General features: G+C 70.9%; 54 protein-coding genes and 1 pseudogene (2 of these 55 only partly in view). 38 read left to right on the top strand and 17 right to left on the bottom strand.

Annotation, left to right across the window (positions count from 1 at the left end; translation table 11 throughout):
* The 3 genes in view from purH to JYK18_RS16320 are tightly spaced (at most 5 nt apart) and all read left to right on the top strand, a layout consistent with a single transcriptional unit that may run on beyond the window.
* On the top strand, positions 1-335 hold the 3' end of the coding sequence (purH, locus tag JYK18_RS16310) for a bifunctional phosphoribosylaminoimidazolecarboxamide formyltransferase/IMP cyclohydrolase (protein ID WP_206802861.1). 1,225 nt of this gene lie to the left of the window's left edge; 335 of the gene's 1,560 nt are visible here — the last part of the coding sequence; its start codon lies beyond the left edge, outside the window; it ends in the stop codon at positions 333-335.
* A 1-nt stretch (position 336) separates the two neighbouring features.
* A complete protein-coding gene (locus JYK18_RS16315; protein WP_206802862.1) occupies positions 337-1,002 on the top strand; it encodes a hypothetical protein in 666 nt (221 codons plus the stop codon).
* 5 nt (positions 1,003-1,007) lie between these two features.
* Positions 1,008-1,334, top strand: coding sequence for a GNAT family N-acetyltransferase (locus JYK18_RS16320; protein WP_206802863.1), 327 nt, complete (start codon positions 1,008-1,010; stop codon positions 1,332-1,334).
* Here JYK18_RS16320 and JYK18_RS16325 read toward each other — a convergent pair.
* Positions 1,331-2,257 carry a YbhB/YbcL family Raf kinase inhibitor-like protein gene (locus tag JYK18_RS16325; RefSeq protein WP_206802864.1) on the bottom strand — a complete coding sequence of 309 codons (927 nt, stop codon included), beginning with the start codon at positions 2,255-2,257 and terminating at the stop codon, positions 1,331-1,333. The two genes, JYK18_RS16320 and JYK18_RS16325, sit on opposite strands and share 4 nt — an antisense overlap.
* Before the next feature lie 63 nt (positions 2,258-2,320).
* On the opposite strand from JYK18_RS16325, the gene JYK18_RS16330 reads away from it, so the two are divergent.
* The 6 genes and pseudogenes from JYK18_RS16330 to JYK18_RS16355 all read left to right on the top strand — a co-directional run bounded on the left by JYK18_RS16330 (position 2,321) and on the right by JYK18_RS16355 (position 9,737).
* Positions 2,321-2,953, top strand: a complete 633-nt coding sequence (locus tag JYK18_RS16330) for a GntR family transcriptional regulator (RefSeq protein WP_206804267.1) — start codon at positions 2,321-2,323, stop codon at positions 2,951-2,953.
* A gap of 196 nt (positions 2,954-3,149) precedes the next feature.
* A pseudogene (locus tag JYK18_RS16335) lies at positions 3,150-3,863 on the top strand (hypothetical protein); the annotation flags it as partial.
* A 272-nt stretch (positions 3,864-4,135) separates the two neighbouring features.
* Entirely contained in the window at positions 4,136-5,683 is a 1,548-nt protein-coding gene (locus tag JYK18_RS16340) for a DNA polymerase Y family protein (protein ID WP_242579160.1), read from the top strand.
* The gene (locus JYK18_RS16345) at positions 5,680-5,823 is read left to right on the top strand and encodes a hypothetical protein (RefSeq protein ID WP_206802865.1); all 144 of its coding nucleotides are present in this window, start codon (positions 5,680-5,682) and stop codon (positions 5,821-5,823) included. The genes JYK18_RS16340 and JYK18_RS16345 overlap by 4 nt, the downstream gene beginning before the upstream one ends.
* Positions 5,823-9,218 carry an error-prone DNA polymerase gene (locus JYK18_RS16350; RefSeq protein ID WP_206802866.1) on the top strand — a complete coding sequence of 1,132 codons (3,396 nt, stop codon included), beginning with the start codon at positions 5,823-5,825 and terminating at the stop codon, positions 9,216-9,218. Before JYK18_RS16345 ends, JYK18_RS16350 begins: the two co-directional genes overlap by 1 nt.
* 66 nt (positions 9,219-9,284) lie before the next feature.
* Positions 9,285-9,737 carry an HNH endonuclease gene (locus JYK18_RS16355; RefSeq protein WP_206802867.1) on the top strand — a complete coding sequence of 151 codons (453 nt, stop codon included), beginning with the start codon at positions 9,285-9,287 and terminating at the stop codon, positions 9,735-9,737.
* Here JYK18_RS16355 and JYK18_RS16360 read toward each other — a convergent pair.
* Entirely contained in the window at positions 9,730-10,299 is a 570-nt protein-coding gene (locus JYK18_RS16360) for a TetR/AcrR family transcriptional regulator (RefSeq protein ID WP_206802868.1), read from the bottom strand. The genes JYK18_RS16355 and JYK18_RS16360 overlap by 8 nt on opposite strands.
* Positions 10,300-10,361: 62 nt before the next feature.
* Between JYK18_RS16360 and JYK18_RS16365 the strand changes: the two genes are divergently transcribed.
* Positions 10,362-10,730, top strand: coding sequence for a nuclear transport factor 2 family protein (locus tag JYK18_RS16365; RefSeq protein ID WP_206802869.1), 369 nt, complete (start codon positions 10,362-10,364; stop codon positions 10,728-10,730).
* Positions 10,731-10,752: 22 nt separating this feature from the next.
* The gene (locus JYK18_RS16370; RefSeq protein ID WP_206802870.1) at positions 10,753-11,349 is read left to right on the top strand and encodes a pentapeptide repeat-containing protein; all 597 of its coding nucleotides are present in this window, start codon (positions 10,753-10,755) and stop codon (positions 11,347-11,349) included.
* 47 nt (positions 11,350-11,396) lie between these two features.
* Here JYK18_RS16370 and JYK18_RS16375 read toward each other — a convergent pair whose 3' ends face one another.
* On the bottom strand, positions 11,397-13,784 hold the full coding sequence (locus JYK18_RS16375; RefSeq protein WP_206802871.1) for a TNT domain-containing protein: 2,388 nt from the start codon (positions 13,782-13,784) through the stop codon (positions 11,397-11,399).
* A gap of 114 nt (positions 13,785-13,898) precedes the next feature.
* Between JYK18_RS16375 and JYK18_RS16380 the strand changes: the two genes are divergently transcribed.
* The 4 genes from JYK18_RS16380 (at position 13,899) to JYK18_RS16395 (ending at position 17,626) form a co-directional block, all read left to right on the top strand.
* Complete coding sequence (locus JYK18_RS16380; RefSeq protein WP_206802872.1) at positions 13,899-14,909, top strand: DMT family transporter; 1,011 nt, start codon at positions 13,899-13,901, stop codon at positions 14,907-14,909.
* 5 nt (positions 14,910-14,914) lie between these two features.
* Positions 14,915-15,766: a bifunctional methylenetetrahydrofolate dehydrogenase/methenyltetrahydrofolate cyclohydrolase gene (locus JYK18_RS16385; protein WP_206802873.1), complete on the top strand. Its 852-nt coding sequence runs from the start codon at positions 14,915-14,917 to the stop codon at positions 15,764-15,766.
* A 77-nt stretch (positions 15,767-15,843) separates the two neighbouring features.
* Complete coding sequence (locus JYK18_RS16390) at positions 15,844-16,077, top strand: DUF3017 domain-containing protein (protein WP_206804269.1); 234 nt, start codon at positions 15,844-15,846, stop codon at positions 16,075-16,077.
* 70 nt (positions 16,078-16,147) lie between these two features.
* Complete coding sequence (locus JYK18_RS16395) at positions 16,148-17,626, top strand: alpha/beta hydrolase (protein WP_206802874.1); 1,479 nt, start codon at positions 16,148-16,150, stop codon at positions 17,624-17,626.
* A gap of 822 nt (positions 17,627-18,448) precedes the next feature.
* Here the strand turns inward: JYK18_RS16395 and JYK18_RS16400 are convergent.
* Positions 18,449-19,621, bottom strand: coding sequence for an MFS transporter (locus tag JYK18_RS16400; RefSeq protein ID WP_206802875.1), 1,173 nt, complete (start codon positions 19,619-19,621; stop codon positions 18,449-18,451).
* Between the two features lie 187 nt (positions 19,622-19,808).
* Positions 19,809-20,126, bottom strand: a complete 318-nt coding sequence (locus JYK18_RS16405; RefSeq protein ID WP_206802876.1) for a helix-turn-helix transcriptional regulator — start codon at positions 20,124-20,126, stop codon at positions 19,809-19,811.
* Between the two features lie 88 nt (positions 20,127-20,214).
* Between JYK18_RS16405 and JYK18_RS16410 the strand changes: the two genes are divergently transcribed.
* The 7 genes from JYK18_RS16410 to JYK18_RS16440 all read left to right on the top strand — a co-directional run bounded on the left by JYK18_RS16410 (position 20,215) and on the right by JYK18_RS16440 (position 25,212).
* Complete coding sequence (locus tag JYK18_RS16410; protein WP_206802877.1) at positions 20,215-21,396, top strand: MFS transporter; 1,182 nt, start codon at positions 20,215-20,217, stop codon at positions 21,394-21,396.
* 49 nt (positions 21,397-21,445) lie between these two features.
* Positions 21,446-21,964, top strand: a complete 519-nt coding sequence (locus JYK18_RS16415) for a TrmH family RNA methyltransferase (RefSeq protein ID WP_242579165.1) — start codon at positions 21,446-21,448, stop codon at positions 21,962-21,964.
* A gap of 17 nt (positions 21,965-21,981) precedes the next feature.
* The gene (locus tag JYK18_RS16420) at positions 21,982-22,626 is read left to right on the top strand and encodes a spermidine synthase (protein WP_206802878.1); all 645 of its coding nucleotides are present in this window, start codon (positions 21,982-21,984) and stop codon (positions 22,624-22,626) included.
* A 44-nt stretch (positions 22,627-22,670) separates the two neighbouring features.
* Entirely contained in the window at positions 22,671-23,243 is a 573-nt protein-coding gene (locus tag JYK18_RS16425; protein WP_206802879.1) for an HhH-GPD-type base excision DNA repair protein, read from the top strand.
* Positions 23,240-24,055 (top strand): MBL fold metallo-hydrolase, encoded by an 816-nt coding sequence (locus JYK18_RS16430; protein ID WP_206802880.1) that lies wholly within the window; start codon positions 23,240-23,242, stop codon positions 24,053-24,055. The genes JYK18_RS16425 and JYK18_RS16430 overlap by 4 nt, the downstream gene beginning before the upstream one ends.
* 25 nt (positions 24,056-24,080) lie before the next feature.
* Entirely contained in the window at positions 24,081-24,665 is a 585-nt protein-coding gene (locus tag JYK18_RS16435; protein ID WP_206802881.1) for an HhH-GPD-type base excision DNA repair protein, read from the top strand.
* Between the two features lie 70 nt (positions 24,666-24,735).
* Complete coding sequence (locus JYK18_RS16440) at positions 24,736-25,212, top strand: hypothetical protein (RefSeq protein ID WP_206802882.1); 477 nt, start codon at positions 24,736-24,738, stop codon at positions 25,210-25,212.
* A 10-nt stretch (positions 25,213-25,222) separates the two neighbouring features.
* Here JYK18_RS16440 and JYK18_RS16445 read toward each other — a convergent pair whose 3' ends face one another.
* A complete protein-coding gene (locus tag JYK18_RS16445) occupies positions 25,223-25,585 on the bottom strand; it encodes a DUF2203 domain-containing protein (protein ID WP_206802883.1) in 363 nt (120 codons plus the stop codon).
* 194 nt (positions 25,586-25,779) lie between these two features.
* Here JYK18_RS16445 and JYK18_RS16450 point away from each other — a divergent pair, with 194 nt between their 5' ends.
* A complete protein-coding gene (locus tag JYK18_RS16450; protein ID WP_206802884.1) occupies positions 25,780-27,003 on the top strand; it encodes an NADP-dependent isocitrate dehydrogenase in 1,224 nt (407 codons plus the stop codon).
* 152 nt (positions 27,004-27,155) lie between these two features.
* Positions 27,156-27,479: an SH3 domain-containing protein gene (locus JYK18_RS16455; protein ID WP_206802885.1), complete on the top strand. Its 324-nt coding sequence runs from the start codon at positions 27,156-27,158 to the stop codon at positions 27,477-27,479.
* Here the strand turns inward: JYK18_RS16455 and JYK18_RS16460 are convergent, their stop codons facing one another.
* Entirely contained in the window at positions 27,480-28,211 is a 732-nt protein-coding gene (locus JYK18_RS16460) for an MBL fold metallo-hydrolase (protein ID WP_206802886.1), read from the bottom strand.
* Between JYK18_RS16460 and JYK18_RS16465 the strand changes: the two genes are divergently transcribed.
* Both JYK18_RS16465 and JYK18_RS16470 read left to right on the top strand, forming a co-directional pair.
* On the top strand, positions 28,210-28,704 hold the full coding sequence (locus JYK18_RS16465; RefSeq protein WP_206802887.1) for an SRPBCC family protein: 495 nt from the start codon (positions 28,210-28,212) through the stop codon (positions 28,702-28,704). The genes JYK18_RS16460 and JYK18_RS16465 overlap by 2 nt on opposite strands.
* A gap of 29 nt (positions 28,705-28,733) precedes the next feature.
* Entirely contained in the window at positions 28,734-29,531 is a 798-nt protein-coding gene (locus tag JYK18_RS16470; protein WP_206802888.1) for an exodeoxyribonuclease III, read from the top strand.
* A 67-nt stretch (positions 29,532-29,598) separates the two neighbouring features.
* Here the strand turns inward: JYK18_RS16470 and JYK18_RS16475 are convergent, their stop codons facing one another.
* Entirely contained in the window at positions 29,599-29,805 is a 207-nt protein-coding gene (locus JYK18_RS16475) for a hypothetical protein (protein ID WP_206804435.1), read from the bottom strand.
* 176 nt (positions 29,806-29,981) lie between these two features.
* Here JYK18_RS16475 and JYK18_RS16480 point away from each other — a divergent pair, with 176 nt between their 5' ends.
* On the top strand, positions 29,982-30,617 hold the full coding sequence (locus tag JYK18_RS16480) for an HD family hydrolase (RefSeq protein WP_206802889.1): 636 nt from the start codon (positions 29,982-29,984) through the stop codon (positions 30,615-30,617).
* Here JYK18_RS16480 and JYK18_RS16485 read toward each other — a convergent pair.
* Positions 30,614-31,204: a dihydrofolate reductase family protein gene (locus tag JYK18_RS16485; RefSeq protein WP_206802890.1), complete on the bottom strand. Its 591-nt coding sequence runs from the start codon at positions 31,202-31,204 to the stop codon at positions 30,614-30,616. The two genes, JYK18_RS16480 and JYK18_RS16485, sit on opposite strands and share 4 nt — an antisense overlap.
* Positions 31,205-31,411: 207 nt before the next feature.
* Here JYK18_RS16485 and JYK18_RS16490 point away from each other — a divergent pair, with 207 nt between their 5' ends.
* Complete coding sequence (locus JYK18_RS16490) at positions 31,412-31,714, top strand: hypothetical protein (protein ID WP_374195022.1); 303 nt, start codon at positions 31,412-31,414, stop codon at positions 31,712-31,714.
* A 386-nt stretch (positions 31,715-32,100) separates the two neighbouring features.
* Positions 32,101-34,632 carry a bifunctional FO biosynthesis protein CofGH gene (locus tag JYK18_RS16495; RefSeq protein ID WP_206802891.1) on the top strand — a complete coding sequence of 844 codons (2,532 nt, stop codon included), beginning with the start codon at positions 32,101-32,103 and terminating at the stop codon, positions 34,630-34,632.
* Between the two features lie 345 nt (positions 34,633-34,977).
* Here JYK18_RS16495 and JYK18_RS16500 read toward each other — a convergent pair whose 3' ends face one another.
* Positions 34,978-35,736, bottom strand: coding sequence for a trypsin-like serine protease (locus JYK18_RS16500; protein WP_206802892.1), 759 nt, complete (start codon positions 35,734-35,736; stop codon positions 34,978-34,980).
* Positions 35,737-35,906: 170 nt separating this feature from the next.
* On the opposite strand from JYK18_RS16500, the gene trpS reads away from it, so the two are divergent.
* Genes trpS through JYK18_RS16515 form a run of 3 tightly spaced genes read left to right on the top strand, consistent with a single transcriptional unit; the run spans position 35,907 to position 38,568 of the window.
* Positions 35,907-36,926, top strand: coding sequence for a tryptophan--tRNA ligase (gene trpS / locus JYK18_RS16505; RefSeq protein ID WP_206802893.1), 1,020 nt, complete (start codon positions 35,907-35,909; stop codon positions 36,924-36,926).
* Positions 36,927-36,983: 57 nt separating this feature from the next.
* Complete coding sequence (locus JYK18_RS16510; RefSeq protein ID WP_206802894.1) at positions 36,984-37,538, top strand: RNA polymerase sigma factor; 555 nt, start codon at positions 36,984-36,986, stop codon at positions 37,536-37,538.
* Positions 37,531-38,568, top strand: coding sequence for a CU044_5270 family protein (locus tag JYK18_RS16515; protein ID WP_206802895.1), 1,038 nt, complete (start codon positions 37,531-37,533; stop codon positions 38,566-38,568). Before JYK18_RS16510 ends, JYK18_RS16515 begins: the two co-directional genes overlap by 8 nt.
* On the opposite strand, the gene JYK18_RS16520 is transcribed toward JYK18_RS16515, so the two are convergent.
* On the bottom strand, positions 38,569-39,339 hold the full coding sequence (locus JYK18_RS16520) for a Tat pathway signal sequence domain protein (protein ID WP_206802896.1): 771 nt from the start codon (positions 39,337-39,339) through the stop codon (positions 38,569-38,571).
* Between the two features lie 254 nt (positions 39,340-39,593).
* On the opposite strand from JYK18_RS16520, the gene yhjD reads away from it, so the two are divergent.
* Together yhjD and JYK18_RS16530 are read left to right on the top strand one after the other, a co-directional pair.
* A complete protein-coding gene (gene yhjD / locus JYK18_RS16525; RefSeq protein ID WP_206802897.1) occupies positions 39,594-40,628 on the top strand; it encodes an inner membrane protein YhjD in 1,035 nt (344 codons plus the stop codon).
* Between the two features lie 67 nt (positions 40,629-40,695).
* Positions 40,696-41,970, top strand: coding sequence for an MFS transporter (locus JYK18_RS16530; protein ID WP_307795925.1), 1,275 nt, complete (start codon positions 40,696-40,698; stop codon positions 41,968-41,970).
* Positions 41,971-41,979: 9 nt separating this feature from the next.
* Here the strand turns inward: JYK18_RS16530 and JYK18_RS16535 are convergent, their stop codons facing one another.
* Positions 41,980-43,233 carry a serine hydrolase gene (locus tag JYK18_RS16535; protein WP_206804272.1) on the bottom strand — a complete coding sequence of 418 codons (1,254 nt, stop codon included), beginning with the start codon at positions 43,231-43,233 and terminating at the stop codon, positions 41,980-41,982.
* Positions 43,234-43,314: 81 nt separating this feature from the next.
* Between JYK18_RS16535 and JYK18_RS16540 the strand changes: the two genes are divergently transcribed.
* The 3 genes from JYK18_RS16540 to JYK18_RS16550 all read left to right on the top strand — a co-directional run bounded on the left by JYK18_RS16540 (position 43,315) and on the right by JYK18_RS16550 (position 47,579).
* Positions 43,315-43,554 carry an SCO4848 family membrane protein gene (locus JYK18_RS16540; RefSeq protein WP_206802898.1) on the top strand — a complete coding sequence of 80 codons (240 nt, stop codon included), beginning with the start codon at positions 43,315-43,317 and terminating at the stop codon, positions 43,552-43,554.
* Between the two features lie 73 nt (positions 43,555-43,627).
* Complete coding sequence (locus tag JYK18_RS16545) at positions 43,628-45,055, top strand: S8 family serine peptidase (protein ID WP_206802899.1); 1,428 nt, start codon at positions 43,628-43,630, stop codon at positions 45,053-45,055.
* Between the two features lie 232 nt (positions 45,056-45,287).
* A complete protein-coding gene (locus tag JYK18_RS16550) occupies positions 45,288-47,579 on the top strand; it encodes a PQQ-dependent sugar dehydrogenase (protein ID WP_242579174.1) in 2,292 nt (763 codons plus the stop codon).
* On the opposite strand, the gene JYK18_RS16555 is transcribed toward JYK18_RS16550, so the two are convergent.
* From JYK18_RS16555 to JYK18_RS16575, 5 genes are read right to left on the bottom strand one after another with little or no spacing between them, the layout of a single operon-like run.
* Entirely contained in the window at positions 47,576-48,862 is a 1,287-nt protein-coding gene (locus JYK18_RS16555) for a transporter (protein ID WP_206802900.1), read from the bottom strand. The genes JYK18_RS16550 and JYK18_RS16555 overlap by 4 nt on opposite strands.
* A gap of 2 nt (positions 48,863-48,864) precedes the next feature.
* A complete protein-coding gene (locus JYK18_RS16560) occupies positions 48,865-49,380 on the bottom strand; it encodes a hypothetical protein (protein WP_206802901.1) in 516 nt (171 codons plus the stop codon).
* A complete protein-coding gene (locus JYK18_RS16565; protein ID WP_206802902.1) occupies positions 49,377-51,518 on the bottom strand; it encodes a hydantoinase/oxoprolinase family protein in 2,142 nt (713 codons plus the stop codon). Before JYK18_RS16565 ends, JYK18_RS16560 begins: the two co-directional genes overlap by 4 nt.
* Positions 51,519-51,546: 28 nt before the next feature.
* Positions 51,547-53,148 (bottom strand): FAD-dependent oxidoreductase, encoded by a 1,602-nt coding sequence (locus tag JYK18_RS16570; RefSeq protein WP_206802903.1) that lies wholly within the window; start codon positions 53,146-53,148, stop codon positions 51,547-51,549.
* Positions 53,149-53,161: 13 nt separating this feature from the next.
* On the bottom strand, positions 53,162-54,181 hold the full coding sequence (locus JYK18_RS16575) for a LacI family DNA-binding transcriptional regulator (RefSeq protein ID WP_242579176.1): 1,020 nt from the start codon (positions 54,179-54,181) through the stop codon (positions 53,162-53,164).
* A 166-nt stretch (positions 54,182-54,347) separates the two neighbouring features.
* On the opposite strand from JYK18_RS16575, the gene JYK18_RS16580 reads away from it, so the two are divergent.
* Positions 54,348-55,132, top strand: partial view of a hypothetical protein gene (locus JYK18_RS16580; protein WP_242579178.1) — the 5' portion only. It continues 226 nt past the right edge of the window; 785 of the gene's 1,011 nt are visible here — the first part of the coding sequence; the start codon lies at positions 54,348-54,350; the stop codon falls past the right edge of the window.

A 55,132-nucleotide genomic window follows, 5' to 3' on the forward strand; every position in this document is an offset into this window, starting at 1 on the left:
ACCTGGAGTTCGCCTGGCGCGCGGTGCGCGCGGTGAAGTCGAACGCGATCCTGCTGGCGCACGACCGGGCCACCGTCGGCGCGGGCATGGGCCAGGTGAACCGGGTCGACTCGGCGCGGCTCGCGGTGGCGCGCGCCGGTGACCGGGCCAAGGGCGCGGTGGCTTCCTCCGACGCGTTCTTCCCCTTCCCGGACGGACTGGAAGTGCTGATCGAGGCCGGGGTGCGCGCGGTGGTGCAGCCGGGCGGCTCGGTGCGCGACGCCGAGGTGATCGCCGCGGCGGAGGCCGCCGGCGTCACGGTGTACCTCACCGGCACGCGGCACTTCGCGCACTGAGATGGGGTACCCGCAGCAGCCCGGTTGGGGCTACGGCTACCCACCGCAACCGCCGCCGAGGAAGAAGAGCAGGCTGGGACTGGTCCTCGGCCTGGTCTTCGGCGGCTTGCTGCTGCTGGGGATCTCCATCCCGCTGGTGCTGTTCGCCATCGAGTACAACGAGTCGGTGGGCGGCCCGGGCTCCCCGAGCCAGGCGGCGCCCGAATGCCAGCTGCCCGAACAGGTGACGGCCAAGTACCACGCGTCGTCACTGAGCGGCGGCCGCGACGAAACCGTGGCGACCGGGGGCCTGCGGCAGGTCAACTGCGGCTGGGCGCCGTCCCCGGAGGAGACGGTCCACTTCCGGTCGGTGACCTTGTACATCAACCAGTACACCGGCCGGGACGGCGAGCAGGAGGCCGCCGAGTCCTTCGAACAGCAGCCGCGCGAACCTGGCGCGGTGGAGGTCGAGGGGCTCGGAGACCGGGCGTACCTGGTGCCGGTCACCGGTAGCAGCTCCTACAGCGGTGCGGAAGTCCGTGTGCTGAAGGGGAACACCCAGTTCAGCCTGAACTACACGGGCTGGGACAAGGAGTTCTGGTTCTTCGGCACGGCCAAGATCCCGCAGCCACAGGCGGACGAGGCAGCCAAGGCGTTCGCCACCGGGATCGCCGCGAACCTGGGCTAGCCCCGATGACCACCATCGCGCTGCGCCCGGCCACGCCCGAGGACGACGAGTTCTGCTTCCGCCTGCACAAGGCCGCACTGGGCGAGTACGTGGCCGAGTTGTGGGGCTGGGAGGACGAAGCGAAGCGCGAGTACCACCGGCGCTCGTTCACTCCGGAGCGCTGGCAGATCGTCACCGTGGACGGCGTCGACGCGGGCGTGCTGGTGGTCGAGGAGGAGCCGGACGAGGTGTACCTAGGCCGCATCGAACTCCACCCCGATCACCAGGGGCGCGGTGTCGGCGGGGTGCTCCTCCGGCGCGGCCACAAGATCCACCTCCGTCGCGATCCCTAGCCCCGGCGGCGGACGGTTCGTTCGAGGATGCCGAGCGTGGCCTTGAGCGCCGATTCCGGGACCACCGGGAAGGTGACGCGCTCCCGCCACTCGTCGCCGACGCGCGACCAGTCGTAGTAGGACGTGACGAGGGTGCCGCCCTCGGCCGGGGTCAGCCGGTAGCCGTAGACGTGGCCGACGTGCGGCCGGAACTGCCCTTCGACGGTCCAGGCGATCTCCTCGCCGGGGACGAGTTCGGTGATGACCACCTCGACGTCGTACTTGCCCAGCGGGACGTCCCCGAGCGCCTCCCGGTCCATGTGCACCACGAACCGGTCACCGGGCCGCTCGACCGGGTCCCCGTCGGCGTCGAGGAGCATGCCCGACGCGTCGATGTCCACGTGCCCCTTCGGATCGGTGAGCACGGCGAAGACCGCTTCGGCCGTCGCCGGGATCAGCCTGGAGACCTCGATCCGTTCCACGCCAGGGGTTTCCGCCGTGCGGATCAGGGTGGCGCGGCCGAGGGTGTGGGAGGACATGGCGAACCCGAGCAGGGCGGGCGTGCCGTCCGCCGGCACCCCGATGTCCTCGACGTCCAGCGCGTGCACGGTGACGAAGTAGCGGTGCGGACCGTGCCCGGCGGGCGGTGCCGCGCCGACGAAACCGGCGACGCGGGCGTCGTTGGGCAGCTGGAACGCCGGTTCGGGAACGGATCCCTCGGGCAGCGAGGTCACCGTCGCGGGGATGTTGGCGACGGCCCAGTGCCAGAAACCGGACATCGTCGGGGCGTCGGGGTCGTACATCGTGACGGCGTAGCTCTTGGTGCCGGTCGGGGCGCCGGTCCAGGAGAGCTGGGGGCTGGTGTCGCCGCCGGGCAGCGCGGTGCTCGTGGTGGTGACGGTGAAGGCCGGAACCTCGGGGAGGCGGGCGAAGGGATCGGTCATGTAATCGACCATAGCAAAGATAATCGATTATCTACCAGATCGTCTACGCTGAGGCGCATGACGATGCTCTCCGAGCGGGTCCACGACCACCTGCGGAACGCGATCATGCGCGGGGATCGACCCCCTGGTGAGGCCCTGAAACCGCAGGACATCGCGAAGGAGCGGGGCGTGAGCCTGGCGGTGGTGCGCGAGGCGCTCGTGCGGTTGGTCGGGGAGGGGCTCGCCGACCGGTTGCCCAACCGCGGGTTCGCCGTTCCGGCCTACTCCGACCGCCGTTGGCAGGAGATCGCGGAGGCCCGGCGGAGCATCGAGCCGGTCGTGCTGCGCCTGTCCGTCGAGCGCGGTGACGTCGAGTGGGAGGCCCGCGTGCGGGCGGCGCACCACCGCCTCGTGCGCACGCCGACGCACGTCGAGGAGGAGGGCGAGTACTACAGCGCGGCGTGGTCGGAAGCGCATCGGGTTTTCCATCGCACGTTGCTGGAGGGGTGCGGGAATCCGGTGCTGTTGGAGACCTTCGACCGGTTGTGGACCGCGAGCGAACTGGCTCGCCGCTGGTCGGCGCACCGGAATCCGGAACGCGACGGCGTCGCCGAACACCAGCGCCTGGAGGAGGTCGCGCTGGCGCGCGACGCCGACGCGGCGGCGGAGGTGCTGGCGGCGCACCTGTCCCTGACCGCGGCGGGTCTGACGGGCTGAAGAAACCTTCATCACCCGTCAGGGTGTTCCGCAGTTGACATGATCGACGGCCACTGCTTGACTGGAGCTATCGAACAAACGTTCGACAAGGTGACCGCCTTCCCCGCGGTGACGATGGCATGGCGCTCGTGTTGCCAAGAGCACGGGTGTGGTCCGCGACGTCGTTGGGTGGAGGAGGTGACCGGTGCCGGTTGGTGTGACCGTTCCGGCGTCATCGGCCTCGCCCGCTCCGCTGGCGCGGCTGGCGGCGTTGCCGGGGGTCAGTACGGCGAGTGGGGTGGCGGCGGCCGCCCGGCATGCTCAGGTGACGGGAAAGGTGCTGCCCGTCCTGCCCGAGCTGGCCGGGTTGCTGCCCGCCGGTGGACTGCGACGCGGTGGCACGGTCGCGGTGCACGGCTCTCCCTCGTTATTACTGGCCCTGCTTGCCGAAGCCACCTCGCGGGGTTCCTGGGCGGCTGTGGTGGGTGTTCCCGAGCTCGGCGTTGTGGCGGCGCACGAGCTCGGGGTCGCGGTGGACCGTCTCGCGCTGGTCAACCGGCCGGGAATGGAGTTCGGCGCGGTCACGGCCGCTCTGCTGGACGGGATGGACCTGGTGGCCGTGGGCGGCGCGGGCGGTGGCGCTCGCGGTGCCGGTCCATCCCGTTCCCAGCAACTGGCACGCCGCCTTTCGGCACGGGCCCGCAACCGGGGTGCGGTCCTGCTGTCACTGGGACCTTGGCCGGGGGCCGAGGTGGAACTGACCTGCGAGGCGATCACCTGGCAGGGCTTGATGGAGTCGGGAAAGGGGTTCCTGCGAGGCGCTGATCTGAACGTGCGCACCAACGGCCGCGGTGCCGCCGCGCGCCCGTTGCGCGCCACCGTCACCCTGCCCGCACTTCACGACGCCCACCCAGAACGCTTGGCGGAGCCAGCCCCCGCCGAGCCGCCACTGCATGCCGCTTCCGTGCAGCCTGCTTCTGCCGAGCCACCGATGCCCGCCACTTCGGTGCGGCCAGTGCCTGCCGAGCCACCGATGCAGGCTGCATCAGCGCGGCTTGCTTCTGCCGAGCCGCCGCCACATGCCGTGTCGGAGTGGTGGGGGCCGGAGCATGCCGCGCCAAGGCAGTGGGCAGCGGAACACAGCGAGCCAGAACACTGGAGCAAGCCAGAACACTGGGCCGAGCCAGTCGAGGCCGGTGTCGGATGAGCGACAACAACCGCATCCGGATGCTGGTGCTCTGGTGCCCCGACTGGCCGGTGGTGGCCGCCTGCGCGGCGGAAGCAACCCCGCCGGATCGGCCCGCTGCCGTGTTCTCCGCGAATCGCGTCGTCGCCTGTTCGGCGTTGGCGCGGGCCGACGGGGTCCGTCGCGGCATGCGGCGCAGGGAGGCGCAGTCCCGCTGCCCGGAGCTGGTGGTCTTCGGCGCCGAACCGGAGCGGGATGCCCGGTTCTTCGAGGCCGTCGCCGTCGCCGTTGAGGAGTTGGTGGTCGGGGTCGAGGTGGTGCGGCCGGGCATCGTCGCCATGCCGGTGGCCGGGGCCGCCGGGTACTTCGGCGGCGAGGCACGGCTGGCCGAACTGCTCGTCGACCAGGTGGCCGCGCAGGTCGGCGTGGAATGCCAGGTGGGCATCGCGGACGGGCTGTTCGCGGCCACCCTCGCCGCCCACCGGTCGGCGCTGGTGGAGGCGGGCGGCACCGCGAACTTCCTTGCCCCACTGGACATCCGCGTGCTCGACCAGCCCGGTGCGGACCGGGCCGAACTGGTCGACCTGCTCCGCCGCCTCGGCCTGCGCACGCTGGGCGCCTTCGCGGCGCTGACCACCCGCGAAGTGCTCAGCCGCTTCGGCGCGGACGGCGAAATCGCGCACCGGCTGGCGTCCGGGCGATCCGAGCGGCCACCGGTCCGCCGCCGCCCGCCGCCCGAGCTGACCGTGACCAAGGAGTGCGACCCGCCGCTGGACCGGGTGGACGTCGCCGCCTTCACGGCCAAGACCATGGCCGCCGGCTTCCAGGCCGGGCTCGCGGCCTGGGGCCTGGCCTGCACCCGGCTCGGCGTGCACGCCGTCACCGAGAACGGCGAGGAGATGTCGCGGATCTGGCGCTGCGCCGAACCGCTGGACGAGCAGGGCGTGGCCGATCGGGTCCGCTGGCAGTTCGAGGGCTGGCTCAAGGGCAGGACCGGCCGCCCGACCGCGGGCGTGGTCCGGCTCCAGCTGGTCCCCGAGGAGACCGTCGAGGGCCGGTCGTTGCAGCTCGGCCTGATCGGCACCGAGCAGCAACTCGCCGACGAACGGGCCGCCCAGGCGATGGTGCACGTCCAGGGCCTGCTCGGCCCGGAGGCCGTGCTCACCCCGGTGCTCGACGGCGGGCGCGGCCCGGCCGAACGCGTGCGGCTGGTGCCGTGGGGCGATCGCCGCGTGCCCGCGCGCCTGCCGGAAGCCCGCTGGGACGGACGGCTGCCGATGCCCGCGACGGTGTTCCCCGAGCCGCTGCCCGCCCGGGTCTTCGACGCGGGCGGCACCGAGGTGGGGATCACCGAGCGGTACCAGCTCAGCGGCCCACCCGCCGCGGTGGCGGTGGACGGCGGTGACGCGCGCCCGGTGCGCGGCTGGTCCGGGCCGTGGCAGGCCAGGGGCCGGGGAACCGACCAGGTGCGGCTGCAGGTGGTGCTCGACGGCACGTCGGCACTGCTGCTGGTCCGCACGCTCGACAATCCGAAGTGGACAGTGGAAGGGGAGTACGGCTGGTGAGTGACCAGGAGTACCTGCGCCGGGTGCGCGAATGGCTGAGCGAGGAACTCGGTGGCGCGCCCGCCGAGGTGGCCGGGATCGAGCTGGACCTGTCCGCGCTGATCCCGCTCCAGCGCACCGGTGAGCACCAGTACGGCTGATGGGCTGGAACAACCCGCCGGTCCGCTGGCAGGACCTGGAACGCGAGCTGTCCGGACGACAGCCGGAGTCTGAGCGTGAGGCGTCCGGGCAGCAACCGCTCCAGCCGGAGCCCGCACGCGAGCTGTCCGGGCAGGCGATTCCACCGGAGTCCGAGCGGGACGGGGGCGACAGCCCCGCCTGGACTCGGCACCGTCACGCCTACCGCCCCCCGGAGGATCTGCGCACCCGCCGCGGGGACGACCAGGCGGGCGCAGCCGTGCGCGTGCCGTACGCCGAGTTGCACTGCCATTCGAACTTCAGCTTCCTCGACGGCGCGAGCCACCCGGAGGAACTGGTGGAGGAAGCCGTCCGCCTGGGGTTGGATGCGTTGGCCCTCACCGATCGCGACGGTATGTACGGCGTCGTGCGCTTCGCCGAGGCCGCCGCGGATCTCGGCCTCCGCACGGTGTTCGGCACCGAGCTCAGCCTCGGCCTCAACAGCCCCCAGAACGGCCTGCCCGACCCCGAGGGCGAGAGCCTCCTCCTGCTCGCCTACCAGCAAGAGGGCTACGGCAACCTCTGCCGCGCGATCACCCGCGGCCAGCTCCAAGGACCACAGTCGGAGAAAGGCCGCCCCGTCTACGACCTGGAATCCATCGCCGAGGACACCGCGGGCAAGTGCGTCGTCCTCACCGGCGGCCGCCGAGGGGCGGTGCGCCGCGCGCTGGTCGACGGAGGCATCGACGCCGCGCGCACCCGGCTCGACCAGCTGGTCGCCCTCTTCGGCCGTGAGCACGTGGTCGCCGAGCTGGTGTCCCACGGCGAGCCGATGGACGACCACCACAACGACGCCATCCGCGACCTCGCCGAGTCGTTCGGGCTCCCGCTGGTCGCCACCGGCGGCGTCCACTACGCGACCCCGCGCCACGGCCGCCGCCTGGCCGCCGGGCTCGCCGCGATCCGCGCCCGCCGCAGCATCGAGGAGATGGAAGGCTGGCTACCCGCTGCGGACAACGCCTTCCTGCGCTCCGGCAAGGAAATGCAGGAGATCTTCACGCGCTACCCCGGCGCGGTGCAGCGCGCGGCCCTGCTGGGCACGGAATGCGCGTTCGACCTCAGCCTGGTGGCGCCGGACCTCCCGCCGTTCGACGTGCCCGACGGCCACACCGAGGCCAGCTTCCTGCGCCAGGAGGTGATGAAGGGCGCCGCCCACTGGTACGAGGGCAACGAGAAAGCGTACGCCCAGCTCGAACACGAGTTGCGCATCATCGAGGAACTCGGCTTCCCCGGTTACTTCCTGATCGTCTGGGAGATCGTCGACTTCTGCCGCCGCAACAACATCTACTGCCAGGGCCGGGGGTCGGCGGCGAACTCCGCGGTCTGCTTCGCGCTCGGCATCACCAAGGTCGACTCGGTGAAGTGGAAGCTGCTGTTCGAGCGCTTCCTCGCCCCGGACCGCGACGGTTACCCCGACATCGACCTGGACATCGAATCCGGCCGCCGCGAGGAGGTGATCCAGCACGTCTACCAGAAGTACGGCAGGCTGCACACCGCCCAGGTGGCCAACGTGATCACCTACCGCTCGCGCTCAGCCGTGCGTGACGCCGCCCGCGCGCTCGGGTATTCGCCGGGACAGCAGGACGCGTGGAGCAAGCAGCTCGACCGCTGGGGCCCGCTCAATTCCACAAAGGACGATCACGACCACGACATCCCGGCCGACGTGCTGGCGATGGCAGGCGATCTGGAGGGCTACCCCCGGCACCTGGGCATCCACTCCGGCGGCATGGTGATCTGCGACCGCCCGGTGAGCGAGGTCTGCCCGATCGAATGGGCGCGCATGGCCGATCGCAGCGTGCTGCAGTGGGAAAAGGACGACTGCGCCACGGCCGGACTGGTCAAGTTCGACCTGCTCGGCCTCGGCATGCTCTCCGCACTGCACTACATGGTCGACCTGGTCGCCGAATTCGAAGGCAAGACCATCGAACTGGGAAAGCTGGACCTGGAGGACAAGAAGGTCTACGAAATGCTCCAGCGCGCCGACGCGATCGGGGTGTTCCAGGTGGAGAGCCGCGCCCAGCTGGCGACGTTGCCGCGCCTGGCCCCGCGCAAGTTCTACGACCTCGCCGTCGAGGTCGCGCTGATCCGCCCCGGCCCCATCCAGGGCGGCTCGGTGCACCCGTTCATCCGCCGCTACACCGGCAAGGAGGAGTGGGACTTCGACCACCCGCTGATGGCGAACGCGCTGGGCAAAACCTATGGCGTGCCGCTGTTCCAGGAGCAGATGATGCAGATCGCGCTGGACGTGGCCGGGTTCAGCGCCGCCGAAGCCGACCAACTACGGCACGCGATGGGGTCGAAGCGTTCCCAGCAGCGGATGGAGCGGCTGCGGAAGCGGTTCTACGAAGGAGCCGAGGCCAACGGCGTCGAGCGCGAACTGGCCGTGCGCATTTTCGTCAAGCTGCAGGCGTTCGCGAACTTCGGCTTCCCCGAGAGCCACGCGCTGAGCTTCGCGTACCTGGTGTTCGCCAGCGCCTACTTCAAGCTGTACCACCCGGCCGCCTTCTGCGCGGCGTTGTTGCGCGCGCAGCCGATGGGCTTCTACTCCCCGCAGTCGCTGGTCGCCGACGCGCGGCGGCACGGGGTGGTGGTGCTCGGCCCCGACGTGAACGCCAGCGACTGGCACGCCACGCTGGAACCCCACGGTGACAAGGAAAACGCCGTACGCACCGGCCTCGCGACCATCCGGAACATCGGCGAGGACGTGGCGAAGGCGCTGGTCGCCGAGCGCGCGAGCGGCGGCCCGTTCGCGGACATGGCCGACGTCGCGCGCCGGGTCAGGCTGAAGACCCCGCAGGTGGAGGCGCTGGCCACGGCCGGTGCGTTCGGCTGCTTCGAGGCGGACCGGCGCAAAGCTCTCTGGGCCGCGGGCGCCGTGGCCGGCGAACGCCCGGAGAAACTGCCGGGCAGCGCGGTCGGCGTGGCCGCTCCCGCGCTGCCCGGTATGGACGACCTGGAGCTGGCGGTGGCCGACGTGTGGGCCACCGGGATGTCCCCGGACAGCTTCCCGACGCAGTTCGTCCGCGACCAGCTGGACGCGCTCGGGGCGCTCTCCTCCGAGGCGCTGCACCGGGTCGAGCACGGCACGCGGGTCCTCGCCGGTGGCGCGGTCACCCACCGGCAGCGCCCGGCCACCGCCGGCGGCATCACCTTCATCAACCTCGAGGACGAGACCGGCATGATCAACGTGGTCTGCTCGGCCGGGTTGTGGCGCCGGTACCACCGGGTCGCCCGCGACAGTTCCGCCTTGCTGGTGCGCGGGGTGGTCGAACGCGCGGACGGGGTGGTCAACCTGATCGCCGACCGCCTGCAGCGGTTGCAGTTGCGCATTCCCGCCAAATCCCGGGATTTCCGATAATCGGATTGACCTGCCCAACGGTCCGGGGCCACTATTTCCGTGCCTGGACGAAGGGAGGTGTCCGAAGTGGACGTTCTAGTGCTGAACGCGGGATACGAGCCGCTGCAACGGGTTTCCGTGCCGCACGCGGTGCGCATGCTGGTGCGCAACGTGGCCGTGGTCCACGAGGCGGGCACCGGCCCCGCGTTCGGGGTCTTCCCGCGCCCGCGCATCGTGCGGCTGCTGAAGTACGTCGTGATGAAGTGGCGTTACGCCGCGCCGCCGCGCTGGTCGCGCCGCGGTGTGCTCCGGCGGGACAACCACCTCTGCGCCTACTGCGGCAGGCACGCCGCCACCGTGGACCACGTCCTGCCGCTGTCCCGCGGCGGGGAGCGGACCTCGTGGCTGAACACGGTCGCCGCCTGCGGTGGCTGCAACGCGCGCAAGGCGAACAACCTGCCCCGCGAGGTGGGCATGCACCTGCGTTTTCCTCCGCGCGTCCCCACCTGGGACGAATTCTCCGAGCTCGTACCTAGGTGACCGCACCGAGAACGCGGAGGAGGCTGTGGCGCACCGCCGCGGTCGCGTTCTCGGCGGTCATCCGGCCGGCGCCGACTTCGGCGCCGGCCGCGTGACCGAGGGCCACCACCGCGGCCGCCAGCCAGGCCGGTGACTGGTCCCGGCTGAACTCACCGGCTTCCTGGCCACGGCGGATCACCCGGTCCAGCCGGTCGAGCACGGTGCCGTGGTCCTGCTCGTCCGCACCCGCGATGGCGGGGAGCCGCGGGTACCGCTCGAAGGTCCGCCAGCTCGCGTCGAACAGGCGCAGGATCGCGTCGGCCGCGGGGCCTTCGTCCAGCTTCGCCGCGTCCATCGCGGCGACCGCCTCCGCGGTCACCCGCTCGACGACCGCCGCCGCCAGCGCTTCCCGTGACGGGAAGTGCGCGTACACGGTCTGCCTGCTCACCCCGGCGGCTTCGGCGATTTCCTCGACGCTGGCGTCCGGACGCGCGCCGAGCACCTGGCTCGCCGCGGCGAGGATCGCGTGGGCGCTGCGTTCGGCGTCGGCCCGGCGCCGCCGCTTCGGGGTCAACTCAGACATGCTTGTCAACTTTACTGGCCCGCTCTAGCCTTGACAGCACTGTCAAAGTTAAGGAGCCGAGCATGACCACCGAAGACCTCATCGCCTACCTGACCTCGTACCCCGAGGAAATGGCCTTCGGCACCGAGTCGCCGGAAACCGTGTTCGACCGGTACCACACGCCCGACATCGAGTACCGCAACGAAGGCATCCTGCTCAACCGCGACCGCCTCATCGCGCACGCGCGCCCCGCTCGCAAGAACGCGACCAGCTGCACCGTCGAGGTGCACGACGCGCTGGTCTGCGGCGACCGCATCGCCGCGCGGTACACCCTGCGCGCGACCATGCGCAAGGGCACCAAGTTCGCTTCGGACATCCACATGTTCGGCTCGGTCGAACCGGACGGCCGCATCCGCCGCGTCACCCAGATCGGCCGCGAGCTGGAGGCCTGACCGCTTCTGCGAAGCTGGGGCGGTGGAAGCAGAAACGGAAACCGGTGAGGACTACCGAGACGCGGTACTGCCCGGCGCGAACTGGGAACGACGGCGGTTCGTCGGCTGCGACTTCACCGAGGCCGACCTCCGCGGCCTGGTGACGCAGGGCTGCACCTTCGACGAATGCGATTTCACCAAGGCGGACCTCGGGGAATCCCGCCACACCGCGTCGGCGTTCCGCTCGTGCGTGTTCGACCGGACGGTGCTCGCGGACACCACCTGGGAGAGCTGTTCGCTGCTCGGCTCGTCCTTCACCGCGTGCCGGATGCGGCCGATTTCCTTGCGGGAGTGCGATTTCACCCTCGCGTCACTGGGCGGCGCGCGGCTGGCGAAGGTCGCGCTCGCCGGATTGCGCTTCCGTGAGGCCAACTTCCTCGACGCCGACCTCTCCGGAACGGACCTGTCGGGCGCGGACCTGTCCGGGGCCCGGCTCGCCGGCGCGAAGCTGGAGGGCGCCGATCTGCGCGGTGCCAAGCTCGAAGCCCGCGAACTGCGCCAGGCGAACCTCGCCGGCGCGCGGGTCGACATGGACACCGCCATCGCCTTCGCCGCCGCGCACGGCCTGCTGGTGAGCTGAAAAGGGGCGTTCCCGCGGCGGGAACGCCCCTTCTTCGTGCACAGACCTCAGTCCACCGGCGGTTCGCCCGGGTCCAGTTCGATCAGGTCGCCCTCGTTGAGCAGGTCCTCGATCGACGCGGGCAGCAGGTACGCCGCGCCGCCACCGGGCTGGTTGAACCACGGGATGGCGATGCCGGCGAGCGCTTCGAGCGGCCGCTGCACCCGGTAGACGTGGTAGGGCCGGTTGACCCACTCCGGCACCAGCGAGCGCTCCTCGAACGGCGTGCCCGCCACGTAGGTCAGGTTGCCGTTCGGCCCGCCGAACCGGTCCAGCTCACTGCCCGCGGGCAGCTCGCGCAGCTCCTTGCCGCGGAACAGGGTCAGCGGCGGCTCACCGGCGAGCGGCTTGATCGGCCACTGCTGGCCACCCGCACCCCCGCCGCTGCCACCGGCGGCGGCATCCTCCCGGCGCGGGGCGGGCCGCTGCGGCGCGGCCGGGGCCGGGCGCGGCGGTTCGACCGGCGGCACCGGCACCTGCTGGGTCGGCGCGGGCTCCGGCGGCCGGGCGGGCGGTTCGGGCCGGGACGGCGGCGCGGGCGGCGCCACCTCCGGGGTCAGCGTGGTCATCAGGCCGGGACCGGCTTGGTCGCCGTCGAGCAGCGCACCCACCGGCGTCGGCGACTGGCGGGGCGGCGGCTGCCGGAACGGCTGCTGGGGCGGCTCCGGCGGCTCCTCGCGCACCGGGGCGACCACCTGGGTCGGCGGCGCGGGCGGCGGCTGCGGGGGTGCCTGCGGTGGCGGCGGGGGCGGTGTCGGGGGCTGCGCCGGCGGTGGCGGCTGCGGCGGGGCAGGCGGCTGGGCCTGGCTCCGCGCCTGCGGACGGCCGTTGAGCAGAAGCTTGCCGAGCATGAACGCGGCCGCGTCGTCGGCGTCGCCGAAGACCGCCGGATTGGTCAGCTCACCGTCGTACCAGCCGACCCGCCAGCCCGCGTCGATCCGCTCCAGGCTCCAGCCGTGCTCGGCGGGCTCGCCGATCCGGTACTCCTCGTCCGGGATCCGCAGCTCGTCCAGCTTGTCCTGCAGGTCGTCGAGGACCGGGTCCCCGTGCTCGACCGGCTCCGGCTCCTCGACCGGCGGCGGGCCGCCCGGCGCGATCGGGGTCATCGCGACCTGGGTGGGCGCGGCGGCGGGCACGTCCGGCTTCGGCGCCGGGGTGAACCGGGTCGCCTGGTCCGGCCCGGCGGGCACGAACTCGTCCTCGTCGTCGATGTCCACGACCTCGTGCGCACCGTGGGCCCCGGCGGGCTCGGGTTCGCTGAAGCCCTGCTCGTCGAAGCCCGGCTGGTACCCGTCCTGCGGATCCGGGTACGCGTGCGGCTCGGTCGCGTACTGGTCCTGGCTCGGCGGGGTCTTGTCGTCGTACTCGGCCTCGTACTGGTCGTCGTAGGCGGCGTCGGCGTACGACTGCTGCTGCGGCTCGTCGAACTGCTCGAACTGCGGTTCCGGCGGCGCGGCCGGGGCCGGGGGCGCGACCGGGGCGGGCGGGGCCACCGGCGGCGGGCTCGACGGCGCGCCCGGCCGCGGCGGCGGGCCGCTGCTGTGCACGTAACCCGCGGCGGCCTGCCGGGTCGCCTCCGGCACCTCGGCGACGGTGAAGTTGTGCTGGTGGATGTGGTCGATCAGGTCCTGCTCCGGCGAGACGCCGTAGGTGCGCAGGTAGTAGTTGACCGCGGCGGGCCAGATCCAGGTGCCGTCGCTGTGGAAGGCGATCGGCACGGCGGCCTCGGGCACCTCGGCCAGGCGGTCGGTGTCGTACCCGCGGCCGGGCACCACCACCGGGGCGGCGTCGAGGTAGTCGAGCAGGCGGTCCTGCTCGTCGTGCTCCAGGTCGGGACGGGTGATCACGGGGTGGCCTGCCGGATCCGTGCCGTCGAAGACCCTGGCGATGCGGAAGCGCGGGCCGGGCCGCTCCGGGCCGAGGCCGGACATCCGGCGCATCAGCCATTCGGGGATGTTCTCCTCGGCGCGCGGGAACATGCGCAGCTCGTCGGCGTAGGCCTGCGGCGGGGGCATCAGGTCCCACGTCGGCTCGTCGCGGTCGTACTCGAGGTTGTAGCTGGACGGGTGGTCGAGCTGGTAGCGGGCGTTGAACCAGGTGCCCCGGCCGTCGCGGTACATCCCGCCGCGGAGCCTGCCGAACAGGGTGGCGATGTCGTGGGTGGCCACCCACTCGCGGGAATCACCGTCGGCGGTGACGATCTCCCCGGTCAGCTCGTGGTACCGGCCCACGGCGCGATACTCGGCGGTGACACGCTGCCAGTCACGCGGGGCGGCACGCAGAAGCGCCAGCCCGATCTGCTTGACCAGGGTGTCCTGCTCGGTTGCGTTCAGCTGGGTCGTCGGTTGAGCCACCCCGACATTTTGACTGGTCCGCTCCGGCAATGCACGGCACATGTGACTAAAGGGCCTGACCGCCAGCTCACACCCGCTTTCTGCCTCGCCCGACCGGGGGTCGCGGAGACGAGGATCACCGGCCGGGGGTGACGCCGGGCCGTCACACTGGGAGGGATGAGCACCGTGCGTGAACCCACCGGCGCCGTGGCGCCGGCCCCGCAGGCACCCTCGGTGGCCGCGAAGGTGCTCGGCGTGAGCCTCGCCGTGTTCTCCGGCGTGACGATGGCGGTGCAGGGCCGGATCAACGGCCAGCTCGGCGTCGAACTCGGCGACCCGATGCTCGCGGCGGTGTTCTCCTTCGGCGGTGGCCTCGTCCTCCTGCTGGCCGCGCTGCCGTTCGCGCCGAAGATGCGGAAGGGCGTCGTCCGCGTGCGCGACGCCGTGCGCTCGGGTGAGCTGCGGTGGTGGCAGTGTCTCGGCGGCCTGGCCGGCGCCATGTTCGTGGCCGGGCAGGCGCTGGTCGTGGTGGCGATCGGGGTGGCCATGTTCACCGTGGGCGTGGTCGCCGGGCAGACGGTGAGCAGCCTCGCGGTGGACCGCGCCGGGCTCGGCCCAGCCGGTCCGCGCCCGCTGACCTGGCCCCGGGTGGCCGGGGCGGTGCTCACCCTGGTGGCGGTGCTCGGCTCGGTGTCCGGCGGGCTCGGCGAGACCGACGCCGGCGAGCTGTGGCTGATGGTGCTGCCACTGGTCGCGGGCTTCTGCGTGGCGGTGCAGCAGGCGGTCAACGGCCGGGTCGGCGCGGCCTCGGGCAGTGCGCTGACCGCGACGCTGGGCAACTTCACCGTGGGCTTCGTCGCGCTCGTGCTCGCCTGGGTGGTCTCGCTGCTGGTCCGCGGCGGCCCGTCCGGTTTCCCGTCGAACCCGCTGCTCTACGCGGGCGGCATCGTCGGGATCCTGTTCATCTCGATCGCCTCGCTGGTGGTCCGGTGGACCGGGGTGCTGCTGCTCGGCCTGGCCGCGATCGCCGGGCAGCTGATCGGCGCGCTGCTGCTCGACCTGCTGCTGCCCGCGCACGGCGAGCACCTGGCGCCGGAGACGATCGCCGGGGTGGTGCTGGCGCTGATCGCGATCGGCATCGCCGCGCTGGGCGGCGGGCGGCGCCGGACGCGCCGTTTGCCACAATGAAACCCGTGACGGCGACGGTTCTCGACGGCAAGGCGACCAAGGACGCGATCTTCGACGAGCTCAAGCCGCGGGTCGCGGCGCTCGCCGAGCGCGGCATCACCCCGGGGCTGGCCACCGTGCTGGTCGGCGACGACCCGGGCTCCCACTGGTACGTCAAGGCGAAGCACGCCGACAGCGCCAAGGTCGGGGTGAACTCCATCCGGCGCGACCTGCCCGCCGACATCACCCAGGACAAGCTCGAAGCGGTGATCGACGAGCTGAACGCCGATCCCGCGTGCACCGGTTACATCGTGCAGATGCCGCTGCCGAAGCACCTGGACACCGGCGCCATCCTCGAGCGGATCGACCCGGACAAGGACGCCGACGGCCTGGCCCCGGTCAGCCTGGGCAGGCTGGTGCTCGGGGAGACCGCGCCGCTGCCGTGCACCCCGCTGGGCATCGTGGAACTGCTGCGCCGCTACGACGTACCGCTCGACGGCGCGCGGGTGACCGTGATCGGCCGCGGCATCACCGTCGGCAGGCCGCTGGGCCTGCTGCTCACCCGGCGCAGCGAGAACTCCACGGTGACGCTGTGCCACACCGGGACGCGTGATCTGGCCGCCGAGGTCAAGCGCGCGGACATCGTGGTGGCCGCGGCGGGCGTGCCGGGCATCATCACGCCGGAGATGGTCAAGCCGGGCGCCGCGGTGCTCGACGTCGGGGTGTCCAGGGTGGACGGCAAGATCGCCGGCGACCTGGCGGCCGGGGTCGAGGAGGTGGCCGGGTTCATCTCGCCGAACCCCGGCGGGGTCGGCCCGATGACCAGGGCGATGTTGATCAGCAACGTGGTGGAAGCCGCCGAGCGGGCCGCGCGGTGACCACGGTGACCGCCCCGGCGCCGCCGCCGCGCAAGGACCGCAGGCCGTGGCTGGTGCACGTGCCGTTCCTGGTGGTGATGGCGCTGGTGACGCTGGCCGCGCTGCGGATCGGGATGTACCACTGGCGGCAGGGCGCGGCGCTGATCGGCGGCGCGCTGCTGACCGCCGCGGTGCTGCGCGGGGTGCTCTCGGACGCGCGCGCGGGGCTGCTGGCCATCCGCGGCAAGGCGGTCGACGTGATCACCTACACCACGTTCGCGACGCTCATTCTCTTTGTGGCGTTGACGATCACGCGCGGTCCCGGCGTCTGAAACTTTCGTAGGGGGCCATCTCCGCCGAAAGACGGACGACACCAGAGTGTCCGCCGGTCACCATTGACCGGTGATCAAATCCAGGCTCTTCGCCACCGCGCTGACCGGGGTGCTGGCGCTGGTCGTGGTCGTGGCACCCGCCGCGGCTGCCGGACCGTCGCTGGCTTGGGGACCGTGCACCGAGTCGGGGCTCGAGCGGTACCAGTGCGCGATCGCCGAAGTGCCGATCGATCACGCGCACCCGGACGGGCCGAAGTTCGGCCTGTCCGTGGTGCGCCAGCCCGCCGCGGATCCGGCGCGCCGCATCGGCACGCTGTTCCTCGCGGTGGGCGGGCCCGGTGGTTCGGGGGTGGACTCGGCGAAGGGGCGCGAGCTGGCTCAGGGGGAGCTGGCCGAGCGGTTCGACGTGGTCACCTTCGACCAGCGCGGGATCGGGCGCAGCGGGCAGGTCCGGTGCTTCGCCTCGGTGGCGGAGCAGGAGGAGTTCTGGGCCGCGGCGGTGATCCCACCGGCGAACCGGGAGGAGGAGCGGGCCGCCGCTTCGCGTGCCAGGGAGTACGCGAGGGGGTGCGCCGAACACGGTGGTCCGTTGCTGGGGCACTTGACCACCGCGGACGCGGCGCGGGATCTGGACTGGCTGCGGGAGGCCGTCGGGGACGCGAAGCTGACCTACGCGGGCGGGTCGTACGCGAGCTACCTCGGTCAGGTCTACGGCGCGATGTTCCCGGAGCGGGTCCGGGCACTGCAGCTGACGGCGATGATCGATCCCGAGGGGTACACGAACCGGACCACGTCGACGCTGCTGGAGCGGTCGGCCGGGACGGAGGGCGTGCTGCGGGAGTTCGCCCGATTGTGTGACGCCGCCGGGCCGCGGTGCGCGCTTTCGGGGAACGCGCTGGCCAGGAACGCCGCCGTGCTGGACCGGTTGAAGCGGGGCCCGATCACGGTGGGTTCGCTGGAGGTGCGGTACCGGGACGTGGTGCCGAGCCAGGCGAGCATGCTCTACGACACGCAGGAGGGGTGGCCCGCCTTCGCCACCCTGGTCGCGGAACTGGAACGCGGCCCGGCGGGGGACGAGCGCGTGGTGTCGGAGATCCTGACGGCCTTGGCCTTCCGCTTGGATTTCCTGGACTCGTTCACCGCCATCACCTGCGCGGATGTGCGGGTGCCGCAGGTGCCTTCGGCGTGGCCGCTGCTGAACGGGGCCTTCGATGCCCAGTCGCCACACTACGGGCGAAGCTGGTGGTACCTGACCCAACCGTGCGCGGCCTGGCCTTCCTCGCCACAGCGCTACACGGGCCCTTGGCACCTGAAGTCGGCTACTCCGGCCCTGCTGATCAACAACCGCTACGACCCGGTTACGCCGCTCTCGTACGCGCACACCTCGAGGCGCCTACTGGGCAACGCACACCTGATCACCGTCGAAGGCCATGGGCACACCCCGCTCAGCCCCTGCGCTGATGCCGCCCGCGCCGAGTACCTCCTGACGCAGACCGTCCCCACCACCTCGACCTGCCCCGCTTCGCCCGGCCCCTTCCCACCCACCTAACCCGCTCCGCTGGCCCGGGCCGCCTCGTCTACCTGCCACCCGCCCGCTTCTCGTCCACCTACGTTGCTCCGCTTCGTCGGCTTCCTTCTCGCTCGCCTAAGCCGCTCCGCTCCGCTGGCCCGGGCCCACCTCACCTACCTGCCGCCCGCCCACCCTTCCCGTCTGCCCAAGCCGCTTCACCCGCCGGGTCGCCTCATCTACTTGCGCCCGCCCGCCCACTCTGCCCACCGTGCCGCCCCGCCCTTCCCGCCTACCTAAGTTGCTCCGCCTGCCCGGGCCGCCTCGTCTACTTGCGCCCGCCCACCCACCGTGCCCGCCCTGCCCGCCCGCTCCTCCCGCCCACCTCAAGGTGCTCCGCCCGCCCTTGCCACCCACCTACGTCGCCCCGCCTGCCCTTCTCGCCCGCCCAAGCCGCTCCACCCGCCCGGGCCGCCTCACCTACCCACGCCCGCCCGCCGAGCCCGCCGGACCAGGCCCGCCTCACTGCCCGCGGGACCGGGCCCGCGTCACTGTCCGCGTGTGTCCGGCCGGTGAGCCCTGCCGGATCGGGCCGCCTCCGCCCAAGCTGCCCACCTCCGCCCAAAACCTGCCCGCCCGCCTGCGGCCCGCGCCCCCTGCGGCCTGCCCCTGGCCCCCTGCGGCCTGCGCCCCCTGCACCCCCTGCGGCACCCGCGCCCGTCCACTAGCCCCCTGCCGTCCGGCCCCACCCAGCTCATCCCACTCCACGCGACCCGCCCCCGAGCCACCTCCCCGGCCCACCGCGTCCCACAAAACAAAAGAGGCGCAGAGGTCCGAAACCCCTGCGCCCCTTCGGCAAAACGATCAGGCAGCCACCGGCACCGGAGCCGCCTGCTCCCGCCGGTCCAGCAGGCCCGACACCACCGCGATGCTCAACCCGAGCACCGCCAGCGAAGCCCCCACCCAGTTCGGCGCGACCAGCCCCAGGCCACCCGCGATGACCAGGCCGCCCAGGTACGCGCCGATCGAGTTCGCGATGTTGAACGCCGACTGCACCGCCGCCGACACCAAGGACGGCGTGCCACCGGCCTTCTCCATGATCCGCGCCTGCAGCATCGGCCCGATCATGAACCCGGCCAGCCCGATCCCGAACACGGTGATCGCGGCGCCCACCTTCCCCTGCGCGGTGACCGTGAACACGGCCAGCACCGCCGCCAGCGCGGTCAGCGCGACGTACAGGCTCGGCATCAGCGCCCGGTCGGCCAGCCGTCCGCCGAGCAGGTTGCCCAGCGTCATACCGAGCCCGGCCAGCGAAAGCAGCAGCGTCACGTCACCCGGCGCGTACCCGGCGACGTCGGTCAGCATCGGCGCGATGTAGGACAGGCAGGCGAACACCCCGCCCAGCCCGAAGGTGACGATCGCCAGCGCGAACCACACCTGCGGACGGCGGAACGCCCCCAGCTCCCCGCGCAATGAGCTCTCCACCGGCTTGCCCTGGAACGGCACCAGCTTCTGGATCGCGGCCATCGCCACCAGGCCGATCACCGCGACCACCCCGAACGTGGCGCGCCACCCGACCTGCTGGCCCAGCAGCGTGCCCAGCGGCACCCCGATCACGTTGGCCAGCGTGAGGCCGACGAACATCATCGACACCGCCTTGGCCCGGTTTTCCTTGCCCACCAGGCTGGAGGCGACCACCGCACCGGCACCGAAGAAGGCACCGTGCGGCAAACCGGCCAGGAAGCGGAAGATCACGCCCCACTCGTGGTTGGGCGACAGCGCGAAAAGCAGGTTTCCGACGGTGAACATCGCCATCATGGCGAGCAGCATCGTCTTGCGCGGCAACCGGACGGCCACCGCGGTGAGCAGCGGTGCGCCGATCACGACGCCGAGCGCGTAACCCGAGATCAGGTGGCCCGCGGTCGGGATGGAGACCCCGAAGTCGGCGGCCGTCTCGGGCAGCACGCCCATCATGACGAACTCGGTGGTGCCGATGCCGAAGGCACCGATGGCGAGCGCGAGCAGCGCGATGGGCACGGTTCTCCTCTCGGGAAGTCTGTACCGATACAGATGGGGGACGGCAAAAAGGACAGCTCAGCGCGGACCCCGACATCGCTGATCTGTCCTGCTCCCAGTTCAACCGATCGCGCGCCGGAAGTCATCCCGATATCGCGTGAGCCTGCCCACCATGATCGGCGTCACTTCGTCCACAAAGGACGGAAACTCACCGCGGCGCGTGCAGGATGCCGTTGAGCAGACCGGGGAAGAGCGCGTCCAGGTCCTCCCGGCGCAACCAGTTGTAGCGCGCCGTGCCCTGCTGGCGGCCCATGATCACGCCCGCCTCGCGCAGGGTGCGCAAATGGTGCGTCAGCGTCGACTTGCTGATCCGGACGTCCAGCGCGCCGCAGGCGATCTCACCCCGCGCGGCCAGCTGGCGGACGATCTCCAGCCGCACCGGGTCGGCCAGCGCGTGCAGCACCGGCTCGATGCGGATCTCGTCGCGCTCCGGATAGAGGTAGGCCGGCGCCGTCTCGGTGGACATGTCCAGATTGTACGACTCGCTTCAAACCACTGGACAGGCATAGTACGGTAACCATCGAACTACGATCGCCATCGAACAAAGGGTGAGCATGCCGGACTCCTCCCGTCGGACCTACGTACTGGCGCTGGGCGCCTTCTCGGTCGGGACCAGCGCGTACGTGGTCGCCGGGCTGTTGCCCGCGCTGGTCAGCGCGCTGAACGTGTCCACCGCCGCGGCCGCCCAGCTGGTCACCGCCTTCGCCATCGCCTACGCGATCGGCGCGCCGCTGCTGTCCGCGCTGACCAGCCACTGGGAACGCCGCACGCTGCTGGTCGCCGCGCTCGCGGTGACCGCGGCCGGGAACTTCCTCGCCGCACTGGTGACCGACTACCCGCTGCTGTTCGCCGCACGGATCGTCACCGCGATCGGCGCCGCCGTGTACACGCCGGTGGCCAGCGCCGTCGCCGCGGAACTGAGCCCGCCCGAGCGCCGCGGCCGGGCGGTCGCGATGGTGTTCGGCGGGCTCACCGTGGCCACCATTCTCGGCGTGCCGCTGGGCAGCCTGATGTCGCAGCACGGCGGTTACCGGCTGGTGTTCGCGCTGGTCGGCGTGGTGGCGCTGGCCGGAGCGGTGGCCGTGCGGCTGATGCTGCCCTCGGTCGCGCCGCAGCCGCCGGTGCCGTTCCTGACGCGGTTCACCGTGGCGAAGGACCCGCGGGTGCTGGCCCTGCTCGGCGCGACCGCGCTCGGCTGCCTCGGCGCGTTCACCGTCTACACCTTCATCACCCCGCTGCTCGCGGAAACCGCCGGTGTGCACGGCACGCTGGTCAGCCTGCTGCTGTTCGCGTACGGCGCGGGCGGGGTGCTGGGCAACTCGGTCGGCGGCCGGATCACCGACCGCTGGGGTTCGCGGCGGCCGCTGATCGCGGTGATGAGCGCGATGGCGGTGACGCTGGCGGTGATGCCGTTCACCGCGACCTCGGTGGCCGGCGCGGCGATCACCCTGTTCGTCTGGGGCCTGTCCACCTGGTCGGTGAACCCGCCGATCCAGCACCGGCTGATCGAGGTGGCCGGGTCGTCGGCCGGGCTGGCGCTGTCGCTGAACGCGTCGGCGATCTACCTCGGGGTCGGGCTGGCCGGGGTCGCGGGCGGGGTGGTGACCCGGTACGGCGGGCCGACGCTGCTGCCGACGGTGGCCGCCGCGCTGACCGTGTCCGCCGGTTCGATCGCGATGCTGGCTTGGCGACGTCGTGCCGTTGTCGCCCCGCCGGTGCCCGCGGCTGTGGGATGATGGCCGACATGCTGATCTCGATTCTTGGAGGCGGTTCGCCTCAGCTCCGATGAGCCCGGCGATCCGGGTGCGCACCCCCGGAGAACTGCGGGCTTCCCGCCGGCGCCGCGCGCACCGGTGCTGGGGACATCTGCTGGCCGCGCCGCTGTGGCCGTTGCACGGCGCGAATCTGGGCACACTGTTGAGAACCTGCGACGCCGTGGGCGCTTGTCTCGCGGTGCCAAGGTTTTCGTGGGTCCCCGAAGCGCTGCGACGTGGAAACACCTTGCGGCAGCCCGCTTGCGTGCACTGGGTGAACGATCCGCTCGGGTGGTTGGCACGCGAACGCGAGGCGGGCAGCGCGGTCGTCGGTGTCGAGCTGGCCGACGAGTCCATCCGGCTGGGCGACCTGCCCGCGGCCCGCCGGCGCACGGTCGTGGTGCTGGGGCACGAACAGCACGGCGTGCCACCGGAAGCGCTGGAACTGCTGGACAGCGTGGTGGAGATCCCGATGGTGGGCACCGGAAGCAGCCTGAACGTGGCGGTGGCCGGGAGCCTGGTGCTCTACAAGCTGGCGGGATTGGTGTGACCACTAGGCTGGGGCGGGTGACCGAGGTGCTCGCGGAAGTCGAGGGAGTCTGCGGTCAGCTCGTGCTGCGCCGGGCGGGTGCGGATTTCGAGGTGATCGCGAACGGGGTGTTCCTGATGGACACCCGCAACGGGGAGTCGGAGCGGCTGCTGGTTTCGGTGGCCGCGGACCTGGTGCCGGGGCGGGCGCGCCTGCTGATCGGCGGGCTGGGCGTCGGCTACTCGCTGCGGGCGGCGCTGGACCACGCCGGGGTGGGCGAGATCTTCGTGGTGGAGCGGGAACCGGCGGTGATCGAGTGGAACCGCACGGGCCCGCTGCGCGAGGTGCACGGTGACGCGCTCGCCGACCCGCGCGTCACCGTCGTCGAGGCGGATCTGGTGCGGTGGCTGCGGGAGACCGAGGAAACCTTCGACGCCCTGTGCCTGGACATCGACAACGGTCCGAAGTGGACGGTGACGGCGGGCAACGCCTCGCTCTACAGCCCGGCGGGCCTGGACAGCTTGGCCGCCCGCCTGCGCCCCGGCGGGGTGCTGGCGGTGTGGAGCGCCGAAGCCAGCGACGAGTTCACCGCGCGCCTGCGGAAGCGCTTCAACGAGGTGCGGGTGCTCGAAATCCCGGTCCCCCGAGGCGAACCCGACGTGGTCTGGATCGCCCGCGTCTGACGCGCACACTGTCCCCCTGCGCGTCGGCGTGTCAGGATCTGCTCATGACGCGCAAACTTCGCCTGACCGGGGACGCCGCGGCGGACAAGCTGCTCTCCGATGACCCGTTCGCCCTGCTCACCGGGATGTTGCTGGACCAGCAGATCGCCATGGAGATCGCCTTCATCGGGCCCCGCAAGATCGCGGATCGGATGGACGGGTTCAGCGTCACGAAGATCGCCGAGGCGGACCTGGAGGAGTTCGTCGAGTTGTGCGTGCAGAAGCCGGCGATCCACCGCTACGGCGGTTCGATGGCGCGCCGCGTGCACGCGCTGGCGCAGCACATCGTCGAGAACTACGGCGGCAAGACCGACGGCATCTGGAAGAAGGGCAAGCCCGACGGCAAGGAGGTGCTGAAGCGGCTCAAGGCGTTGCCCGGGTTCGGCGACCAGAAGGCGCGCATCTTCCTGGCCCTGCTCGGCAAGCAGCGCGGCGTCCAGCCCGAAGGCTGGCGCGAGGCCGCCGGCGCCTACGGCGACGAGGGCTCGCACCGGTCGATCGCCGACGTCACCAGCCCCGAGTCGCTGGCCGAGGTGCGCGCGTTCAAGAAGGCCGCCAAGGCCAAAGCGGCCCGGTGAACCTCGACGTCCGCTGGCACCCCGGCCACCCGGTGCCGAAGTTCGACACCGCACCGCCGCTGCAGGTGCACGCCTACGACGACCGGACGCTGATCCTCCGCCAGAACAAGGCGCTGAACTACGAGGCGCCGTTCCTGTTCCTGCTGATCGGCGACGAGCGGGCGCTGCTCCTGGACACCGGCGCCACCGCCGATCCGGCGCACTTCCCGCTGCGTGCCACCGTCGATGACCTGATCGGTGATCGCGAACTCGTGGTCGCGCACACGCACGGTCACGGTGACCACGTCGCCGCCGACGGGCAGTTCGCCGACCGGCCGCGGACCACGGTCGTCGGCCGTGACCGCGCCGACGTGATCGAGTTCTTCGGCTTCCGGGACTGGCCGGAGGACGTCCGGCAGTTCGACCTCGGCGGCCGCGTGCTCGACCTGATCCCCGGACCAGGGCACCAGGACGCCGCCGTGGTCTTCTACGACCGCGAGACCGGGATCCTGTTCACCGGCGACACCCTGTACCCGGGCCGCCTGTACGTCTTCGACCTGCCCGCCTACACCGCCACGATCGACCGGCTGATCGGCTTCTGCGGGCAAAAGCAGGTTTCGCACGTGCTCGGGTGCCACATCGAGATGACCTCGGAGCCGGGCGTCGACTACCCGATCGGGTCGACCTATCAGCCGGACGAGCCGCCGTTGCAGCTCACTCCCGGTCACCTGCGGGACCTGCGCGCGGCGCTGGCGAAGGTGGACGGCAGGCACGGCGTCCACGTGTTCGCCGAGTTCGTCGTCCACCACCACGCGGTGCACCGGCACCTGTGACCCCGCGCGTGCGATCCTGGGCCGCATGACGCGCACGCTGCACCTCACCGGCGACGCGGCGGCGGACGAGCTGCTGTCCGCCGATCCGCTGGCCCTGCTCACCGGGATGCTGCTGGACCAGCAGGTCGCGATGGAGGTCGCCTTCATCGGGCCGAAGAAGATCGCCGACCGCCTCGGCACCGACCGCCTCGACGCGGCGAAGATCGCCGAGCACGACCCCGAGGCGTTCGCCGCGCTCTGCGCCACGCCGCCCGCCGTGCACCGGTTCCCGGGTTCGATGGCGAAGCGGATCCAGGCGCTGTGCCAGTTCATCGTCGAGCACTACGACGGCGACACCGCCGCGATCTGGTCCGAAGGCGCCCCGACCGGCAAGGAGGTGCTGAAGCGGCTGAAGGCCCTGCCCGGTTACGGGGACCAGAAGGCGCGCATCTTCCTGGCGCTGCTCGGAAAACAACGAGATGTCCAACCGGACGGCTGGCGCGAGGCCGCCGGCGCTTACGGCGAAGAGGACTCGCGCCGCTCGATCGCGGACGTCACCAGCCCCGAAACGCTGGCCGAGGTGCGCGCGTTCAAGAAGGCCACCAAAGCCGCGGGCAAAAAGACGGGCTGACTCCGCGTAACAACTCGCGATCGCGCGCCGACTCTCAAGCCAACAATGGGCTTGAGAGGTGGGAGCACACATGTCGAGCGATGTTCAGCACGCCGTTCCGGTGGCTCCCGCGCCGCCCCCGCAGCGCCGGATTTCGTGGCTCACTTTCGCCGTGGGCGTGGTTTCCGGCGCTGCTTTGCTGGGTGGCACCTGGGGTTTGGTCACGATCGCCGGTTCGACCTCCACGCCGGACTCCTTCACCCTGCGTGGCTCGATGACGCTGTACGACAGCAAAACCGCGATCAACGATTGCCGGGGATCCGGCGGCTATTCGGATATTCGCGCGGGAGCTTCGGTCACCGTTTACGGCGCTTCGGGCAATGTGGTCGGCGACGGGAGCCTGGGACCCGGGAAAAGCGCGTCGAGTTCCTGCTCGTATTCCCTCATGGTCGAAGACGTGCCGGATGGCGAGAAGTTCTACCAGGTCGAGGTGAGTCACCGCGGCAAGATCACGGTTACCGCGGAAGACGCCAAGGCCGGACTGGTCACCCTGTCCCTCGGCGACTGAGGCCCGCCCGTCAGGGCAGCGGGCGGCGACCCGCGAAGCCGAGATCCGCCCGGTGGTACCAGGTCAGGCCCTCATCGCCTTCGAGCCAGCACAGCAGCACCGGGATGCCGTCCAGGTCGGCCGGGAAGTCGATCAGCAGGGGTGCGAAGCCCTTCAGCTCGGCGCCCGTCCCCTGGATCGTGCTCATCAGCTCGTCCAGCCGCGCCTGCGCCGCCTTCAGCTCCGGGAGGCCGCCCAGTGCGGTCGCCGCCCCCTCCGGGGTGAGCGACGCGGCCAGCTCCGCCGCGTCCGCGCGCAGGGTGATCAACTCCTCGATGCACGGCCTCAGCTGCTCGAGTTCCGCCCGCGCCTCCGGCACCGTGAACAGTCCCATGCCCACGAGGGTGCCAGTCGCGGTTGGCGGCCCCGATCGCGCCCTGGTTGGATGCCGACGAAAGCCTCCGCGCTCTATTACTGCTGAGTAACCAGGGTGCGGCCACACCCCGCCCGGATTTACCAGTACGCTTGTACCGCTACCACGAGACGTGCATAGAGACGCGAAGACCCGCGAGAGGAGCACCGCTGCTCATGGCCAAGATCAAGGTCGAGGGGACCGTCGTCGAACTCGACGGCGATGAGATGACCCGCATCATCTGGCAGTTCATCAAGGACAAGCTGGTCCACCCCTACCTGGACGTGAACCTCGAGTACTACGACCTGGGCATCGAGGAGCGGGACCGCACCGACGACCAGATCACCGTCGACTCGGCCAACGCCATCAAGCGCCACGGCGTCGGCGTGAAGTGCGCCACCATCACCCCGGACGAGGCGCGGGTCGAGGAGTTCGGCCTGAAGAAGATGTGGCGGAGCCCGAACGGCACCATCCGCAACATCCTCGGCGGCGTCGTCTTCCGCGAGCCGATCATCATCCAGAACATCCCGCGGCTGGTCCCCGGCTGGACCAAGCCGATCATCATCGGCCGCCACGCCCACGGCGACCAGTACAAGGCCACCGACTTCAAGGTCCCCGGCCCCGGCACGCTGACGCTGACCTACACCCCGCAGGACGGCTCCGAGCCGATGGAGTTCGAGGTCGCCCAGTACCCGGAGGGCGGCGGCGTCGCGATCGGCATGTACAACTACCGCCGCTCGATCGAGGACTTCGCCCGCGCGTCGCTGCAGTACGGCCTCGACCGCGAGATGCCGGTCTACATGTCGACCAAGAACACCATCCTCAAGGCCTACGACGGCATGTTCAAGGACGTGTTCCAGGAGATCTTCGACGCCGAGTTCAAGGCCGACTTCGACGCCAAGGGCCTGACCTACGAGCACCGCCTGATCGACGACATGGTCGCCGCGGCGCTGAAGTGGGAGGGCGGCTACGTCTGGGCCTGCAAGAACTACGACGGTGACGTGCAGTCCGACACGGTGGCACAGGGCTTCGGCTCGCTCGGCCTGATGACCTCGGTGCTGCGCACCCCGGACGGCAAGACCGTCGAGGCCGAGGCCGCGCACGGCACGGTGACCCGGCACTACCGCCAGCACCAGCAGGGCAAGCCGACCTCGACCAACCCGATCGCCTCGATCTACGCCTGGACCCGGGGCCTCGAGCACCGCGGCAAGCTGGACTCGAACGCCGAGCTGATCGGCTTCGCGAACAAGCTGGAGCAGGTCGTCATCGAGACCGTCGAGAGCGGCAAGATGACCAAGGACCTCGCGCTGCTGGTCGGCAAGGACCAGCCGTTCCAGACCACCGAGGAGTTCCTCGCGACGCTGGACGAGAACCTGGCCAAGAAGGTCGCCCAGGGCTGACCACCCGAGCAACCACCCAGGGTGACCGGCCGGTCACGGCGTTGGCCTCCCTGGGTGGTTGTCCCGGTCGCTCCTGTCTCTCGATCAACTCTCCGTCTACCCTGGTCGGGACCAGGTTTTGCGGGGGATCTCGCGAGCACTGAGGAGCACCGGTGGTACTCGGCATACCGAAGAAGATCCTGATCGCGATCGCGGTGGTCGTCGGCATTGGCATCATCTACGTGATGGGCGCGGACAAGCGGGCTTCCGAGGCCAGCGGCGGCGGTGGGCCGACCGGCTGCCGGATGACGGTCACCGCCGACGTGCTGAACGTCCGGTCCCAGCCGGCCGACAACGCCCAGATCGTCGGCAAGTTCAAGCAGGACGCCCAGACCGACGCGCACCCGGTGGTGCAGAACGGGTTCCGCATGATCGCCCAGGACCGCTGGGCGGCCACCGAGTTCCTCAAGCCGATGGACGGCGCGAACTGCGGTTGATCACAGCTCCAGGGTGAGCCCCTCCTCGGCCAGCAGGACCTCCCCGTCGAACACCCCGTCCGCCTCGCGCGCGGAGACCCGGCGGTCGCTGCCCGGCCAGAAGTGCGTCAACAGCAGGCGTTTCGCGCCCGCGCGAGCCGCCCAGCCCGCGGCTTCGGTCGCGGTCATCACATAACGCGGCTGGGTTCGCGGCGATGGTCCTTGCAGCGTCGATTCCACGATGAAGAGGTCCGCGTCCGCGCCCAGCTCGGCCAGCGCGGGATCGGGACCGCTGTCGCCGGTGTAGGCGACGGTGAGGTCCGGCAGGCTCAGCCGCACGCCCCAGTTCGGCACGTGGTGCGGCAGGCGCCAGGTGCGGAGGGTGAACGGCCCCACCGAGGTGGTGGTCGACAGTTCGTGGAACTCGTACACCTCGGCGGGATCGGGGTTCGGCTCGACCGCGCGGAGCACGTCGAGCACGCCTGGTGGGCAGTAGAGGGGGACCTTGCCGCCGTCGTTGTAGGCGCGGATGCGGCCGAGCGCGCTGAGGTCCGAGCAGTGGTCGGGGTGGGCGTGCGTGATCACCGCCGCGTCCACGCCGCCGTCCGGGACGTGCTCCAGCAGCCGGGCGAAGGTGCCGTAACCGAGGTCGAGCACCACCCGGAAGCCGTGGTGGTCCAGCAGGAACCCGCTGCACGCCCGGCCGGGTTCGGGGTACGCGCCGCAGCTGCCGAGCACCGTCAATCGCGCCATGCGGCGATCCTCCCAGGTGGACTGTGGCGAAACCGGCCGGATCCGCGACTTCAGCGGCATGAAGAACGTGCAGACGAAGGTTGTGACGCGGCGGCCAGCCGACGAGGTGTACGCGTACCTCGCGGACTTCACGCACCAGGCCGAATGGCGGTTCGACGTGCTGACCTCGGAGCTCGTCTCCGGCGAGGTGGGCCGGGTCGGCGCGCGGTACCGGCAGCGGGTGCGGCCGGGGCGCAAGGAGACGGCCAGCGAGGTCGAGCTGACCAGGGCCGATCCGCCGGGGGAGGTGGCGTTCCGCACGCTCGACCGCGGGCCGGTGACCGTGTCGGGGGCCTGGCACATCCGATCGGTGGATGCGGGCACGGAGGTGGTCTGCGACGTCGCGATCGAGACGAAGGGGCCGCTCAAGCTGCTGGAACCGCTGATGGGGCCGCAGCTGCGCAAGATCGCCGGCCGGTACGAGGCCGACCTCTCGGAGCGGCTCGGCGCGTGAACTGTCGGGGCGGCGGGTAGCCTCCCGGCGTGCTCACCGTCTCCACTGTGAATGTCAACGGAATGCGTGCCGCGGCCAAGAAGGGGTTCGTCGAGTGGCTGGCCGCCACCGGCGCGGATGTGGTCGCCTGCCAGGAGGTGCGCGCGGAAACCGACCTGCTGCCGGACGAGGTGCGTGAGCCGGAGGGCTGGCACGCGTTCCACGCGCCGTGCGAGCAGAAGGGCCGGGCGGGGGTGTCGCTGTACTCCCGGGTCGAGCCGGAGTCGGTGCGGATCGGCTTCGACGCGCCGGAGTTCGCCGAGAGCGGGCGGTACCTGGAGGCCACCTTCGCCGAGGTGGTGGTCGCGAGCCTGTACCTGCCCAGCGGGGATGTCGGCACGCCGCGGCAGGAGGAGAAGGAGCGGTTCATGGCCGCGTTCCTGCCGTACCTGACCGACCTGCGCGGCAAGGCCGAGGCCGACGGGCGCGAGGTGCTCGTGGTCGGGGACTGGAACATCGCGCACGCCGAGGTGGACCTGAAGAACTGGCGGACGAACCGGAAGAACTCGGGCTTCCTGCCGGAGGAGCGGGCGTGGCTGGGGCGCGTCTACGAGGAGGCCGGGTACGCCGACGTGCAGCGCCGGCTGGACCCGGAGGGGCCGGGCCCGTACACGTGGTGGTCGTACCGGGGCAAGGCCTTCGACAACGACGCGGGGTGGCGGATCGACCTGCACGTGGCGAGCCCGGGCCTGGCGGACCGGTGCGAGTCCATCCAGGTGGAGCGCGCGGCCACCTATGCGGAGCGCTGGTCCGACCACGCCCCGGTGACCGCCGTCTACAACATCTGAGCCGGTGTCACGAATGTGGCTTTCGAGACGTGGCGCGTCCCGAAAGCCACATTCGTGACGCGGTGCGCTACGAGACGCCGAGCAGGGTGGCCAGTGCGGAGATCAGGGCCTTCGACGTGCTCGCGATGGTGGCGTCGAGGTACTCGGCGATCGGGGTGAGTTCGGCGGCGGAGGCCGAGCCGCTCAGTGCGAGTGCGGCGAACGGCACGGCGGCGCCCACGGCGAGGCCGCGCAGGGTCCAGCGCTGGGCGTTGCTCCGGCGGGAAGTGCGCATGCTTCTCGTCCTCTCTGCTGGGTTCGGGCGAACGGTCGCTCGCCCGAACAGCAGCATGCGCACGGCCATCCAGTCCCAACAAGGCCGGAAACCGAGGCTTAGCGATCACGAAACACCCGGGTGAACGGCGTTAACGAACTCGACACCGCGGTGTGCGATTTGCGAACGTTCGGGGTGTGGACGAACCCCTGATCACCAGCAATCCCCTGCCCGACGGGCTGCCGCCGCGGCTGGTGGGCCAGCTCGCCTTCCTCGCCGAGGCCGACAAGCTCAAGACCGTGCTCCGCCAGTCCCCGCTCGCGGCGGCCGAGCGGCGCGAGAACGACGCCGAGCACTCCTGGCACCTCGCGCTGATGGTCGCCGTGCTCGCCGAATACGCCGACGAGCCGATCGACCTCGGGCGCACCGTGCAACTGGTCGTGGTGCACGACCTCGTCGAGATCTACGCGGGCGACACCCCGCTCTACGACGACCACGGCCGCGAAAGTCAGCAGGAGCGCGAAGAAGCCGCCGCCGAAAAGCTGTTCGGGTTGCTGCCCGATGACCAGGCCGCCCATTTCCGCGCGCTCTGGGACGAATTCGAAGCGCGGGAAACGCCGGAAGCGCGATTCGCCAAGGCGATGGACCGGATGCAACCGCTCCTGCTGAACTGGCTGGCCAAGGGCGGCACCTGGCAGACGCCCGGCGTCACCGCCGCCACGGTCCGGGAACGCAAGGCCGTGATCGGCGACGCGTCCGCGGAACTGTGGGCGGCGGCGAGCACGCTGATCGCCGAAGGCGAGCGGCGCGGCTGGGTTGCACCGTCTACTTAGGATTCGATCCGGCTGTAGGTGAGCACGATCACCCCTGACTCATAGGCCGCGTGCTTGCTCAGGTGGTACCGCTCGGGCCGGAATTCCCCGCTGAACATGGGCATTCCGGCCCCGGCGACCACCGGGTGCATTTTCACCACGATCTCGTCGATTTCGTCGCGCAGGGCGTTGGCCAGCGTCGCGCCGCCGACGAGCCAGATGTTCTGCCCGTCCTCCTTTTTCAGCTCGCGCACCTTTTCCACCGGGTCGGTGGTGACCAGTTCGACCTTGCCGGGCGGCTCGGTCATGGTGGTCGAGAAAACGAGGTGCCGGAGGTGCTCGTAGGCGTCGTCGATCCCGACCGCGAGGCCGTTTTCGAAGGATTTGCGGCCTTCCAGCACGGTGTCGAATTCCTTGTTCGGCGTGTCGCCGAGGTCGAACATCGGGCGCGCGAACGTCGGGATCATTTCCGGGTAGTCGCGCAGCAGTGCCTCGTTGTGGTCCCCCTCGTTGACGAAGAAGCCCGGCACGCCGGTGGGGTCGCCGCCCTCGGCCTTGGCGATGTAGCCGTCGATGGAGGTGGCGACCAGGTAGGTCAGTTTTCGCATGGGAACTCCTTCGCTTGAACCACGACGACTGTAGTACTTCAAGTGGAGTGGTTGCAAGGGGGGTGTGTGCCCGGTCGCCCGGCCTCGCTACCCTCTCCTCCGAAGTTGAGCGGAAGGAGCCGGGCTTGACACGCTCGGTAGCTTTTTGACCATCAACACGGCAAGCGTCCCTCGAACGGGGCAGCATTCGTCGCAGGAGGCACTCCGGTGCGCAACTCTTTGCCAGGCCTGATGCGGTCCGTCACGCGTCTGGCCGCCGTCGCGGTCACCCTGGTGATCGGCTTGCTTTGCGGCACGCTCGGCATGGCGAACGCCGCCGCCGCGCGGCCGGAGCCGGAGGCGATGACCTTCGGCGTGCTGGGGCCGGTCGGCCTGGTGGCCGTCGTGCTCGGGGTGCTCGGCATGGCCGCCGGTGTGCTGCGCCAGCGGAAGAAGGCTCGCGCCGCGCAGCAGCCGGAGCCGGTGCTGGCCGAGGAACCCGCCCTCGCCCCGACGCAGTCGCCGCACTGATCCCGCTGAACTCCCTGGTCGCCCGGTCATCGAACTGACCGGTGACCGCGGTGACTCCCCGGTCACCAGAGCTGGTCGCCGGAAGCGATGTGCTGGTCACCGGGCCCGGTCCACTGATGGCGAAGGGCTGAGCAGGTGGCCGCCTGGCTGGCTCGCCGATGGCGAGGGTGAGCCGGACTGGGGCCGCCGGTCGTGAGGGTGAGCCGCCAGCCAGCGGGCTGGCGTCGCCGGTTGCGGGCTGAGCCAGTCACTGGACTGGAGCAGTCGGGTCACCGGAACGAGTCGTGGGTCACCGGCCCGACCTCCGTTTATTCCCGCCCGCCGGAGTCTTCTCTCACAGCAGAAGCCCTTACCGGCCGCGCGGAGGCGGCCGTAGGCTCGCGATCATGGCCCAGAGCGTGTTCCTCACCCCGCCTGATCCGCAGCCGAGTCCGTCGGCACTGAGCCGGGCCTTGCGCCGGGCCGCTGACGGCGTCGCCCTCGACGTCACCGAGGCCAGCGTCCTGCTCCACGCCAGGGGCGAGCAACTCGAAGAGCTGTTCGCCGCCGCGGCCAAGGTGCGTGACGCCCACCTGACCGACCACGGCCGCCCCGGCGTGATCAGCTACAGCCGCAGCGTGTTCATCCCGCTGACCCGGCTGTGCCGCGACCGCTGCCACTACTGCACCTTCGTCACCGTGCCGGGCAAGCTGCACTCGATGTACCTCGAACGCGACGAGGTGCTCGAGATCGCGCGCGCCGGCGCCGCCGCCGGGTGCAAGGAGGCGCTCTTCACCCTCGGCGACCGGCCCGAGGACCGCTGGCCGCAAGCCAAGCAGTGGCTCGAAGAGCGCGGCTACGACTCCACCCTGGACTACGTGCGGGCCTGCGCGATCGCCGTGCTGGAGGAGACCGGCCTCCTCCCGCACCTGAACCCCGGCGTGCTCAGCTGGGCGGAGTTCCAGCGCCTCAAGCCGGTCGCGGCGAGCATGGGGATGATGCTGGAGACCACCGCCGAGCGGCTCTGGTCGGAGAAGGGCGGCCCGCACTACGGCAGCCCCGACAAGGAGCCCGCGGTCCGGCTGCGGGTGCTCGACGACGCCGGTCGCAGCGGCGTGCCGTTCACCACCGGCATCCTGGTCGGCATCGGCGAGAACAAGACCGAACGGGCCGAGGCGCTGCACGCGATCCGCCAGCGCGCCCGCCAGTACCGCAACATCCAGGAGATCATCGTCCAGAACTTCCGGGCCAAGCCGGACACCGCCATGCGGTCCGCGCCCGACCTGGACCTGACCGAACTGGCCGCGACGGTGGCCGTGGCGCGCTTGCTGATGCCGCCCGGCGTCAGCGTGCAGGCCCCGCCGAACCTCGTCGGCGACGAACTCGCGTTGCTGATGCGTGCCGGGATCGACGACTGGGGCGGCGTCTCGCCGGTCACCCCGGACCACGTCAACCCCGAACGCCCGTGGCCGCGGATCGACGTGCTCGCCGACGCCACCCGCGAAGCCGGGTTCGAGCTGAAGGAACGCCTCGCCGTCTACCCGAAGTACGTGCGGGAAGCGGAGAAGTGGCTCGACGTCCGGGTGCACCCGCACGTCGGCGCGCTGGCGCTGCCCGACGGCATGGCGAACCCGGACGCCGAGGTCGTCGGCCACACCTGGCAGGAGCCGGACGGCGGGCTGGAGACGATCGGCCGCGCCGACCTCAACGAATCGATCGACACCGAGGGCCGCACCAGCGACCGCCGCGGGGACTTCGACAGCGTCTACGGCGACTGGGACATCCTGAAGACCCAGGTGCCGACCGCGCCCGAGCGCCTGAGCACCGACGTCCGCGAGGGCCTGCGGCTGGCCGCGGACTACCCGGGCGCGCTGCTCGAACCGCGGCACACCGACGCCGCGATGGCGTTGCTCACCGCCGACGGCGAGGCGCTGGAGACGATGGCGCGGCTGGCCGACGACCTGCGCGCGGACGTGGTCGGCGACGACATCACCTACGTGGTCAACCGGAACATCAACTTCTCCAACGTCTGCTACGTCGGCTGCCGGTTCTGCGCCTTCGCCCAGCGCGAGCGCGACGCCGACGCCTTCCGCCTCTCGGTGGACGAGGTGGCCGCGCGTGCCGTCGAGGCGTGGAACGCCGGTGCCACCGAGGTCTGCATGCAGGGCGGCATCGACCCGAAGCTCCCGATGACCTACTACGCCGACATCGTGCGCGCGATCAAGGCGGCCGTGCCGGAGATGCACGTCCACGCGTTCTCGCCGATGGAGATCGTCTCGGCGGCGTCGAAGGCCGGGGTGAGCATCGAGGAGTGGCTGACCGAACTGCGCGACGCCGGGCTCGGCTCGATCCCGGGCACCGCGGCGGAGATCCTCGACGACGACGTCCGCTGGGTGCTGACCAAGGGCAAGCTGCCGGCGCAGACCTGGGTCGACGTGGTGAGCACCGCGCACCGGCTGGGCATCCAGTCCTCCAGCACGATGATGTACGGCCACGTGGACCACCCCGGCCACTGGCTCGGGCACCTGCGCGTGCTGGCCGGGATCGCCGACGACACCGGCGGGTTCACCGAGTTCGTCGGCCTGCCGTTCGTCCACCACAACGCGCCGATCTACCTGGCCGGCGTGGCCCGGCCGGGGCCGACCATGCGGGACAACCGCGCGGTGCACGCGTTCGCGCGGCTCGCCCTGCACGGCCGGATCGACAACGTGCAGTGCTCGTGGGTCAAGCTCGGCGACGAGGGCACCGCGCAGGTGCTGCGGGGCGGGGCGAACGACATCGGCGGCACGCTGATGGAGGAGACCATCTCGCGGATGGCCGGTTCCGAGCACGGTTCCTCGCGGACCAAGGCGGAACTGGAGCACCTGGCCGCGCTCGCCGGGCGCCCGGCGAGCCAGCGCACCACCACGTACGGGCGGCGCCTGCTGGCCGTTGGGTAATTTCTAGGTACCGGCTCCGGATTGTTTGTTGTTCTACGCCGAGCCAGTCTCGCTGGCATGCGAACGGCGCAGAGCGAGGCCTTCCCGGCGGCACTGGACCGCGCGATCACCGGCAGCGGGCTCAGCCTGGACCGGGTGCGGCACCGGCTGGCCCGGCACGGTGTGCGGGTCAGCCTGACCACCCTGAGCTACTGGCGCAGCGGACGCAGCCGCCCGGAGCGACCTGAGTCGCTCCGGGCGGTGGCGATCCTGGAAGCGGTCTTCTCGTTGCCCGAAGGGGCGTTGACCGGGTTGCTCGGCCCGCGCCGCCCGAGGGGACGGTGGTGCGGCGCGGGCCGGGCCCCGTCAGACCCCGCTGTTGGTCTTGATCCAGTTGCGGAAGTACGGCACGTCGACGTAGATCGACGGCGCGGTCGCGCAGACCGAGCCACCGCCGGAGCGGCTGGTCGCGCCGATCAGCTGCCAGGTGCCGCTGACCTGCTTGATCTCCGGCCCGCCGGAGTCGCCGTAGCAGGCGCCCTTGTTGCCACCGGGGTTCCCGGTGCAGATCTCGCTCGCCGCGTTGATGCCGGAGCAGCCGCTGTCGGCGACGATCGAGGTGTTCAGCTCCTGCAGCGTGATCGGCGCGCCACAGCCGCCCGGCTGCGGGCAGGTCTGGCCCCAGCCGATGATCCGCGTGGCGGTGCCCACCGCGCCTGAGGTCGAGGCGATGGTGATCGGCGCCTGCGGCACCGCGGTCTGCAGGCGCAGCAGCGCCAGGTCGGCGCTCGGGTGCGCGATGCGCTGCGCGACGCGGGCCACCGTGCCGCCGCTGGTGCGGTTCGTGGTGCCCACGCGCACCTGGTACGGCGTGCCGCAGTGCTTCGCGGTGACCACCCAGGTCGAGCTGATCAGCGAGCCGCCGCAGGAGTGGCCGCCGCTGGAGCTCTGCAGCGACACCATGAACGAGTAGACCTGCGTGGCGTTGCCGCCGCCGACGATGAACGGGGTGACGCCACCCGCCGGTTCGGCGGCGGTGTCGGCGGACGCCATGGGCGCGGCGAGGCCACCGAGCGCGGTGACACCGGCGACGAACACGCCGGCCAGCAGGGACCTTAACTTCATGGAGTTTCTCCTTCGCCGTGTCCGGAAGGGGGAACCGGAGGTAGTACAAACGCTAGAAATCCGCACCGGACGCGACGACCGCCGGAAGTAGGTGCTGTTTAACCGTTTAAGACTTTGGTCGTGGGCCATCCGCGTAACCGGCGCACCTGCGGGGATGACAGAATCCGGGGGTGTCCACAGAGCAGGAGCAGAACACCCGTCTTCGCGTGCTGTCCGGGATCCAGCCCACGGCCGACTCGTTCCACCTGGGCAACTACCTGGGCGCGGTGCGGCAGTGGGTGCGCCTGCAGGACACGCACGAGACCTTCTACTGCGTGGTCGACCTGCACGCGATCACCGTCGAGCAGGACCCGAAGGTGCTGCGGCAGCGCACCAGGGTGTCCGCCGCGCAGCTGCTCGCGCTCGGCGTCGACCCCGACCGCAGCACGCTGTTCGTGCAGAGCCAGGTGCCCGAGCACGCGCAGCTGAGCTGGGTGCTGGAGTGCCAGACCGGCTTCGGCGAGGCGAGCCGGATGACCCAGTTCAAGGACAAGGCGCAGAAGCAGGGGACCGACCGCGCCAGCGTCGGGCTGTTCACCTACCCGGTGCTGCAGGCCGCGGACATCCTGCTCTACCAGGCGCACGCGGTGCCGGTCGGCGAGGACCAGCGCCAGCACCTGGAGCTGTCGCGGAACCTGGCGCAGCGGTTCAACAACCGGTTCGGCAAGACCTTCGTGGTGCCGGAGCCGCACATTGTCAAGGAAGCCGCGAAGATCTACGACCTGCAGGACCCGACGGCGAAGATGAGCAAGTCGGCGTCCGCGGTGAACGGGATCGTGGAGCTGCTGGAGGACCCGAAGCGCTCGGCGAAGAAGATCCGCTCCGCGGTCACCGACACCGGCCGTGAGGTGGTCTTCGACCAGGAGAACAAGGCCGGGGTGGCCAACCTGCTGAGCATCTACTCGGCGTTGTCCGGGCGCGGGATCAGCGAGCTGGAGACGGCGTACGAGGGCAAGGGCTACGGCGATCTGAAGAAGGACCTCGCCGAGGTGCTGGTCGAGTTCGTCACGCCGGTGCAGCAGCGGGTCAAGTCCTATTTGGACGACCAGGCCGAGCTGGACAAGGTGCTGGCCAAGGGGGCCGAGCGCGCGCGTGAGGTCGCGTCCGTCACCCTGGCCAAGGTCTACGACCGCATCGGCTTCCTGGCCTGATCGCACAACGGCCGTGAACGTCGCGGCCGTCTGGTGGCAATAGTCGGTGTGAGTGTGATGACCGACGAGCCCGCCGACTCCCCGGTGCGCCTGGACCGGCCCGATCTGACCGGGCCGGAGCCGGGGCGCCTGTTCGGCCTGCTGTTCGACCGGCACGCCGCCCCGCTGCGGCACTACCTGGTCCGCCGGATCGGGGAGGCGGTCGCCGACGACCTGGTCAGCGAGACCTTCCTGATCGCCTGGCACCAGCGGCACCGCTACGACCCCCTGCGTGCCGCCGTGCGGTCCTGGCTCTACGGGATCGCCACCAACCTGCTGCGCCGGCACGTGCGCGACCAGGTGCGGGCTCTGCGCGCCCAGCAGGCACCGGACTCGGTCGACAGCCATGCCGGCCGGGTCGCCGAACGGGTCGACGCCCAGACCGCGGCGCGCCAACTGGCCGGGCCGCTGGCCGCGCTCGCCCCCGGCGACCGGGACGTGCTGCTGCTGATCGCCTGGGCCGGGCTGACCACCAACGAGGCCGCCGAGGCACTCGACATCCCCGTCGGCACGGTGCGCTCCCGGCTGCACCGCGTCCGTCGGCACCTGCGCAAGGAGGCACCCCGTGGCTGAGGACGTGCGGCCCATGTGGTCGGAAGAGGAACTGGACCTGGCACTGGCGACCTTGAACGCCGACGTGCCCGCGGGGGAGCGGGCCCTGGCGAAGGCGCGGGCGGAGCTGGCGAGCGTGGCGGGGGAGCCGGCGCCCGCCGACCGGCCCGCGCGGCCCCCGCGCAGGCGTCGGCGCTGGGCGATGGCGATCGCCACGGTCGCGGCGGTGACCACCGCGGCCGTGGTGGTGCCCGCCCTGCCGTTCTGGGAGACGCCCGGGGCGGCGGCCGCGGTGCTGAACACCGCCGCGGACCGGATCGGGGCGGCCGATCAGCCGGTCGGGCCGGGGCAGTTCCGGTACGTCGAAACCCACATGTGGGGCCTGTCGATGAACGAGAACGGGAACGAGTACCTCGCGGAGTACGTCAGCCAGCTCTGGGCACCCGCCGACTGGAAGCAGGAATGGCTCCAGCGTTCGCGGAACACCGGGAAGCGCCAGTGGGTCAAGGGCAGCGAGGCCGACCTCACCCCGGCCGAGCGGTCGGTGGCCGGGCCGAGCGTGTCGGAGCGCCGGGCCGAATGCGGTGACTTCGACCTCGAACCGGCGCAGCGGTGCCAGGGGTTGTCCGGCTGGTTGCGGCCGACCCCGGCACAGGTCACCGCGCTGCCGGACGACCCGGCGGCGTTCCACGACTGGATGCGCGCGGAAACCGCGGGCAAGGGCAAGTCCCCCGACCAGCAGATGGTGGTCCTCGCCGGGGACATGCTCCGCGGCGGCCTGATCCCGGCCGCGGACCGGGTGAACCTCTACCGGGCACTGGCCATGGTGCCGGGTCTCGAGATCCGCGACGAGCACGCCAATCTCGACGGCAGGCTCGGCGTGGGCCTCGGGGTCGAAGCCCAGGGGCACCTGTACGAGATCATCGTCGATCCCGGCACCGGCCAGTTCATCGGCGAACGCCAGAGCAAGCCGGACGACGACACGGTGTCCAGCTACACCTCGGTGACCACCGCCGTCGTCGACGGGCTCGGGATCGAGCCGTCGAAGTGATCACACGTACTGATAGCCCTTGAGGTTCCGCAGCAGCAGGTGGCAGTTCTTCAGGTGCGCGGAGTCGCTGAGCGAGCGGTAGATGCCCCACTTGGGCCGGATGACGTCGCTGAGATAGGTGTCGCCGTTCTTGGCGGCGTCGATCACCGTGGTGCCGCCGTCGCGCAGGATCCAGCGGACCCGGCCGGAGTTGCCGACCCGCTGCTCGATCTCCACGTCGATCCACTTGTTCTGCAACGGCGGCAGGTCGACCCGGCCGACGAGCACCTCGGGTTCGAAGATCTTGAACTCGATGGTCTGCCTGCCGCCGGTGTGCCGCAGCGACATCACCGTCAGCGGGCTGGTGCCGGTACCGGGCATCTTGGTCTGGAAGACGTGCGTGAAGCTGGTCGTCGCCTGGAGGCTGGACGGAATGAACATCTGGTAGGTGACCTTCCAGGTCTCCCCGTTCTTCCAGTTCAGCACGGTCCCGTTCTGCCGCATGCCGCGCACCTCCTGGCGCTGCCGGTCGGTGGCGGTGTCGCGGTCCTGGGTGTGCATGTCGAAGCGGTAGGTCTCGCCCTGCGGGTAGATGTGCGTGACGCCGGGGTGCGAGTCGGCGCGGTCGTCCTCGATGCCTTCGAAGGCGTTCAGCCCGGCGCTGCCGGGGCTGGGGTTCCAGCGCAGCTGCCAGCTCGCCGCGTGCGCCGGGACCGCGGTCAGCGTGGTCATCGCGGGGAGCGCCAGTGCGGTGGTGAGCACGGTGCGCCGGTCGATTCCGCCTGCGGGCATGGCCGATCCCTCTCGTTCCCTGGCGGCGGTGACGGGAGAAAACGCTTTCGCGAACGCATCACAGCACCGAATCCGGTTTCCCGTCAACACCCACCACAGCCACCGGCCGGACACTGGGTACCCGATTCCGGCCTCGGCGAACCAGCACGGCCGTTTCCCCGCCGCACCAAGCAAAACCGATCGCGGTGGAGTTCCCCGCGAGGTGGGTGAGTCCTCGCGTTGCGAGCCCCAAGGAGGGTAGCTAGCGTTTGTCCGTGGCGAAGCGAGAAGCTGAGGGAAAGTCCGAAGAAGACAAACTGCTGCCGCGCCTGCGCCGCAAGTACGCCGGGCTGGACCACGTGGTCAGAGCCAACGAGGCGTTCACCGAGCGCTACGGCAACCACTACGCGGCGGCGATCACCTACTTCAGCGTGCTCTCGCTGTTCCCGCTGCTGATGGTCGGCTTCTCCATCGCGGGCATGGTGCTGCAGGGCGACCAGGCCGCGCTCGACAAACTCAAGACCGGCATCACCGAATCCGCGCCGGACGGCCTCGGCGACTTCCTGTCCACCATCGTCGAGACCGCGCTGCAGGCCGGCGCCGGGACCGGGATCTTCGGCCTGGTGCTGGCGCTGTACTCCGGCGTCGGCTGGATGACCAACCTGCGGGACGCGCTGACCGCGCAGTGGGGCCAGGAGAAGCAGCAGACGCCGCTGCTGCCGACCCTGCTGAAGGACCTGGTGTCGCTGGTCGGGCTCGGGCTGGCGCTGGTGGTCTCGTTCGGCCTGACCGCCGCGGGCAGCGGGGTCGGCAAGCTGCTGCTCGAACTGGTCGGCCTGCAGGACCAGGCGTGGGCGGTGTTCCTCCTCCGGCTGGCCACCATCGTGCTCTCGCTGGCCGCGAACGTGCTGGTCTTCCTGTGGGTGATCGCGCGGCTGCCGCGCGAGCGGGTCAGCGCCCGCAGCGCGGTCAAGGGCGCGATCATCGCCGCCATCGGCTTCGAGGTGCTCAAGCAGGTCACCACGGTCTACCTCGGCTTCGTCTCCACCTCGCCGAGCACCGTGCTCTTCGGGCCGATCCTCGGCCTGCTGTTCTTCGCCAACCTGGTCTCGCGCTTCCTGCTCTTCGTCACCGCGTGGACGGCCACCGCGAAGGAGAACGAGCTGCGCGTGGTCGAGCCGCCGGCGCCGGTGGTGATCCGGCCGCGGATGGACGTGCGGCGCGGACCGGGCGGCAAGGTGGTCGCCGGGGCGTTCGGCGTCGGTGCCCTCTTCGGCCTCCTGACCAGGCGCAAGCGTCCACGTCCGTAGAAACCGGAAGAAACACACCCCATCCCGGCGCTTATGCTCGGTGAGATTTCCACACGATGGGGTGAGAGTGACCGACACCGACTTGACCGCAGCGCGGGCGACCCCCGCCAAGTTCCGCTACCCCCGCGAGATCTGGGTGCTGGTGGGTGCCAGCTTCCTGATCGCCATCGGCTACGGCCTGATCGCGCCCGCCCTGCCCAGCTACGCCACCAGCTTCAACGTCGGGGTGACCGCCGCCTCGGTGGTGGTCAGCGCGTTCGCCGCGATGCGCCTGGTGTTCGCCCCGGCCAGCGGCAGGCTGGTCACCCGGTTCGGGGAACGGCCGGTGTACCTGTGGGGCCTGCTCATCGTCGCGGTGTTCACGCTGGCCTGCGCGGCCGCCACCGAGTACTGGCACCTGCTGCTGTTCCGCTCGCTGAGCGGGGTGGGCTCGACCATGTTCACCGTGTCCGCGATCGGCCTGCTGATCCGGATCTCGCCGCCCGATCTGCGCGGGCGGGTGTCCGGGCTGTGGGGCACCAGCTTCCTGCTCGGCAGCATCGCCGGGCCGGTGGTGGGCAGCGGGCTGGTGGCGGTGTCGCTGCGCGCGCCGTTCCTGATCTACGGGCTGGCGCTGCTGCTGGTGGTGGTGCTGGTCTGGCTGAACCTGCGCCGGTCCGAGCTGGCCGGGCGCGCCGAGGACGACACCACCGCACCGCAGATGAAGTTCACCGAGGCGTTGCGGCACCCGGCCTACCGCGCCTCGCTGATGTCGAACTTCGCCAACGGCTGGGTGGTCTTCGGCGTGCGGGGCTCGCTGATCCCGCTGTTCATCGTGGCCGTGCTGGCGCGCGGGGAGGAGTTCACCGGGTTCGCGCTGGCCGTGTTCGCCGCCGGGAACGTGCTGGTGATGATGATCTCCGGGCGGTTCGCCGACACCCGCGGGCGCAAGCCGATGGCGCTGGCCGGGCTGGTCATGCTGGCGGTGGGCAGCGGGGTGCTCGGGCTGACCGACAACGTGTGGCTGTTCCTCGGCGCCTCGATGCTGGCCGGGATCGGCGCGGGCACGGTGAACCCGGCGCACAACGCGGCGGTGGCCGACGTGCTCGGCGTCAAGGCCCGCGGCGGCGGTGTGCTGGCCGGCTTCCAGATGGCGGCCGACATCGGCGCGGTGACCGGCCCGCTGGTCGCCGCGGTGATCGCCGAGCAATGGTCCTACGGGGCCGCGTTCGCCATCACCGGCGCGGTGGCCGGGCTCTCGGTGCTGTTCTGGATCGTCGCGCCGGAGACCCTGCCGAAGCCGGAACCGGACGAGCACAAGGCGCAGGACGCCGTTCGCGAGGACTGCTGCAAGGACTCCTGACCGGACGGCTCAGTCGCGGATGCGCGGGAGCACGTCGGTCTGCTCGGCCAGCAGGGCGGCGCGCTTCCGCCGGTGGCCCACGACGAACCCGGCGATGATGATCACCGCGACCACCAGGGTGATGATCCACCCGGTGGTGCCGAACGGGTCCTCCTGGCTCATCGCGGCGGCCGACTTCGCCGGGTCTTCACCGAGGTCCGGCCCGGCCTGCGGGTTTCCGCCCGGCTGCAGCCCGCCCTCGCGGTAGGTGATCTGCCCGACCGGCTCCGGCTTCGACGCGGCCAGCTCGAAGCCGTAGTCGAGCAGTTTGCCCGCCTGGTCCGAGACCCGCATCGGCTTCTGCTCACCGCGCATGGTCACCACCGCGAGCCGCTTGCCCTTGCGCTCGGCGCCGCCGAGGTAGGTGTGGCGCGCGTCGTCGGTGAAGCCGGTCTTCCCGCCGAGGAAGCCGTCGTAGATGCTGAGCAGCTTGTTGTCGTTGTACAGCGGGAAGCTCGGCTTGTCGCCCCAGCCGGGGAACTGCATCTGCCGGGTGGCGACCGCCTTCGCGAAGACCGGCTGCTTCATCGCGTAGTGGAAGATCAGGCTCAGGTCGTAGGCCGAGCTGGACATGCCCGGACCGTCCAAACCGGACGGCGTGGCGGCGCGGGTGTCCATCGCGCCGATCCGCTCGGCCGCGGAGTTCATCTTCTCCAGCGTGGCGGGCACCCCGCCGAGCGTGGTCGCCAGCGCGTGCGCGGTGTCGTTCCCGGAGTGCATCAGCGTGCCCTGCAGCAGCTGCTCGACGGTGTACTGGCCACCGGCGACCAGCCCGACGCAGGTGCACTCCTGCGAGGCGTCCTCGGCCGACGCGGTGACCATCCGCTTCGGGTCCAGCTCGTTGACCGCCACCAGCGCCAGCAGCACCTTGATCAGCGACGCCGGCCGCTGCCGGGCGTGCGGGTCCTTCGCCGCCAGGATCGCGCCGGTGTCGAGGTCCTGGATCACCCACGAGGCCGAGTTGATCACCGCGGGCGGTTCGCCCGCCCCGCGCGGCAGCACCAGCCCGCACTCGCCCATCCGGTCACCGCCGACCGGGGTGGCCGGTACCGGCAGCGGCTCGGGTGCCTTCTGGCCCGGCTTGGGCACCTCGGAGGTGTCCACCGGCGGCGGGGGCACCGCCCGGTCGCTCGCGCAGCTCTGCTTTTCCGGTGCTCTGGGCGTGGCCTGCGCACCGGCGGCGGGTGCGAGCACGGTCGCCGCGGTGAGGATCGCGGACACCATGACGAGGAGGAGATCGCGTGAGCTGCGCACCCCAGCAGGCTATCTGCGCCCCTGGTGAGCGATGAACTACCCTCCGCCAATATGAGGATGTCGGGACGGACCTCGCTGTTCCTGCTGGCGTTCGGCGGGTGGTCGTGGATCATCTGGGTGACCTTCGCGCGGAACCTGTGGGAAAGCGACCGGGCCTGGGCGCCGGACGGCTCGCCCACCGCCTACTTCGTCGTGCACCTGGTGCTCACCGTGGTTTCCTTCGTGCTCGGCACGATCATCGGGATCATCGGCTGGCGCGGGTGGCGCGCGCGGAACCAGACCAAAGAATGATTGCTCCGGCGTGATCGGCCGTGTTTCATCTTCCGGGTGTGCCTGATGCTCAGGCCCTTTCCTGGAGGTGTGGATGTCCCGGGTCCGACGATGGCTGCTGCCTGCCGCCGCCGCGCTGACGCTGGCCGGCACCGGTGCGCTGGCACCGGTCGCGCTGGCGCAGCCTGCCGCGCAAGCCGCTCCGCAGTGCGACACGACGAGTGCGGCGTACACCTATGTGGTGATCTACCAGCCGCACACTTCCCAGTGGCAGGTGGACAAGGAACTGGCCGCGAAATGCGGTTCGAAAGTCGCTTACTACGGTGAAATCGGGGTAGCGGTCGCCACTTCCCGCAATGCCGACTTCCAGGAGAAGATCGGCGCTTTCCGCGCTTATTCGGGGAGCCGCGAGGTCGCCGAGCCGCCGACCACCACGGCCGCCGAGATGCGTGCCGAGGCGCGCTCGGAGCGGGAGAACGAGGAGACCGTCACGGTGGCCGCCGAGGGCGACCTGACCGAGCAGCAGTGGGACATGCGCGCGATCAAGGCGCCGGAGGCGAACAAGGTCAACCCGGGCAGCAAGTCGGTCACCGTCGGCGTGCTCGACTCCGGCGTCGAGCCGGAGCACCCCGGGCTCAAGCACGCGGTGGACGCCAAGGCCTCGCGCGGCTGCAACTCCGGTGCGCCGGACGCCGACCCGGCCAGCTGGGTGACCACCACCTCCGACCACGGCCTGCACGTGGCGGGCACCATCGCGGGCAAGGACACCGCCCGCGGCTTCACCGGTGTCGCGCCGGGGGTGAAGGTCGCCTCGGTGAAGGTGGTCAACGACGACGGGCTGATCTACCCGGAGGCCGCGGTGTGCGGCTTCATGTGGGCCGCGAAGCAGGGCTTCGAGGTGACGAACAACAGCTACTACATCGACCCCGGCATGTTCTACTGCCCGAAGCAGCCCGGTGACGCCGCCGCGTTCGAAGCGGTGACGCGGGCCGTGGCGTACTCGCAGAAGAAGGGCGTGCTGAACATCGCGGCGGCGGGCAACAGCGGGTTCGACCCGAAGGCCCAGACCACCGACCCGAACCGCCCGCACCCGGTGGACCCCAGCTGCGAGATCCTGCCGAAGGGCATGGACGGCGTGGTGACGGTGTCGTCGGTGGGCTACAACGGGACCAAGGCGTCGTACAGCAACTACGGCAAGGGGCAGATCGAGGTGACCGCGCCGGGTGGTGACCGGGCGCAGCTGCCGCCGCCGGGCGAGGGCGTTGGCTGCCCGCTCTCGACGGTGTTCAACGGGCAGTACGGCACGAAGTGCGGGACGTCCATGGCCTCGCCCCACGCGGCGGGCGTGGCCGCGCTGCTGGCGAGCAAGTACCGGCACGTGCCGCCGCAGGCGCTTTCCTTCCTGCTCCAGGCAAAAGCCGACCCGGTTTCGTGCGGCGGTGCCGCCGAGTGCGTCGGGCCGGACCACCACAACTCCTTCTACGGCCGTGGTCTGGTGAACGCCCTGCGCGCGGTGAAGTAATCACTGACGAAATGCGGTAAATGGGGCCTTCCTCGCCGGGTGCGGGGGAGGCCCCATTCAGTTTTCCGGGTAGCAGCTCGCGCCGCTGATCGCCAGGGTAAATATCGCGGCAGCGGAACCCGGTGCAGGTTCGAATCCCTCGAATGGCCCTGTAACAAATTGCGCCCATTTCCCGCCATACGGGCAGGAGTCGCGATTCTCTCCCTGCCGTCGGAGTCGAGGAGTTGGGGTCATGGGGTTACGCCGTCCTGCCTTCCTGCGCACCACCCGAAGAGCCCTGGCACTGGGGCTGGTCCTACCACTCGCCGCGGTGGTCGCACCAGTGGTGCCGCACGCCACCGCGGCGGTGCCCGCCGGGTTCACCGATTCGGTGGCGATCGGCGGGCTCTCCTCGCCGACGGCGGCCGCGTTCGCGCCGGACGGGCGGGTGTTCATCGCCGAGAAGAGCGGTCTGGTCAAGGTTTTCGACTCGCTCGCCGACACCACCGCGACCGTGTTCGCCGATCTCCGCACGCAGACCCAGGACTTCTGGGACCGCGGCCTGCTCGGCCTCGCCGTCGATCCGGCCTTCCCGGCCCGGCCCTACGTCTACGTCTCCTACACCTACGACGCCATGCCCGGCGGCACCGCGCCGCGCTGGGGTGACACCTGTCCGACCCCGCCCGGCGCCACCGACGACGGGTGCGTGGTCACCGGCCGCGTGTCCCAGCTGACGATGGGTTCGGCGGGCACCGCGGTCAGCGAGAAACCGCTGATCACCGAGTGGTGCCAGCAGTACCCGAGCCACTCCATCGGCTCGCTGGCCTTCGGCCCGGACGGCGCGCTGTACGCCGGTGGCGGCGACGGCGCCAGCTTCAACTTCACCGACTACGGCCAGGTCAAGAACCTCTGCGGCGACCCGCCTTCCCCGGCGGGCACGAACCTGGCCCCGCCCAACGCCGAGGGCGGCGCGCTGCGCTCGCAGTCGGTGCGGCGCCCGGCCGGTCAGCCGGTCCTGCTCAACGGCGCGATCCTGCGCATCAACCCGGACACCGGCGAAGGCATGCCGGGCAACCCGTACGCGAGCAGCGCCGACGCCAACGCCCGCCGCATCGTCGCCTACGGCATGCGCAACCAGTTCCGCTTCGGCTTCCGGCCGGGCACCAGCGAACTCTGGTCCGGCGACGTCGGCTGGGGCACCTGGGAGGAGATCAACCGGATCCCCAACGCCGCCGACCCGGTCGCGGAGAACTTCGGCTGGCCGTGCTTCGAGGGCACCGCGCGGCAGTCCGGTTACGACGGCGCGAACCTGACCCGCTGCGAATCGCTCTATTCCGCGGGTGGCCAGACCGCGCCCTACTACGCCTACAACCACAGCGCGAAGGTCGTGGCCACCGATCCGTGTCCGACCGGTGGTTCCTCGGTCAGCGGAATCGCTTTCGAAACGGGTAGCAATTACCCACCGGCCTATTCCGGTGCGCTTTTCTTCGCCGATTCCTCGCGCGGCTGCATCTGGGCCATGCAGACCGAAGCCGGGCAGCCGAGCGCGAACCGGCTGGTGCCGTTCGTGACCGGCGCGAACGTGCCGGTGCAGGTGCTGAGCGGACCCGGCGGTGACATCTTCTACGTCGCGCTCGGCGCCGGACAGCTGCGCCGGGTGACCTACAGCAGCGGCAACCAGGCGCCCACCGCGGTGGCCACGGCGACCCCGGCCAGCGGACCGGCCCCGCTCGCGGTGCAGTTCAACGGCGCCGGGTCGAGCGATCCCGAGGGCGGCGCGCTGACCTACGCCTGGGACCTCGACGCCGACGGCCAGTACGACGACTCGACCGCGGTCAACCCGGCCCGCACCTACACCACCGCGGGCGTGGTCAACGTCGGCCTGCGCGTCACCGATCCGGCCGGCGCCTCGGCCACCACCGTGGTGGCGGTGACCGTCGGGAACCCACCCGGCGAGAACCCGGTGCCGGTGATCGACACCCCGACCACCGCGCTGAACTGGCACGTCGGCCAGACCGTGCCGTTCGCCGGCCGGGCGGCGGACGCCCAGGACGGTGAGCTGCCCGCCTCCGCGCTGTCGTGGCGCCTGGCGATCCGGCACTGCGCTGCCAACGGCACCTGCCACACGCACAACGTGCAGGACTTCAACGGCGTCGCGAGCGGCTCGTTCGTCGCCCCCGACCACGAGTACCCGTCGTACCTGCAGCTGACGCTGACCGCGACGGACTCCTCGGGCCGGACCGGGTCGAAGACGGTGGACCTGCAACCGAGGACCGTCGCGCTGAGCTTCACCTCGCAGCCCAGCCAGGCCCTGCTCACCGTCGGCGGGATCGAACAGCGGACGCCGTTCAGCCGCACGGTGATCGTCGGCTCGAACAACTCGGTGAGCGCGAACAGCCCGCAGAACGTGCCGCCCAACAACTGGAAGTACGCCTGGACCTCGTGGTCCGACGGCGGGGCCAGGGCGCACAACGTGGTGGCCCCGGCCACCCCGACCACCTACCGGGCGAACTTCCGGCTCTGCTGGCTGCTCAATCCCTGCTAACCGAGGAACAGGATGGCCGTCAGCACCAGCCCGCCGACGGCCATCACCCAGGTGTACGGGAGCGTGGACTGCATGACCTTCTCGGGGCGCACACCCGCGTACTGCGCGCTCCACACCGTCTGGGTGCTCGTCGGATCGGAAACGCAGAGCACCTGGCCGTAGGAGGACATCAGCCCGAGCACCGCGGGCGCCGGGTAGATCCCGCCGGAGACGAGGACCCCGGCGACCCCGGCGCCCAGCCCGTACACGTTGAGCGGCCCGCGGTACAGGCACAGCGGCACCAGCACGGCGAACACCAGCACGAACCACACCGCGCCGGCCGGGCTGACCGCGGAGATCAGCGGTTGCAGCGCGCTCACCGCGCCCGGCAGCTTCACCGCGGACAGCAGCATCCCGATCGCGATGAACAACACGATCGGCGGGGCCGCCACGTCGAAGGCCCGGTACAGCGACCGCAGCGCGCGCTCGCCGAGCTTGCCGGGCCGCGTGGTGGTCAGCAGCCCGTAGACCAGCCCCACCAGCAACGACGGCACGATCGGCACTTCGAGGCCGAGCGCGAGCACGATCGGCAGCAGCGGGGTGAGCAGCGCGTACCAGGGCGCGTCACCGCGGCGTTCCCGAGCGGCCGCTCGCGACCGGCGTGGGGCGCGCACCGCCCAGGCATGCCGTGCGCCGGTGCGGCGGGTCTCGATCAGCACGTAGGAAACGCCGACCAGCAGCGCGATCGGGAACACCTTCAGCTGGAACTCGCGCACCTGCTCGATCGGCAGGTCCACCGCGTCGGAGAGGAACTGCCAGCCGATCAGTTCCAGCGGCAGCCCGGTGGCGAGTCCCATGAGGACGGTGCCACCGGCGACCACCGGGGTGACGCCGACCGCGATCATCGCCGGGATGCCGACCACCCCGGCGAGCATGGCGGCGGGCGCCGAGCCGGTGATGCTGCCGCAGAGGATCGCCACCGCGTACACGCCGAGCGCGACCACGGCCGGCCGTTCCCCGCCGAACTCGACGATCTTGCGCACCAGGGTCGCGGCGATCCCGGTGTCCTCCATCAGCGCGCCCAGCCACGAGCCGAGCAGCACCGCGATCATCGTCGCGGCGAGCATCGCCGAGCCGGTCTGGAGCACCGAGCCGGTGATGCTGTTCTCCTTGCCCAGCAGGCTCGCCCCGGACAACGCGGCGATCACCACGGCGAGCAACCCGAGCGCGAACGCGGTCGGGATCTTGCGGGTCAGCATCAGCCCGACCCCCACGGCCATCACGGCCACAATCGCGATACCCATGGTCAGGCTCCCGGGAGTGCGTCGATGAGGAAGTTGTTGAGCAGCAACGGATCGATGCCGCTGAGGCGCTGGGCGTAGCGGTGCACGACCAGCTCGTCGGCGCCTGCCACGTGGGCGCGCAGGCGGAACACGCGGTGCCCCAGGCGGCGGTTCAGCTCGCGGGTGCGCGGCCCGTGCAGCAGGTGGTGCCCGACCTCGTGCGCGATGGCCGCCCGTCGCAGCTTCTCCGGCGCGAGGGGGCAGCCGCGTTTCGCGCTGACCTCGCGGGCGAAATCCAGGCTGTCGCGGTAGAGCGTCACACGGTGGTCGCGGTGGTGGTACTCCGCGAGCAGCACTTCACCGGGCCGCTTCCCGCCGGTCTTCTCGCGGATGTCCAACTGCGGGAGTTCCGGGTGCGCCGCGGCGAGTTCGTCGCCGTAGTCCAGGGCGATCCGCGCCCATGCCCGGAGTTGTTCGGTGGAGCGGTTTTCGTGCGTCGGGGTGGCGGCGAGGAACTCCGCGCTCAGGTCCACGTTCATCGCCGGTCCTCCAGCAACGCGACCAGCGGCTCGTCCGGTTGCCGGGTGCCGAGTTCGGCGCCGATCAGCGCGAGCAGCTGCTCCCGGTCCAGCACCCCGGACAGGTCGGCGATCTTCGGCCCGGCCAGCAGGTAGACCGCCGGTGCGCGGGAACCGCCGTCGCCGACGGAGGTGTGCTCGGTGACCAGGTCGGTCAGGCGCGCGTTGGCCTCACCCGCGGTGGTCTCGGCGAGGTGCGCGCCGGACAGGTGCAGCCGGATCACGCCTTCGCCGTCCACCACCCGGATCTGCTCCGCGGGCCGGGAGAACCGCCCCAGGAAACCGGATTTCCGGGTCTTCGCGCCCCACACCCGGTGGTGCGGGGTGGCCGCGAGTTCGCGCACGACACCGGGTTCGACGCTGAGCGAGCGCGCGACCTCCTGGCGCACCTCGGTTTCGTCCAGCTTCCCGGCGCGGTCCTTGGTGCGCAGTTCGGTGGTACCGGTGGCGACCGCGCGGATCAGGTTCCGCTGCGGGTCGACCGTCACGTCCACGTCCACCCCGGCGGGGTCGGCACCCTGGGCGACCACAGCGCGTTCGGCTTCCGCGCGGGTCGCCAGCACGTCACTGTGCGAGGGATTCGGCACGATGCGCTCGACCGACTCCCGCACCATCGCCAGCGCGGCGCCGAGCGGGCTGATCACCTCGCTGTGCTTCGCGATCCGCCAGTCCATAGTGGACGCACGGCCGAGGAACGGGGTGACCGCCGCCGCGCCACCACCGCCGCCGACCAGGGTGACGGCGTCGAGCCGGTAGGCCTCGACCAGCTCGTCGACCACCGCCTTGACCGGCTTGATCGCCTGTTCCAGCACGGCCGTCGCGGCCTGCTCGACGCTCACCCCGAGCGCGGCGGCGAGCGGGGCGAGTGCCCGTTTCGCGACCTCCGGATCGGCGTGCGCGTAACTGTCGTCGGGAACCACGCCGAGCGCGTTGGCCGCGCAGGTGAGCGTGATGGCGTACCGGGTGCCGTCCGCCGTTTCCAGTGCGGCGTAGTCGGCCGGGTCGCCGTCCTTGGGCGACACGGTGATCAGCTTCGCGTCGTCGAGCTTCTCGGCGAAGCAGGCGTAGGGCAGACCGGCGATGTGCGCGCTGCGCGGTCCGACCGCGGTGACCGACTGGCCGGAGATCCGGACCAGCGAGCCGCCGCCGATGCCGACCGTGCGCACGTCGAGCGCGGGCAGGTAGGTCTCACGGCCACCGAGTTTCGCGTGCCGCACCTGGACTTTCCCTCGGCGAACCACGCTGATGTCGGTCGACGTGCCGCCGGTTTCCAGGAAGATGCCCTCGCTGAGCCGTTCGCCCATCAGCGCGCCCGCGACGCCCGCGGCAGGGCCGGACAACGCGGTGAGCAGCGGCCGCTTGCGCATCTCCGCCAGCGACATCACGCCGCCGTCACCGCGCATCACCATCAGCGGCGCGCTGATGCCCGCTGCCGCGACACTGCGGTCCACCAGGTCCGCGGTGTCGATCATCCGGGGCATGATCCCGGCGTTGAGCACCGCGGTTCTGGCTCGTTTGGACAGTCCATAGAGGCCGGTGATCTCGTGGGTGGCGGTGGCCGGGAGGTGCTGCGCGCGAGCCTCGGTGACCACCGCGCGTTCACCGGAGGGATCGTCCACACTGAACGGTTCCACGGCCACGATCACTTCCGCGCCGGCCGAATGCAGTTTGACGACGGCTTCCTTGACCGCCTCGGGGGCTTGGGCGTCCTTCACCGCGGCGTACCGGATCGGCAGCGGACGGCCGGGTGCGAGTTCCAGCTTGCGCAGCGAACGCAGTCGTCCGGTGGCCCAGCCGTCGAAACCGTGCCCGATCCCGGCGATGCCGACGGTGGCCACATCGCCTTCGAGTAGCGCGTTCGTCGCCTGCGTGGTGCCGTGCGCCAGGAACGACACGGCGGCCGGGTCGATCCCGGTCTGCTCGTGCAGCCGCCGCAGCGCGGTGAGGATGCCGTGCGCCACCCCGTCTTCGTGGTTGTGGCTGGTGGGGACCTTGACCTGGCCGAGCAGGGCGAAGGTCGCCGCGTCCACCGCCACCGCGTCGGTGAAGGTGCCGCCGACGTCGATGCCGATCCGGACGTTCTGCGTCGTTGCAGTCATCTCGAAACTCCGATTCGGGTAACCGCGGTCAGTAACCGCGGACGTCGGGCCAGCGGCGTTCCACCCCGGCCCGGTCGAGCAGCTGGGCGAACTCGCCGAAGAGCGATTCGTCGGCCTGCACCTTGCGCGGCGCGACCCCGCGGCGCAGGGCGAACCCGGCCAGGTGACCGGCCACCTCGCCGACGTTCCACTCCACCGGGTGCAGCCGGTAGCAGCCGTTGGTGATGTGCGTGGTGCCGAGGTTCTTGGCCGCGGGCAACAGGTTCTCCACCCGCCGCGGCAGCAGCGCGCCGAGCGGGATCTCGAACGGCACGCTCGCCACGTCCACGTAGTTGTCGCCCGAGGTGGACGGGTGCAGGTCGATCCGGTAGCTGCCGATGCCGACCGAATCGGCGTGGTGCGCGCGGCCGTGCGGGCCGAGCAGGTCGAGCGAGACGTGGTGCTCGGTCACGGTGGTGACCGCCTTGATGCGCCGGGACTCCCGGACGTAGGCGGATTTCGCCAGTCCGTCGGCGGTGCCGGTGACGTCGTGGCGCAGCTTCAGGCCGGGGAAGCCGACCTCGGTCTGGAGCCAGTAGAGCACCGACAGGCTCAGCTGTTTGGCTTCGTGGTGCGCTTTCTTCACCGTTTCGGCGTCGGCGATCCCGTCGATCTCCAGTGCGGGCCGCAGCCAGTAGTCGTTGAGCGGCCAGTTGACCAGGGTGATGTCGGAGTCGAACGAGCCGGGGGTGTGCATGCCCCTGGCCAGGATCCGCCGGAAGCCCCACAGCTCCTTGTCGCCGGCGTCGGCGCTCTGGTCGGCGCTGATCGCGAGCGGGTCGTTGTCCGGGTTGGGCACGAAGGTCCGGGGCACCGGTTCCAGCGTGCGCGGGTCGGGTGCGAGGAAGCCGAGCAGCGGGCCGGGCCAGAAGTCCGGCTGGTACGAGCGCCAGAAGTCGTACATCTCCGGGCGGTCGATCACGTGGTTCTGTCCACTGTGGTGGGACATGGCGAAGCAGTAGGTGATGCCCTGGAGGTTGCCGGGATCGGCGGAGTCCGGGGCGTTCGGCTCGTCGTACTCGGACCGCGCCTCGGCACCGACGGCGAATTCGACGCCCGCCAGCGGAAGGAGGTCGCCGTTCTCGGTGGCGTCGAGCACGTACTGGGCCTGGACGTCGATCAGGTTGCCGCCCTCGTCGGTCAGCCGCACGGATTCGACCTGGTCCCCGGAGGTTTCGGCGGAAACCGGCCGGTGCCCGGTCAGCAGGGTGATCCGGCCGGCGCTGATCTCCGGCGCCAGCATGGCTTCCAGCACGGCCAGCGCGACCCTGGGCTCGGCGCAGAGCTTGCTCACCCGGCCGGCACCGGGGTTCAGGTCGGTCAGGCCGCGGGCCTCGGCACGCAGCGGGTAGTGGCGGCGGTAGTAGTCGCGGATGCCCTCGCGCAGCCGACGGTAGGTGGCGGTGGACCCGAAGCGCTCGATCCAGGGGTTCTCGTCCGGCGGCACGGCCTGCGCGGTCAGCTGGCCGCCGATCCACGTGGTCTCCTCGGTGAGCACCACGCGGTGCCCGGCACGCGCGGCGGCCAGCGCGGCGGCGACCCCGCCGAGGCCACCACCGACGACGAGGATTTCGGTGGACAGTTCGTTCATGCTGGAGCTTCTTTCAGTACACGGGGGCGACGGTGGTGCCGTCGACCGGTTCACAGGGCAGGAGGTGCCGCGCGGCCGGGGAGTCCTGGCCGATCTCCCGGGTGATCAGGCGGACCAGCAGGCGCACGGCCTGCCTGCCCATTTCGCGGCGGGGTACGGAGAAGCCGGTGACGTCGGTGTCGACCGGCGGGCGGCCGAGCACGGCCAGGGAGAGGTCGCGCGGGCAGGTGAGGCCGCGGGCTTCGAGCGCTTTGATGATCGCGGTGTAGGCGGTCGAGGTGTCTGTTTCCTCGACGACCACTGCGGTGATGCCGTCCCGGAGCCAGGCGTCGAGATCGAGGCCGCCGTCGAGGCGGTGCACGGTGGCGGGCAGTCCGGCGGTGGCTTCGCGGAAGCCGCGCTCGCGGTCGGTGGACGAGGGCGCGTCATCCTGTTCGCGGAGGTAGCAGATCCTGCGGTGTCCGTTGTGGACCAGTTGCTCGACCACGGCTTTCGTGGCCGAGACGTAGTCCGCGCCGACGAACGGGATCCGGCCGTCCAGTTCGGCTCTGCGTCCTATGTAGACGAACGGGAAGCCGGATTCGAGGAGGCTGCCGATGGCTTCGTCCGGCACGTGCCTGCCGAAGAAGAGGCAGCCGTCGGCGACGCGGGTGCGCCGGATGGCCGCCGCGTCGTGGGCCCGCCGGTCGGCGCCACCGCGGCCGGTGAACAGGATCAGGTCCTGCCCGAGCGCGGCCGCTTCCTCCTCGACGCCGACCAGGATCGGGTAGTACGAGTCGGCCACGTCGGTCGGGAAGGTGGTCTTGAAGGTGTACAGGCCGAGCATGTGGTTGCGCGAGGACGCCAGTCGCGTGGCGACCGGGTCGGGGACGTAACCGAGCTTCTCGGCGGCTTCGAGCACCCGGAGGCGGGTGGTCTCGGCCATCCGGACGCGGGCGCGGTTGCCGCTGAGCACCACCGAGACGGTCGCCTGCGAGACGCCGGCCTCACGGGCGATGTCCGCCTGGCGGGGCAGGGCGCGGCGGGTGGTCATCGGGGGCCTCCTGGCTCGGCTCCTTGCTAATGCGGATTAGCTGAAGGCTGAGCGGTGGCGGGCGGGAAGTCAACCATTCTGTCCGGTTTGGCGATTGGGCGGGACTAATACGTATTAGCACCTTGACCGGGCGGTTTGCGCTGCTCACACTCGCGGCCATCCTCCGATGACGAAGGAGCTGGCGATGAGTGAACTGTGGAACCGGCGAACCGCGCTGAAGATCGCGGCTGGGACGGGTGTGGGGCTGGCGGTGGGTTCGGCGCTGCCCGCGTCCGCCGCGCCTCCCGGTTTTCCCACGTACAAGTATCTGCGGACGGCGTTCGACAAGAACGCGCTCAAGTACAACCCGACGGGGGAGTTGATCTTCCCGTGCGTGCGGGGGACGGTCGGCCGGATTCCCGGGGCTCGCGGCCGGTTCTACCTGTACTACGCGCCGCACGACGCGCCCGGTGGGATCTGCCTGGCCTATGCGGATTCGCTGGGCGGGCCGTACACCGAGTACCCGGCGAACCCGATCATTTCGCGGAACTGGCCGGGTGAGTACAGCGTTTCGCATGTGTCGTCACCGCACGCGATGTGGAATGAGGATTCGAAGGAGATCTTCCTGTACTTCCACGGTGAGAACACGGTGACGAGATTGGCGCGGTCGAAGGACGGGATCAATTTCACCTACGACAAGGAGGTGTTGTCGACGCGGTTGATGCCGTCAGGGACGACGGAGACTTCGTATGCGCGGGTGTTCCGGCACGAGCTGCCTCGGCTCGGTGCCCGGTACGTGATGGTTTTCATGATCAACAACCAGACGAACCGGCGGTCGATCGGGTGGGGGTGGTCGGCGGATGCGCGGAACTGGACGTTCTCGCAGGAGCCGCTGATCCGGCCGGAGGAGGTGGGGGCGCAGAACATCGGGGCGCCGCATGTGGTGTCGCGGAATGGGTCTACGTATGTGGT

Source organism: Amycolatopsis sp. 195334CR, from assembly GCF_017309385.1.
In the GTDB taxonomy this organism is placed as follows: Bacteria; Actinomycetota; Actinomycetes; order Mycobacteriales; family Pseudonocardiaceae; genus Amycolatopsis.

What these genes read in the sequence shown, in the direction of transcription:
- JYK18_RS16325 (WP_206802864.1), bottom strand. Translation starts at nt 2,257, where the DNA reads ATGACCGATCCCTTCGCCCGCCTCCCCGAGGTTCCGGCCTTCACCGTC.
- JYK18_RS16440 (WP_206802882.1), top strand. Translation starts at nt 24,736, where the DNA reads ATGTCGAGCGATGTTCAGCACGCCGTTCCGGTGGCTCCCGCGCCGCCC.
- JYK18_RS16350 (WP_206802866.1), top strand. Translation starts at nt 5,823, where the DNA reads ATGGGCTGGAACAACCCGCCGGTCCGCTGGCAGGACCTGGAACGCGAG.
- JYK18_RS16390 (WP_206804269.1), top strand. Translation starts at nt 15,844, where the DNA reads ATGGCGCTGGTGACGCTGGCCGCGCTGCGGATCGGGATGTACCACTGG.
- JYK18_RS16510 (WP_206802894.1), top strand. Translation starts at nt 36,984, where the DNA reads ATGACCGACGAGCCCGCCGACTCCCCGGTGCGCCTGGACCGGCCCGAT.
- JYK18_RS16555 (WP_206802900.1), bottom strand. Translation starts at nt 48,862, where the DNA reads ATGGGTATCGCGATTGTGGCCGTGATGGCCGTGGGGGTCGGGCTGATG.
- JYK18_RS16565 (WP_206802902.1), bottom strand. Translation starts at nt 51,518, where the DNA reads ATGACTGCAACGACGCAGAACGTCCGGATCGGCATCGACGTCGGCGGC.
- JYK18_RS16485 (WP_206802890.1), bottom strand. Translation starts at nt 31,204, where the DNA reads ATGCGAAAACTGACCTACCTGGTCGCCACCTCCATCGACGGCTACATC.
- JYK18_RS16520 (WP_206802896.1), bottom strand. Translation starts at nt 39,339, where the DNA reads ATGCCCGCAGGCGGAATCGACCGGCGCACCGTGCTCACCACCGCACTG.
- JYK18_RS16540 (WP_206802898.1), top strand. Translation starts at nt 43,315, where the DNA reads ATGAGGATGTCGGGACGGACCTCGCTGTTCCTGCTGGCGTTCGGCGGG.
- JYK18_RS16315 (WP_206802862.1), top strand. Translation starts at nt 337, where the DNA reads ATGGGGTACCCGCAGCAGCCCGGTTGGGGCTACGGCTACCCACCGCAA.
- JYK18_RS16405 (WP_206802876.1), bottom strand. Translation starts at nt 20,126, where the DNA reads ATGTCCACCGAGACGGCGCCGGCCTACCTCTATCCGGAGCGCGACGAG.
- JYK18_RS16410 (WP_206802877.1), top strand. Translation starts at nt 20,215, where the DNA reads ATGCCGGACTCCTCCCGTCGGACCTACGTACTGGCGCTGGGCGCCTTC.
- JYK18_RS16550 (WP_242579174.1), top strand. Translation starts at nt 45,288, where the DNA reads ATGGGGTTACGCCGTCCTGCCTTCCTGCGCACCACCCGAAGAGCCCTG.
- JYK18_RS16570 (WP_206802903.1), bottom strand. Translation starts at nt 53,148, where the DNA reads ATGAACGAACTGTCCACCGAAATCCTCGTCGTCGGTGGTGGCCTCGGC.
- JYK18_RS16445 (WP_206802883.1), bottom strand. Translation starts at nt 25,585, where the DNA reads ATGGGACTGTTCACGGTGCCGGAGGCGCGGGCGGAACTCGAGCAGCTG.
- JYK18_RS16360 (WP_206802868.1), bottom strand. Translation starts at nt 10,299, where the DNA reads ATGTCTGAGTTGACCCCGAAGCGGCGGCGCCGGGCCGACGCCGAACGC.
- JYK18_RS16465 (WP_206802887.1), top strand. Translation starts at nt 28,210, where the DNA reads ATGCGGCGATCCTCCCAGGTGGACTGTGGCGAAACCGGCCGGATCCGC.
- JYK18_RS16415 (WP_242579165.1), top strand. Translation starts at nt 21,446, where the DNA reads ATGAGCCCGGCGATCCGGGTGCGCACCCCCGGAGAACTGCGGGCTTCC.
- JYK18_RS16460 (WP_206802886.1), bottom strand. Translation starts at nt 28,211, where the DNA reads ATGGCGCGATTGACGGTGCTCGGCAGCTGCGGCGCGTACCCCGAACCC.
- JYK18_RS16435 (WP_206802881.1), top strand. Translation starts at nt 24,081, where the DNA reads ATGACGCGCACGCTGCACCTCACCGGCGACGCGGCGGCGGACGAGCTG.
- JYK18_RS16500 (WP_206802892.1), bottom strand. Translation starts at nt 35,736, where the DNA reads ATGAAGTTAAGGTCCCTGCTGGCCGGCGTGTTCGTCGCCGGTGTCACC.
- JYK18_RS16375 (WP_206802871.1), bottom strand. Translation starts at nt 13,784, where the DNA reads ATGTGCCGTGCATTGCCGGAGCGGACCAGTCAAAATGTCGGGGTGGCT.
- JYK18_RS16450 (WP_206802884.1), top strand. Translation starts at nt 25,780, where the DNA reads ATGGCCAAGATCAAGGTCGAGGGGACCGTCGTCGAACTCGACGGCGAT.
- JYK18_RS16545 (WP_206802899.1), top strand. Translation starts at nt 43,628, where the DNA reads ATGTCCCGGGTCCGACGATGGCTGCTGCCTGCCGCCGCCGCGCTGACG.
- JYK18_RS16365 (WP_206802869.1), top strand. Translation starts at nt 10,362, where the DNA reads ATGACCACCGAAGACCTCATCGCCTACCTGACCTCGTACCCCGAGGAA.
- JYK18_RS16380 (WP_206802872.1), top strand. Translation starts at nt 13,899, where the DNA reads ATGAGCACCGTGCGTGAACCCACCGGCGCCGTGGCGCCGGCCCCGCAG.
- JYK18_RS16495 (WP_206802891.1), top strand. Translation starts at nt 32,101, where the DNA reads ATGGCCCAGAGCGTGTTCCTCACCCCGCCTGATCCGCAGCCGAGTCCG.
- JYK18_RS16535 (WP_206804272.1), bottom strand. Translation starts at nt 43,233, where the DNA reads ATGGTGTCCGCGATCCTCACCGCGGCGACCGTGCTCGCACCCGCCGCC.
- JYK18_RS16475 (WP_206804435.1), bottom strand. Translation starts at nt 29,805, where the DNA reads ATGCGCACTTCCCGCCGGAGCAACGCCCAGCGCTGGACCCTGCGCGGC.
- JYK18_RS16425 (WP_206802879.1), top strand. Translation starts at nt 22,671, where the DNA reads ATGACGCGCAAACTTCGCCTGACCGGGGACGCCGCGGCGGACAAGCTG.
- JYK18_RS16320 (WP_206802863.1), top strand. Translation starts at nt 1,008, where the DNA reads ATGACCACCATCGCGCTGCGCCCGGCCACGCCCGAGGACGACGAGTTC.
- JYK18_RS16575 (WP_242579176.1), bottom strand. Translation starts at nt 54,181, where the DNA reads ATGACCACCCGCCGCGCCCTGCCCCGCCAGGCGGACATCGCCCGTGAG.
- JYK18_RS16330 (WP_206804267.1), top strand. Translation starts at nt 2,321, where the DNA reads ATGCTCTCCGAGCGGGTCCACGACCACCTGCGGAACGCGATCATGCGC.
- JYK18_RS16340 (WP_242579160.1), top strand. Translation starts at nt 4,136, where the DNA reads ATGAGCGACAACAACCGCATCCGGATGCTGGTGCTCTGGTGCCCCGAC.
- JYK18_RS16560 (WP_206802901.1), bottom strand. Translation starts at nt 49,380, where the DNA reads ATGAACGTGGACCTGAGCGCGGAGTTCCTCGCCGCCACCCCGACGCAC.